The 57671-nt window shown below is 64.4% G+C and carries 53 protein-coding genes, 1 tRNA gene and 1 pseudogene (2 of these 55 only partly in view); 35 read left to right on the top strand and 20 right to left on the bottom strand.

The genetic code is table 11. The annotated features are described in order from the left end of the window. From OHB26_RS19835 to OHB26_RS19820, 4 genes are all read left to right on the top strand, one after another. On the top strand, nucleotides 1–1370 hold the 3' portion of the coding sequence (locus tag OHB26_RS19835; protein ID WP_330178772.1) for an AMP-binding protein. The gene continues 283 nt to the left of window position 1, outside the view; 1370 of the gene's 1653 nt are visible here — the last part of the coding sequence; its start codon lies beyond the left edge, outside the window; its stop codon occupies nucleotides 1368–1370. After that, nucleotides 1367–3088 (top strand): AMP-binding protein, encoded by a 1722-nt coding sequence (locus tag OHB26_RS19830; RefSeq protein ID WP_330178771.1) that lies wholly within the window; start codon nucleotides 1367–1369, stop codon nucleotides 3086–3088. The genes OHB26_RS19835 and OHB26_RS19830 overlap by 4 nt, the downstream gene beginning before the upstream one ends. Nucleotides 3089–3133: 45 nt before the next feature. Further along, nucleotides 3134–3325 (top strand): hypothetical protein, encoded by a 192-nt coding sequence (locus tag OHB26_RS19825; RefSeq protein WP_330178770.1) that lies wholly within the window; start codon nucleotides 3134–3136, stop codon nucleotides 3323–3325. A gap of 372 nt (nucleotides 3326–3697) precedes the next feature. Then, on the top strand, nucleotides 3698–4420 hold the full coding sequence (locus OHB26_RS19820) for a phosphoribosyltransferase (RefSeq protein ID WP_330178769.1): 723 nt from the start codon (nucleotides 3698–3700) through the stop codon (nucleotides 4418–4420). Between the two features lie 194 nt (nucleotides 4421–4614). Here the strand turns inward: OHB26_RS19820 and OHB26_RS19815 are convergent, their stop codons facing one another. Then, nucleotides 4615–5061 (bottom strand): hypothetical protein, encoded by a 447-nt coding sequence (locus tag OHB26_RS19815; RefSeq protein ID WP_330178768.1) that lies wholly within the window; start codon nucleotides 5059–5061, stop codon nucleotides 4615–4617. 384 nt (nucleotides 5062–5445) lie between these two features. Continuing rightward, nucleotides 5446–6483 carry a hypothetical protein gene (locus tag OHB26_RS19810; RefSeq protein ID WP_330178767.1) on the bottom strand — a complete coding sequence of 346 codons (1038 nt, stop codon included), beginning with the start codon at nucleotides 6481–6483 and terminating at the stop codon, nucleotides 5446–5448. Between the two features lie 112 nt (nucleotides 6484–6595). Between OHB26_RS19810 and OHB26_RS19805 the strand changes: the two genes are divergently transcribed. From OHB26_RS19805 to OHB26_RS19795, 3 genes are all read left to right on the top strand, one after another. Continuing rightward, a complete protein-coding gene (locus OHB26_RS19805) occupies nucleotides 6596–7135 on the top strand; it encodes an alpha/beta fold hydrolase (protein ID WP_330178766.1) in 540 nt (179 codons plus the stop codon). 237 nt (nucleotides 7136–7372) lie between these two features. Beyond that, nucleotides 7373–8176 (top strand): SAM-dependent methyltransferase, encoded by an 804-nt coding sequence (locus OHB26_RS19800; RefSeq protein WP_330178765.1) that lies wholly within the window; start codon nucleotides 7373–7375, stop codon nucleotides 8174–8176. 79 nt (nucleotides 8177–8255) lie between these two features. Continuing rightward, complete coding sequence (locus OHB26_RS19795) at nucleotides 8256–9272, top strand: alpha/beta fold hydrolase (protein ID WP_330178764.1); 1017 nt, start codon at nucleotides 8256–8258, stop codon at nucleotides 9270–9272. A 29-nt stretch (nucleotides 9273–9301) separates the two neighbouring features. Here OHB26_RS19795 and OHB26_RS19790 read toward each other — a convergent pair whose 3' ends face one another. The 6 genes from OHB26_RS19790 to OHB26_RS19765 form a co-directional block, all read right to left on the bottom strand. Continuing rightward, complete coding sequence (locus tag OHB26_RS19790; protein ID WP_330178763.1) at nucleotides 9302–9577, bottom strand: hypothetical protein; 276 nt, start codon at nucleotides 9575–9577, stop codon at nucleotides 9302–9304. A 15-nt stretch (nucleotides 9578–9592) separates the two neighbouring features. Next, nucleotides 9593–9928 carry a hypothetical protein gene (locus OHB26_RS19785; RefSeq protein WP_330178762.1) on the bottom strand — a complete coding sequence of 112 codons (336 nt, stop codon included), beginning with the start codon at nucleotides 9926–9928 and terminating at the stop codon, nucleotides 9593–9595. Nucleotides 9929–9931: 3 nt separating this feature from the next. Then, entirely contained in the window at nucleotides 9932–10333 is a 402-nt protein-coding gene (locus OHB26_RS19780) for a hypothetical protein (RefSeq protein WP_330178761.1), read from the bottom strand. A 457-nt stretch (nucleotides 10334–10790) separates the two neighbouring features. Then, on the bottom strand, nucleotides 10791–12224 hold the full coding sequence (locus OHB26_RS19775; protein ID WP_330178760.1) for an MFS transporter: 1434 nt from the start codon (nucleotides 12222–12224) through the stop codon (nucleotides 10791–10793). Between the two features lie 91 nt (nucleotides 12225–12315). Further along, complete coding sequence (locus OHB26_RS19770) at nucleotides 12316–12792, bottom strand: MarR family winged helix-turn-helix transcriptional regulator (RefSeq protein ID WP_330178759.1); 477 nt, start codon at nucleotides 12790–12792, stop codon at nucleotides 12316–12318. Further along, a complete protein-coding gene (locus tag OHB26_RS19765; RefSeq protein WP_330178758.1) occupies nucleotides 12758–13690 on the bottom strand; it encodes a bile acid:sodium symporter family protein in 933 nt (310 codons plus the stop codon). Before OHB26_RS19765 ends, OHB26_RS19770 begins: the two co-directional genes overlap by 35 nt. A gap of 202 nt (nucleotides 13691–13892) precedes the next feature. Here OHB26_RS19765 and OHB26_RS19760 point away from each other — a divergent pair, with 202 nt between their 5' ends. From OHB26_RS19760 to OHB26_RS19750, 3 genes are all read left to right on the top strand, one after another. Then, nucleotides 13893–14243 (top strand): hypothetical protein, encoded by a 351-nt coding sequence (locus OHB26_RS19760; protein WP_330178757.1) that lies wholly within the window; start codon nucleotides 13893–13895, stop codon nucleotides 14241–14243. Nucleotides 14244–14723: 480 nt separating this feature from the next. Beyond that, nucleotides 14724–15329, top strand: a complete 606-nt coding sequence (locus OHB26_RS19755) for a TetR/AcrR family transcriptional regulator (RefSeq protein ID WP_330178756.1) — start codon at nucleotides 14724–14726, stop codon at nucleotides 15327–15329. A 3-nt stretch (nucleotides 15330–15332) separates the two neighbouring features. Next, complete coding sequence (locus OHB26_RS19750; RefSeq protein WP_330178755.1) at nucleotides 15333–16241, top strand: SDR family oxidoreductase; 909 nt, start codon at nucleotides 15333–15335, stop codon at nucleotides 16239–16241. Nucleotides 16242–16385: 144 nt separating this feature from the next. On the opposite strand, the gene OHB26_RS19745 is transcribed toward OHB26_RS19750, so the two are convergent. Beyond that, on the bottom strand, nucleotides 16386–17399 hold the full coding sequence (locus tag OHB26_RS19745; protein WP_330178754.1) for an ion channel: 1014 nt from the start codon (nucleotides 17397–17399) through the stop codon (nucleotides 16386–16388). An 888-nt stretch (nucleotides 17400–18287) separates the two neighbouring features. On the opposite strand from OHB26_RS19745, the gene OHB26_RS19740 reads away from it, so the two are divergent. The 9 genes from OHB26_RS19740 to OHB26_RS19700 all read left to right on the top strand — a co-directional run bounded on the left by OHB26_RS19740 (nucleotide 18288) and on the right by OHB26_RS19700 (nucleotide 29861). Then, nucleotides 18288–19595, top strand: coding sequence for an ATP-binding protein (locus tag OHB26_RS19740; RefSeq protein WP_330178753.1), 1308 nt, complete (start codon nucleotides 18288–18290; stop codon nucleotides 19593–19595). A gap of 234 nt (nucleotides 19596–19829) precedes the next feature. Beyond that, nucleotides 19830–20078 (top strand): type II toxin-antitoxin system Phd/YefM family antitoxin, encoded by a 249-nt coding sequence (locus OHB26_RS19735; protein WP_330178752.1) that lies wholly within the window; start codon nucleotides 19830–19832, stop codon nucleotides 20076–20078. Continuing rightward, nucleotides 20062–20487 carry a type II toxin-antitoxin system VapC family toxin gene (locus OHB26_RS19730; protein ID WP_330178751.1) on the top strand — a complete coding sequence of 142 codons (426 nt, stop codon included), beginning with the start codon at nucleotides 20062–20064 and terminating at the stop codon, nucleotides 20485–20487. Before OHB26_RS19735 ends, OHB26_RS19730 begins: the two co-directional genes overlap by 17 nt. Nucleotides 20488–20944: 457 nt before the next feature. Continuing rightward, on the top strand, nucleotides 20945–22216 hold the full coding sequence (locus OHB26_RS19725) for an ATP-binding protein (RefSeq protein ID WP_330178750.1): 1272 nt from the start codon (nucleotides 20945–20947) through the stop codon (nucleotides 22214–22216). Between the two features lie 322 nt (nucleotides 22217–22538). After that, nucleotides 22539–23012, top strand: coding sequence for an excisionase family DNA-binding protein (locus tag OHB26_RS19720; RefSeq protein WP_330178749.1), 474 nt, complete (start codon nucleotides 22539–22541; stop codon nucleotides 23010–23012). A 4-nt stretch (nucleotides 23013–23016) separates the two neighbouring features. Next, nucleotides 23017–23577, top strand: coding sequence for a PIN domain-containing protein (locus OHB26_RS19715; protein ID WP_330178748.1), 561 nt, complete (start codon nucleotides 23017–23019; stop codon nucleotides 23575–23577). A 244-nt stretch (nucleotides 23578–23821) separates the two neighbouring features. Beyond that, nucleotides 23822–25084: a replication-relaxation family protein gene (locus OHB26_RS19710; RefSeq protein ID WP_330178747.1), complete on the top strand. Its 1263-nt coding sequence runs from the start codon at nucleotides 23822–23824 to the stop codon at nucleotides 25082–25084. A 774-nt stretch (nucleotides 25085–25858) separates the two neighbouring features. Then, entirely contained in the window at nucleotides 25859–28402 is a 2544-nt protein-coding gene (locus tag OHB26_RS19705) for a DEAD/DEAH box helicase family protein (RefSeq protein WP_330178746.1), read from the top strand. Between the two features lie 460 nt (nucleotides 28403–28862). Next, nucleotides 28863–29861 (top strand): DUF4238 domain-containing protein, encoded by a 999-nt coding sequence (locus OHB26_RS19700; RefSeq protein ID WP_330178745.1) that lies wholly within the window; start codon nucleotides 28863–28865, stop codon nucleotides 29859–29861. Here OHB26_RS19700 and OHB26_RS19695 read toward each other — a convergent pair. From OHB26_RS19695 to OHB26_RS19685, 3 genes are all read right to left on the bottom strand, one after another. Beyond that, on the bottom strand, nucleotides 29855–30037 hold the full coding sequence (locus tag OHB26_RS19695; RefSeq protein ID WP_330178744.1) for a hypothetical protein: 183 nt from the start codon (nucleotides 30035–30037) through the stop codon (nucleotides 29855–29857). The two genes, OHB26_RS19700 and OHB26_RS19695, sit on opposite strands and share 7 nt — an antisense overlap. Before the next feature lie 595 nt (nucleotides 30038–30632). After that, complete coding sequence (locus OHB26_RS19690) at nucleotides 30633–31079, bottom strand: hypothetical protein (protein ID WP_330178743.1); 447 nt, start codon at nucleotides 31077–31079, stop codon at nucleotides 30633–30635. Between the two features lie 169 nt (nucleotides 31080–31248). After that, complete coding sequence (locus OHB26_RS19685; protein WP_330178742.1) at nucleotides 31249–32598, bottom strand: helix-turn-helix domain-containing protein; 1350 nt, start codon at nucleotides 32596–32598, stop codon at nucleotides 31249–31251. Between the two features lie 58 nt (nucleotides 32599–32656). On the opposite strand from OHB26_RS19685, the gene OHB26_RS19680 reads away from it, so the two are divergent. From OHB26_RS19680 to OHB26_RS39720, 5 genes and pseudogenes are all read left to right on the top strand, one after another. Next, nucleotides 32657–32833 carry a hypothetical protein gene (locus tag OHB26_RS19680; RefSeq protein ID WP_330178741.1) on the top strand — a complete coding sequence of 59 codons (177 nt, stop codon included), beginning with the start codon at nucleotides 32657–32659 and terminating at the stop codon, nucleotides 32831–32833. Between the two features lie 3 nt (nucleotides 32834–32836). Beyond that, nucleotides 32837–33094, top strand: a complete 258-nt coding sequence (locus OHB26_RS19675) for a hypothetical protein (protein ID WP_330178740.1) — start codon at nucleotides 32837–32839, stop codon at nucleotides 33092–33094. Next, entirely contained in the window at nucleotides 33091–33438 is a 348-nt protein-coding gene (locus OHB26_RS19670) for a hypothetical protein (protein ID WP_330178739.1), read from the top strand. The genes OHB26_RS19675 and OHB26_RS19670 overlap by 4 nt, the downstream gene beginning before the upstream one ends. A gap of 323 nt (nucleotides 33439–33761) precedes the next feature. Beyond that, nucleotides 33762–33980, top strand: coding sequence for a hypothetical protein (locus OHB26_RS19665; RefSeq protein ID WP_330178738.1), 219 nt, complete (start codon nucleotides 33762–33764; stop codon nucleotides 33978–33980). Beyond that, nucleotides 33977–35161, top strand: a pseudogene (locus OHB26_RS39720) (recombinase family protein); the annotation flags it as partial. The gene OHB26_RS19665 and the pseudogene OHB26_RS39720, both read left to right, overlap by 4 nt. 577 nt (nucleotides 35162–35738) lie before the next feature. On the opposite strand, the gene OHB26_RS19650 reads toward OHB26_RS39720, so the two are convergent. Further along, nucleotides 35739–35814 (bottom strand) — tRNA-Ala (locus OHB26_RS19650). Between the two features lie 127 nt (nucleotides 35815–35941). Here OHB26_RS19650 and OHB26_RS19645 point away from each other — a divergent pair. Continuing rightward, nucleotides 35942–38356: a DUF222 domain-containing protein gene (locus tag OHB26_RS19645; protein ID WP_330178735.1), complete on the top strand. Its 2415-nt coding sequence runs from the start codon at nucleotides 35942–35944 to the stop codon at nucleotides 38354–38356. A 424-nt stretch (nucleotides 38357–38780) separates the two neighbouring features. Here the strand turns inward: OHB26_RS19645 and OHB26_RS19640 are convergent, their stop codons facing one another. The 3 genes from OHB26_RS19640 to pgm form a co-directional block, all read right to left on the bottom strand. Further along, the gene (locus OHB26_RS19640) at nucleotides 38781–39521 is read right to left on the bottom strand and encodes a DsbA family protein (protein WP_330178734.1); all 741 of its coding nucleotides are present in this window, start codon (nucleotides 39519–39521) and stop codon (nucleotides 38781–38783) included. Between the two features lie 69 nt (nucleotides 39522–39590). Beyond that, entirely contained in the window at nucleotides 39591–40799 is a 1209-nt protein-coding gene (locus tag OHB26_RS19635) for an MFS transporter (RefSeq protein ID WP_330185711.1), read from the bottom strand. Then, nucleotides 40789–42429, bottom strand: coding sequence for a phosphoglucomutase (alpha-D-glucose-1,6-bisphosphate-dependent) (gene pgm / locus OHB26_RS19630; RefSeq protein ID WP_330178733.1), 1641 nt, complete (start codon nucleotides 42427–42429; stop codon nucleotides 40789–40791). The genes OHB26_RS19635 and pgm overlap by 11 nt, the downstream gene beginning before the upstream one ends. Nucleotides 42430–42914: 485 nt before the next feature. On the opposite strand from pgm, the gene OHB26_RS19625 reads away from it, so the two are divergent. After that, complete coding sequence (locus OHB26_RS19625; RefSeq protein WP_330185710.1) at nucleotides 42915–44108, top strand: lipase family protein; 1194 nt, start codon at nucleotides 42915–42917, stop codon at nucleotides 44106–44108. 280 nt (nucleotides 44109–44388) lie between these two features. On the opposite strand, the gene OHB26_RS19620 is transcribed toward OHB26_RS19625, so the two are convergent. Beyond that, nucleotides 44389–45903 carry a DHA2 family efflux MFS transporter permease subunit gene (locus OHB26_RS19620; protein ID WP_442942681.1) on the bottom strand — a complete coding sequence of 505 codons (1515 nt, stop codon included), beginning with the start codon at nucleotides 45901–45903 and terminating at the stop codon, nucleotides 44389–44391. A gap of 118 nt (nucleotides 45904–46021) precedes the next feature. Between OHB26_RS19620 and OHB26_RS19615 the strand changes: the two genes are divergently transcribed. The 7 genes from OHB26_RS19615 (at nucleotide 46022) to OHB26_RS19585 (ending at nucleotide 52463) form a co-directional block, all read left to right on the top strand. Beyond that, a complete protein-coding gene (locus tag OHB26_RS19615; RefSeq protein ID WP_330178732.1) occupies nucleotides 46022–46696 on the top strand; it encodes a TetR/AcrR family transcriptional regulator in 675 nt (224 codons plus the stop codon). A gap of 33 nt (nucleotides 46697–46729) precedes the next feature. After that, nucleotides 46730–48028: a D-arabinono-1,4-lactone oxidase gene (locus OHB26_RS19610; RefSeq protein WP_330178731.1), complete on the top strand. Its 1299-nt coding sequence runs from the start codon at nucleotides 46730–46732 to the stop codon at nucleotides 48026–48028. 111 nt (nucleotides 48029–48139) lie between these two features. Next, entirely contained in the window at nucleotides 48140–48331 is a 192-nt protein-coding gene (locus tag OHB26_RS19605; RefSeq protein ID WP_330178730.1) for a hypothetical protein, read from the top strand. An 11-nt stretch (nucleotides 48332–48342) separates the two neighbouring features. Beyond that, nucleotides 48343–48672, top strand: a complete 330-nt coding sequence (locus tag OHB26_RS19600; protein ID WP_330178729.1) for a hypothetical protein — start codon at nucleotides 48343–48345, stop codon at nucleotides 48670–48672. A 97-nt stretch (nucleotides 48673–48769) separates the two neighbouring features. Continuing rightward, a complete protein-coding gene (locus tag OHB26_RS19595) occupies nucleotides 48770–50329 on the top strand; it encodes a BCCT family transporter (protein WP_330178728.1) in 1560 nt (519 codons plus the stop codon). A 143-nt stretch (nucleotides 50330–50472) separates the two neighbouring features. Then, entirely contained in the window at nucleotides 50473–50886 is a 414-nt protein-coding gene (gene mscL / locus OHB26_RS19590; protein WP_330178727.1) for a large conductance mechanosensitive channel protein MscL, read from the top strand. A gap of 86 nt (nucleotides 50887–50972) precedes the next feature. Continuing rightward, complete coding sequence (locus OHB26_RS19585; protein ID WP_330178726.1) at nucleotides 50973–52463, top strand: MFS transporter; 1491 nt, start codon at nucleotides 50973–50975, stop codon at nucleotides 52461–52463. Nucleotides 52464–52532: 69 nt separating this feature from the next. Here the strand turns inward: OHB26_RS19585 and OHB26_RS19580 are convergent, their stop codons facing one another. After that, nucleotides 52533–53219, bottom strand: a complete 687-nt coding sequence (locus OHB26_RS19580; RefSeq protein ID WP_330178725.1) for a GAF and ANTAR domain-containing protein — start codon at nucleotides 53217–53219, stop codon at nucleotides 52533–52535. A 222-nt stretch (nucleotides 53220–53441) separates the two neighbouring features. Beyond that, on the bottom strand, nucleotides 53442–54746 hold the full coding sequence (locus OHB26_RS19575) for a YhgE/Pip domain-containing protein (protein ID WP_330178724.1): 1305 nt from the start codon (nucleotides 54744–54746) through the stop codon (nucleotides 53442–53444). Nucleotides 54747–54802: 56 nt separating this feature from the next. On the opposite strand from OHB26_RS19575, the gene OHB26_RS19570 reads away from it, so the two are divergent. Both OHB26_RS19570 and OHB26_RS19565 read left to right on the top strand, forming a co-directional pair. Then, nucleotides 54803–55420, top strand: a complete 618-nt coding sequence (locus OHB26_RS19570) for a TetR/AcrR family transcriptional regulator (RefSeq protein WP_330178723.1) — start codon at nucleotides 54803–54805, stop codon at nucleotides 55418–55420. A gap of 116 nt (nucleotides 55421–55536) precedes the next feature. Beyond that, the gene (locus tag OHB26_RS19565; protein ID WP_330178722.1) at nucleotides 55537–56166 is read left to right on the top strand and encodes a TetR/AcrR family transcriptional regulator; all 630 of its coding nucleotides are present in this window, start codon (nucleotides 55537–55539) and stop codon (nucleotides 56164–56166) included. Between the two features lie 45 nt (nucleotides 56167–56211). Here OHB26_RS19565 and OHB26_RS19560 read toward each other — a convergent pair whose 3' ends face one another. Then, on the bottom strand, nucleotides 56212–57671 hold the 3' portion of the coding sequence (locus OHB26_RS19560; RefSeq protein ID WP_330178721.1) for a prolyl oligopeptidase family serine peptidase. Its footprint extends 658 nt past the window's final position; 1460 of the gene's 2118 nt are visible here — the last part of the coding sequence; its start codon lies off the right edge, out of view; it ends in the stop codon at nucleotides 56212–56214.

Raw genomic sequence — 57671 nt, 5'->3', positions numbered from 1 at the left:
CCGCCAAGATCGGCGCGATCCTGGTGAATATCAATCCGGCCTATCGCGCGCACGAGCTGCGATATGTGCTGGGGCAGGCCGGAATTCACACGCTGATCGCCGCACCCTCGTTCAAGACCTCGAACTACGCCGCCATGATCGAGCAGGTGCGGGCGGAGTGCCCGGAGCTGGAGCGGGTGGTGCTGCTGGACAGCCCGCAGTGGCAGGGGCTCTTCGAGACCGGGCGGGCGGGCGATCCGGAGCAGCTCGCCCTGGCCCAGGCGGGGCTCTCGGCGGACGATCCGATCAATATCCAATACACCTCGGGCACAACGGGTTTCCCCAAGGGCGCCACGCTCAGCCATCATAATATCCTGAACAACGGCTACTTCGTGGGCGAGCTCTGCGGCTACACCGAACAGGACCGCATCTGCATTCCGGTGCCGTTCTACCACTGCTTCGGCATGGTGATGGGGAATCTGGCCGCCACCAGTCATGGTGCGGCCATGATCATTCCGGCCCCCTCGTTCGAACCCCGCGCCACCCTGGAAGCCGTTGCGGCGGAGCGCTGTACCTCGCTGTACGGGGTGCCGACCATGTTCATCGCCGAGCTCGCCGATCCGGAGTTCGACACCTACGACCTGTCCAGCCTGCGCACCGGCATCATGGCCGGATCACCCTGTCCGATCGAGGTGATGAAACAGGTCATCGACCGAATGGGCATGCGCGAGGTGAGTATCTGCTACGGCATGACCGAAACCAGCCCGGTCTCAACCCAAACGCGCGCCGATGACAGCCTGGAGCAGCGCACCGCCACCGTCGGCCGGGCCGGACCGCATATCGAGATCAAGATCGTCGACCCGGTGACCGGGCTGACCGTGCCGCGCGGGCTCCCCGGTGAGCTGTGCACGCGCGGCTACTCGGTCATGCTCGGCTACTGGAACGATCCAGAGAAGACCGCCGATGCCATCGATTCCGCGCGCTGGATGCACACCGGCGACCTCGCCACCATGGACGCGGACGGCTATATCGCGATCACCGGTCGCATCAAGGACATGGTGATCCGCGGCGGCGAGAACATCTATCCGCGCGAGATCGAGGAGTTCCTCTACGGCCACCCGGACATCCTCGACGCCCAGGTGATCGGTGTGCCCGACGCCAAATACGGCGAGGAGTTGATGGCATGGATCCGTCTGCGCGAGGACGCGACTCCACTCAGCGCGCAGGCACTGCGCGAGTACTGCACCGGCAAGCTCGCGCATTACAAGATCCCCCGCTACGTGCACATCGTGGACGAGTTCCCGATGACCGTCACCGGGAAGATCCGCAAGATCGAGATGCGTGAGATCGCCGTGCGGCTGCTCACCCCGTCCGAAGAGGAGACGGCATGACGACCGCCGCACAGACCGCCAATACCGAGGCCTACCGCGCCGCCCGGGATCTGCTGGTCGCGCACGCCACCGACTACGACTCCGCACTGGCGAACTTCGAATGGCCGCGCCTGACCGGTGTATTCAACTGGGCCACCGATTGGTTCGATGTCATCGCGCGCGGTAACGACCGCCCCGCGCTGTGGATAGTCGAGCAGGACGGCGCCGAACAGCGCGTCACCTTCGATCAAATGGCCACGCGCTCGGATCAAGTGGCGACCTGGCTGGCGAGTCTCGGTGTCGGCAAGGGGGATCGGGTCGTACTCATGCTCGGCAACCAGGTCGAGCTGTGGGAGACCATGCTGGCCGTGGCCAAACTCGGCGCGGTCATCATGCCGACCACCGCGGCGCTGGGTCCGGAGGATCTCACCGACCGGATCGTGCGCGGCGGAGCGGGTTTCGTCATCGCCAATACCGCCGATACCGGCAAGTTCGACGAGGTGCCGGGCGACTATCTCCGAATAGCGGTGGGCGACAAGGTCACCCCGGGCTGGCGCTCCTACACCGAGGCCGCCATGACCATGTCCGCCGGACCGTTCACCGCCGTCACCACGGTCGATGATCCGCTGCTGGTGTACTTCACCTCCGGGACCACCAGTAAGCCGAAGATGGTGCAGCACTCCCAGATCAGCTATCCGGTGGGGCATCTGTCCACCATGTACTGGATCGGCGTGCGCCCCGGTGATGTGCATCTGGCCATCAGCGCACCGGGCTGGGCCAAGCACGCGTGGAGCTGCTTCTTCGCACCGTGGCTGGCCGAGGCGACCGTATTCGTCTACAACTATCCGCGTTTCGACGCCGCGGCACTGCTGCGTGAATTGCGTCGCGCGCAGGTGAACACCTTCTGCGCGCCACCGACGGTGTGGCGCATGCTGATTCAGGCCGACCTCGGGGAACGACCGGCCGGTCTGCGCGAAATCCTCGGCGCCGGTGAACCTCTCAACCCCGATGTGATCGCTCAGGTGGAGAAGGCGTGGGGTCTGACGATTCGTGACGGCTTCGGACAGACCGAGACCACGCTCCAGGTCGGCAATACACCAGGACAGCCGGTCAAGCCCGGATCCATGGGCCGACCGGCCCCGGGAGTGCCTGTCATACTCGTCGATCCCATCACCGGAGAACTCGCTGATGAGGGCGAAATCTGCCTTGACCTGGGATACACTCCGGTCAACCTGATGACCGGATATCTGGGCGATCCGGAACGCAATGCCGCTGTCACGGCGGGGGGCTTCTACCACTCCGGTGATGTCGCCTCACGCGACGACGACGGATACATCACCTATATCGGCCGCACCGACGACGTCTTCAAGTCCTCCGACTACAAGGTGTCGCCGTTCGAGCTGGAGAGTGTGCTCATCGAGCACCCAGCCGTGGTCGAGGCGGCCGTTGTCCCGCAACCGGATAACACCCGTCTCGCAGTTCCCAAGGCCTACGTTTCATTGGCCGCCGGTTGGGAACCCGATGTTCAAACTGCCCGCGCCATCCTGGAATACGCCCGCGATCACCTCGCGCCCTATCTGCGAGTGCGCCGCGTGGAGTTCATCGAGTTACCGAAGACCATCTCCGGCAAGATCCGCCGCGTCGACCTGCGCCGCCGCGAAGAGCAGGCGCACGCCGCGGGCGAACAGATTCCAACCGAGTATCGATACGAGGAAGTTTTCACCGAAACGCAGCCGTAGTCCCTTACACCGCAACCTCATTCCGACGACCGATTGGAGCCTTGCGTGCCCCACAGCGTGGAGACCGCCACCGCATACGTCATCGCCGCCCTCGAGGACAAGGGCACAGCGACGCGCGACGACTTCGACGTACACGGCATCGTCAGTGCGACGCACCGCCTCGCCGAGACGTGGGATTTCCGTTCGGTGGATCGCGGCAGGTTCTGGAGTATCGCGGCGACCTTCCTGAAGCCGTGAGCTGAACGGCATTTCGATACGGGATCGCCCGGCGCACTCATTCGGTGCGCCGGGCCTCCTCGTTCTCCGGTCCGGGACCGAGCTGTTTTCGTATTGTCACAAAAGGTTCGCAAAGCATCGCAATGATCAATTCCCGTGCGCTGGAAGGGTGAAGCCGAGAGTTCGCGCGGGCGTACACTGGGATTCTGCCCCTCCCGAGTGGCTCTGTCTCGCCTCGGCGAACAGCGCCGCCGCTCACCAACCGTGGCAGCCACTCAATGGAGAGGGCGTGTGATGACGACGGTTCTCGGGCAGTTCGCTCACATCGCACCCCCGCCGCCCGTGCTTCGGGCCTGGCCGACCACCGGCTGAAAACCACAGTCGGGCAAACATATGCCACCGTTCCTGGACCGCAATGACGCGGGCCGCCAGTTGGCCGGGCTGCTCGCGGCTTTTCGCGGTCACGATGTGGTCGTACTGGCTCCGCCCGGCGGCGGCGTCCGGGTCGCGGCCGGGCTCGCCGCCGCCTTGCACGTCTGCCTCGATGTAATCCTGGTGCGCTCCTTGAGTATTGCCCGCCGTCCGGATCTGGTGTACGGATTGCTCGGTGAGGACGAGACGCTGCTCATCGATACCACCGCGGTGGCCGAGGGAGCGGTATGTGAATCCGAGCGCGCCGAGACCGAGCAGCAGCAGTCGGAGATCCTGCGCCGCAATGCCTTCAGCTATCGCGGTGATCGTAAACGGGTGGACCTGCGCGATCGCACCGTGGTCATCGCCGACGACTGCCTGAACGATGCCACCGTGCTGCGCGACAGTTGCCGTATGGCGCTGCTGCACGGTGCGATTCGAATCGCGATCGCGGTGCCGGTGGGCGCGCGGCGCGCACTCGGCGGCCTGGCGCCCTATGCCGACAAGATCGTCTGCCTGAACCCCACCGCGCAACCGCCCGATGCCGAGCGCTGGTATCTACAGAGCACCGCGACCTCGAGCACCGATATCGCGGCGCTGCTCGGCGGCAATCACTCCTGCGACCGGTCCAACGGTTTCGCGGGGCCGGACAAGCGCACCACCCCGGCGTCGAGGTCGAGTTCCAACCGCGGCCGGTGTTCCTGACCGTCACTGTCCTCGCTGCCCTCGTCGGTCAGCTTCTTACCCGGGAACAATTCGCCGATGACACCCACGGCTTCCACGATAGCCCTCGCGCCGGCGCGGGCTCGGGATCAGTATTCGCCGCCGTGCAGCGCCCGCATGAGCGGGTCCTCGGTGATCGGCGGCACCGGGACAGCGTCGAGGTCGGGTTCTGACCGCTAGCGGTGGAACATCCGGGACTTCAGTTCCCGCTCGGCCTGATTCAATGTCGAATCCAGGTCGAGCCAGGTGCGCTGGCGGGGTATTTGCCCCTCACCCATACCGGTCATGACGAAGGTGAATACACCGCGCAGGATCTGACGTCGCCGACCCGGTGAGTGCACGGCGAGGGTCATGGCGATGACGATGCCGACCCGGGTGACGGTGAAGGTGGTGTCGCCGTCATGGCGTCCGGCGGTGAATTGGCGCGGGCGGTCGGTGATCTCGACCCAGTCGACCTCGGTGCGCGATACGCGCTCGGAGAGCATTTCGGTGAGGCGCTGCCGAATCATGGCGGGCGGATCGAATCCCAACTGCCCCAGCCAGGTGGCAGCGTCCGGTAGCAGGCGGAAGTCGTCCGCACACCACCGTTGGACGCTCGGCCCATCCGATAAAGCTGTCTCCATCCGCACTCCCTCCCCCGTGAGTGTCTGTGTACGGACGCCGCGCCGCAAGCGTTTTCAGCAAATCGCGAGCGGCGAAAGGTCAGCCGAGGATGCACACCGGCTGTCCACCGTCATTGACGCCGACACCATCTGGCTCCTGGACGATGGTGCGCTCCGCGCCACCGGAACACATCGGGAATTGCACGATACCGATGCGCTCTATCGTGAACTGGTTGCGGCACTTCACATATCCGCGCCCTGGGCGGCGGCATGACACCGCTCACGTCTGGAGGGGTTCGAGGTGATCCCGCCCGGACTGGTCGAAGTGAAGGACTGGCTCGGCGACGACAACCTGCCCTCGACCAAATTGGCGATTCTGGGCGCGATCGGCCGCAAGACCGGCGGTTAATCCGATACCGCGAGGGTAGCGGCACGCGCCACCAGCGCATCGGCGATCAGGCGGGGCCGCCGCCCGAGGCCGCAGGCGCTGGCGACACCGTCGAGTGGCCGACCGAGCGCCTTCTCGACCATCCGGATGGTCTCCACCTGCGCTGCCTCGGTGGGAGTTTCGTGCACCAGACCGGCGTAGAAGCGGGTACCCCGGCCCAGTTCGAGACCCGAAAGCGGTTCGTAGAACTCGTAATTCGGCACCGGCGGGATATCGCCCGCCGCCAGCGGGCCGTGGATGTACTCCAGCGTACGACCCGAAGGCCATTGCCGGGCAATGGAATTCGCCAGATCCACCAGCGGCCGAGTATCCCGCAATGTGGTGCGGGCCTTATTGCGCATACTGCCCAGGCACAGGTGTACGCCGATACGCGTACCGGCGGGAGTAGCCGCGGCGGTTTCGGCGATGCCGCGCGCCAGGCCCACCGCCGCGTCGATTCGACGGTGCACGGGCTGGGTCTTGGCCATCAGCACCATTTCCCCGGTGGCCTCCAACTGCACCACGACGTCGTCCCCGGCCAATTCCCGGATGGCCGTGATCTCACGAATCGTGGCTTCCTGAAACGCCTTACGATGCCTGCGCAGGCCGGTGACACCGGTGGCGATGAAGGTCATGGTGAAATCGGTCGGCATGCCGACCTGCAAGGAAAGCCCGGGCAGGTCCGCGACCGCGCGCAGCCGGGTGAAAATCGGCAGCGCCTCTCGCGCCTCCTCGAGGTATCCGAAATTCAGCATGCCCCCGGCCAATTCGACGCCACGCGGCACGCGATGAATCGGCCGATCCTTACTCGAACGCCAGGATCCGAGTTTGGACACCTCCAGCACACCCTGTGCGACGAGATCATCGATGATCGGCTGGATATACCACTCGTAGCGCCGCACTTCACCGGTCGGCAAGGTGCGCAGTCTCGGACCGGCTGCCAGCATGGCCCGCATCGCATCATCGGTACTCGCGGCCGGAAAGCTGCCGACGAAGTGCACCGCACGCACGCTCATATTGTGCATCGTAGATCGCAAACGTCCGATCATTGTGTGCGGTATCGTAATTCGCCAGAGTCGGCCGCCCTCACATCTGTTCCTCGCATATCACCCAAGGGAGTGCGTCAGCGTGCGAACCTCGGTCCGAGCACTCGCCGCCGCGGTAGCAGCGACGCTGCTCAGCCTGACCTCCGCCATCGCCCATGCCGAACCGGCCGTACCGGCCGACGGCTGCCGGGACATCTCCTTCCCGGTTCCGCAGGGCACCCTCGCCACCACCCTGTGCCTTCCGCCCGGTGGCGCCGCCGACACCGTGATGGTGCTGATGTCCGGCTCCAATTTCAATGGCACCTATTGGGATTTCCAGTATCAGCCCGAGATCTACAACTTCCGGCGCGCCATGAATGCCGCCGGCTACGCCACCCTGGTCGCCGATCGCCTCGGCAATGGCGCGAGCAGTACGCCGGTGAGCCTCTCGCTCACCGCGACCGCCACCGCGGAGGCGTTGCACGGCATGGTGCGCGCACTGCGTGACGGGCTCGACGGAGCGCGGCCGTTCACCAAGGTCGTCACCGTCGGGCATTCGCTGACCTCGGGCACCTCGGTCATGGAGGCCAACAGCTACCACGATGTGGACGGTGTGCTGCTCACGGTAGTGGCCATGCGGTGAATCTCGCGCGCAACACCCGTGACTATCACGCCGCGGTGCTCGATTGGATGCGGACCATCTGATTCGGAATATACAGTTCGGGTCCAGCGAATTATGCTGGGCCCGAACTGTTTTCGGCCGTACCTCGATGAACACCACTCTGCTGGGCCGCGCTCGCGGGATCAGCCGGGTACGCGTTTTCAGTGGTGGAGCGCCAACCTTGGTTACGATTGGCTCGGGATATAGAGGGAGGTCAGGGTGCCGCAGGAAAAACGGGTACCGGTCGGCGTGGATCCATTCCGGCCGAACGCTGCCCGGGTGTACAACTTCATGCTCGGCGGCAAGGACAACTACGAAGCGGACCAGGCGGTCGCCCTCCGGATGCTGCAGGTCGCTCCGGACACCAAGACCATGGCGTGGTTCAGCCGTGAATTCCTACTACGCGCGGTGAAGATGGCCGCCGAGAACGGTATTCGGCAATTCGTCGACCTCGGCGCCGGAATCCCCATCTCCCCCAATGTGCATGAGGTGGCACAGGCGATCCAGCCCGATGCGCTGGTAGCCTCCATCGATTACGACCCGGTCGTGCACGCGCACAGTAATGCGCTGTTGGACGACGCACCCGGTGTCACCACGATACTCGCCGATATCCGCTCTCCGGAGGAGATTATCGAGCGAGCGCGGACCGAAGCCGGCATCGACTGGAATGAGCCCGTTGCCATTGCCGTGGTCGGCGTCCTGCATTTCATTATGGACGAGGAGAAGCCGACCGAGATCATCGCCCGATTCCGCGATGCGATGGCGCCCGGCAGCTACCTGGCCTTCACTCACACCTCCACCCATACCACCGAGGATTTCATGTACCTGTCCTCGGGCGATCTCGAAAAGAGTCCGGCGCAGGTGCGTTTCCGCTCCCGGGAACAGATCAGCGCTTTCCTGGACGGTTTCGAGGTGATCGAACCGGGTCTGACCCATGTGCAGAATTGGCTGGAAGAGGATCTGCCGCTGACGAAATTGGCGATCCTGGGCGCCATCGGCCGCAAATCCGAAAGCGCATCGTAGATCGCGAACGGCCGAACACGGTGTGCGGTATCGTCATTCGCGCCTGCTAGTCAACGACTCGCACAGGGAGTGAGATAGCGTGCGAACCTCAGTCCGGGCGCTGGCGGCGATCGCCGCCGCAGCGCTGCTGAATCTGACGCCGGGCATTGCCCACGCCGATCCCGTCACCCCGGCCGCCGGTTGCCGGGATATCTCGTTCCCGGTCGCACAGGGCACGCTCGCCACCACGCTGTGCCTGCCGCCGGGCGGCACGGCGGATACCGTCATGGTTCTCATGTCCGGTTCCAATTACAACGGAACCTATTGGGATTTCTCGTATCAGCCCGAGATCTACAACTTCCGCAAGGCGATGAATGCCGCCGGATACGCGACACTGGTCGCGGATCGGCTCGGCAATGGCGCGAGCAGCCGGCCGCTGAGCCTGTCGCTCACCGCCACCGGCACCTCCGAGGCACTGCACGGCATTGTGCAGGCGCTGCGCGCCGGATACGGGGGCGGCGCGGGCTTTGAAAAGGTTGTCACAGCGGGACATTCACTCACCTCGAGCACGTCGGTCATGGAGGCCAGCACCTATCACGATGTCGACGGTGTGCTGCTCACCGGCTACTCACATACGCTGAGCATTCCGGACGTGCTCGGTGTGATCAGCTCGTACTATCCAGCCGTCGCCGATCCCGTATTCGCCGGGCGCGGTGTGGATTCCGGCTATCTGACGACCCGGCCCGGTGCCCGGCAATTCGCTTTCTACGGTGACGGCGATTTCGATCCGGCGGTGCTCGCGACCGATGAGGCGACCAAGGAGACCTTCTCGCTCAGCGAGTATCCCGACGGCCTGCTCGCCACCCTGCCCGGCCAATCCGCCGAGATCAACGTGCCCATCATGCTCGCCGTCGGCAGCAAGGATCGCCTGTCCTGCGGCCCGAACTACGCCATCTGCGCCGATAGCGCGACGCTGTACGCGGCCGAGGCGCAGTACTACGCCCCGGCCGCGCGTTTCCGCGCCTTCGTTCTGCCGGGCAGTGGACATTCGGTGAATCTCGCCCTGAACACCCGCGACTATCAGACCGCAGTCATCGACTGGATGAAGACCATCTGATCCGGCACCGACAGCTCCCTCACCGCGCACTACGGGCTTTCGTCGACTATCGCGTAGTAGCTCATACCGAAGGGTTGAAGCAGAGCGAGCATGAAATCGGGACCGGCTGCCGGATGGACGCGGGCACCTGCGCCGAGGATTTCGACACCGGACCGATGCCATTGCTCAGCGAGCCTGCATCCCCCCGGAACCAGGACTTCGAGCGCCACCGCACCCTGCTCGGTCAATCGGAACTCGGCCACGCGCCGCGGTTCCCATGCCCCGAGATCGTAGACCGCGACCAAAGTCGGTGTACGCCGCTTCATTCCGCTGCGACCGCCCTACTCTATTCGGCCTGGCTGCCATGCCAGGCCGGTAATTCTACCGTTGTTCTGAATCTCCAGCAGACGAGCGACCGCACCCTCGGTCGCACCTTCACTCAAGCCGAGATCACTGAGCCCGGCCCGCAACCGATCCGGGTGCAGCGCTCGAACATCCTTCAGCACGCCAGCGTCCAGTGGCTGATCCAACTGAGCGCGTACGAAGTCCGAACGTATGCCGAACTCCGCATCCCGGTATTCCGGGAACGTCAGCGAATGATCAATTGCCACAACCCGATTCCGGCCGTTCGTGACGACCGTCCGATAGTTGCTGGCGTTTCGATCGGTATTGGCCATGACCTAGTCGAGCACTCCCATCCGATGCTGGTCCGCCACGGAATAGTGCGCCATCGGCAGCCCTTCCTCGGACTCGATGAACTTCATCACCACGCCCGGTCCCAGACCGGCCGCATTTTCGGCAATTCCCGCTGGTGGAACCACATCCCACCCGAACATGTGGTTGAGGCGATATGCTGCGACTTCACGCGCTCCCTGCGCGCCGGGTGCGGCCGGAATACAACGCCTGGTGCGAATCTCGCCGGTGAAGGGTTTGAGCACACTCCGGCGGCCATCGGTGGATTCCACCCTGTACACCTGTTTCTTGCGAGCACCTCTGTCCAGGTCATTGCCCTGTGTGGCATTGGGACCGTGCAGGGAATCGACATGTCGGCCGCGATCCGGACTCGCCAGGCGCTGCCTCATCTCCATTTCCTCGGAACTCGGTTTGTACGAACGCCGCTGGGGCAGTAGACCGCCGAATCGGCGTTGCGCGAAACCGGTATCCCCATCGAAGGAACGTATGGCCCGGGCGTCCACCTGACGCGCGTCCGACGCTACCGTCCGCACACCTTCGCCGGTGCGACGCAAACCCGGCGCCACCCCATCCGCCATCCCACCTCGAAAAATATTGGCGATCCGTTCGGCAAACTGCGCGAGCAGTTGGCTGGCTGCTCCACTCACATCGCGGCCCCTCTCGGAATCGGTAGATCACCGACCGAGATGTCGACATACCGCGTTTGCGATCCTCGGAGCAGACGTGCACACAAGCAAATCGGGCCTCCCAGTGGTGGGAAGCCGCGAAACAGGCATGAAGATCGCGCATAACGCGATTCGGGCCCGGTGGGATTCGCCGGGCCCGAACCGTGTCGGAGCAGGTAGGTCAGGCAGCCAATGCCATCGCTTCCGCCGATGCGGAATCGATGGCGGCGCTGGGCCGCCGCAGCATAGTGCCGGTGATGATCAGCGCGGCGGCCAGGACTCCGGTCGCCACCGTGAAGGCGAGACGGTAGCCGTCGGTCAGGGCCGCGGCCTCGGCGGCGCCCGCCGCCAGCCGGGTGCCGGTCTCGGAGGCCGCCAGGGTGGAGAGCACCGCGATACCGATCGCCATACCCACCTGCTGGGTGGTGTTGAACAGGCCGGAGGCGAGTCCGGCGTCATCGGCACTGGCGGCCGACATACCCAGATTGGTGAGCGCGGGCAGGACCAGGCCGCCACCGGCGATCAACACCATCATGGGGAGCAGATCGGGGATGTAGGCGGCATGCACCGGAAGCCTTGTCAGCCAGGCCATTCCGGCCAGCAGCAGGACCAGGCCGGTGATCAGGACGGTCCGCTCACCGAAGCGGGTGATCAGTCGGGCCGAGATGAACAGTGATACTCCGCCGATGGCGACGGCGGCGGGCAGCATGGCCAGACCGGTCTGCAATGCGGTGTAGCCCAACACCTTCTGCATGTACAGGGCGACGATGATCTGGAATGCGAACATGGCCGACAGGGTCAGCATCTGCACCACATTCGCGCCGGAAACATTGCGGGAACGGAAGATTCGCAGCGGAAGCAGCGGGGTCTTCGCGGTGGCCTGCCGAATGACGAATCCTGCCAACAGGATCAGCGATACAGCGCCGAGGCCGAGGGTGTGCGCGGACAGCCAGCTGTACTCCTCGATCTTCACGACGGTGTAGATGCCCAGCATGAGACCGGCGGTGACCAGCAGCGCGCCCAGCGCGTCGGCCCCGGCGGCCAGGCCCAGACCACGATCCGAGGGCAGCGCCTTCACGGCCAGTGCGACGGTCAGGACGCCGATCGGCACATTGATCAGGAAGATCCAATGCCAGTTCAGCGCATCGGTGAGTACACCGCCGAGCACCTGGCCGATGGAGGCACCGGCCGCGCCGGTGAAGCTGAAGATGCCGATGGCCCTGGCCCGTTCACCCTTCTCGGTGAACATGGTGACCAGAATGCCGAGCACCACCGCCGAGGCGATCGCACTGCCCACGCCCTGCAGGAAGCGGGCCGCGATCAGCATGGCCGGGCTGTTCGCCGCGCCCGCAAGCAGTGAAGCGGCGGTGAAGACGATATTGCCGATCAGGAACATCGTCTTGCGGCCGATCAGATCACCGAAGCGGCCCGCCAGCAGCAAGAGGCCACCGAAGGCGATCAGATACGCGTTGACGGTCCAGCTCAAACCGGCGGGCGTGAAGCCGAGATCCTGCTGGATCGCGGGCATGGCCACCGTGACAATGCTGCCATCGAGGATGGTCATCAGCGTCGCGGCGGAAAGCACCGCGAGGGCAAGGCTTTTGGACGCTGTCATGGTCTTCTCCTGTTCGAACCGACAAGAGAGACCGTACTAGATAGTTCCGTTGCAGACAATCTCTAACGGACTTTTTGGGTTGGCGGCCGGATCACTGCCTGGCGCGGCGCGCCGTGGATGCCTCCGCCGTCGCCGAAAGATGCCCCTCCACCAGGTGATTCAATGCCTTCAACAGGGCGTCGCGCTCCCCCTTGGGAAGCGAATCCAGGGCATCGCGGTGGACGCCGTCCACGATCTTCTGACTGCGCGCGGCGAGCTTCACACCCTCCGGAGTGACCGCGATGATGCGCGCGCGGCGATCGGCACTCGACGGACGCCGCTCCGCCAGCCCCGCCTTCTCCAGGGCGTCGACGGTCACCACCATGGTGGTCTTATCCATATCCCCCAGCTCGGCGAGCTGCGCCTGGGTGCGCTCCTGCTCGAGCGCGTGCACCAGAACGCAGTGCATACGAGCGGTCAGGCCGATCTCCGCCAGCGCGGCGGACATCTGCGTGCGCAGCACATGACTGGTGCGGTCGAGCAGGAACGACAGGTCACGTTCGGTCCGAACGGGTGCCAGAGCGGTCATACCGCACATCATAGTTTTGTTGCGGATTATCTGCATTCATCCGTAGTCGACGGCTGATGAGCCAGCCGAACGCGGCGGCGAACGGGGACATGAAGACCGCGTACACGGCCGCGGGGACCGCGATCTCGGTGCTGTCCAGAATGCTGATCGCGATGGTGATGGCGATGGCGCTGTTGTGAATCCCGATCTCCATCGAACAGGCCACGGCCTGACGATCGGCGACACCGAGCAGTCGGGGCAGCCAATAGCCGACCGTCAGACTGATCGCGCACAGCAGGGCGGCCGCCGCGCCGATTCGGGGTAGATCGCCGGTGATATCCGAACTGTTCGACAGCACCGCACCCAGCACGACGAAGACCAGGAGCAGTGCGGAGGCGATGCGCACCGAACGATCCATGCGATCGGCGAAGCCTGGGCGCAGGGCACGCACCGTCATACCGATCGCCACCGGGATCAAAACCATCGCGAAGACCTGTACGGCCTTGCCGAATTGCACGCCCAGCGAACCCGGACCGTCATCGGGACCGAAATGGTCGATCGCCGCATTCGTGATCAGCGGTACCGTCACCACCGAGATAATCGAATTGACCGCGGTCAGTGACACATTCAGCGCCACATCACCACGGAACAGATGACTGAAGAGATTCGCCGTCGCACCGCCCGGCGCGGCCGCCAACAGCATCAACCCGATCGCGGCAAGGGGAGCCAGCTCGAGCACCGTCACCAAACCGAAGGCCACCAACGGCAATATCACCATCTGGCACACCAGCGCGATCAACACCACCTTCGGCTGCCTCGCCACCCGGGTGAAATCCGCCGGGGTCAGCGCCAACCCCAGCCCGAACATGATCACGCCCAGCGCAATCGGCAACGCGACCGCGACAAACCCAGAATTCACTGCGTCCCTATATCTTTCACCACGCCGATCACTGCACTCGAACGGCTACTCCCCTCCGACCCTAGCCGCGCGATGAATGCGCCTCGGCCACAACACCACTGACCGGGTGTTTCGAGAAACGAAATTCTCCCCCGATCCCCCTATCAACCTCCGGCTATCGGAGCACAATCGTTGCTTTGGGGGAAATATCCAGGAGGACACCATGATTCGCAAAATAGCTGCGGCCGCCGCCATCGCCACCGCACTCATCGGCACCGGCGCGGGCATCGCACAGGCGGAGACTCCCACGACCGAACCCATCGCCGTCCAACCGGTAGCCGCAGGCCAGACCCAATCCCTCGCCGGTGAACAGATCGGCACGGTAGTCGGCACCGTCGTCGGCGCGGGCGTCGGCGCCCTCATCGGCGGCAGCGCCGGCTGCGTGGTCGTCGCCCCCGTCTGCCCCCTGGGCATCGCCATCGGCATCGGAATCGGCGGCGCGGCAGGCGGCGTCATCGGAGCCGGCCTCGGCGCGGGCGCCGGCGCGGCCATCGGCGCACAGATCCCGGGCTGACACCCGCGGTATACGAGGAAGAAGAACAGGCTCGGCGCTGGTCGACGGGGCGGGCATGATGGGGGTCCGTTCGCACCGGCAGTTACGTCCTACGCCCGGCCGCGGTTGGCCATGTGCGCGGCACAGGACCAGACCGCTCCGGCCGAACTCGCGGTCGAGGCGGCGAGTTCGGCACCGAACGCGAAAGTCGCCCGTGTGCCCGGCGGGCACGATGCACCGTTCCTCGACGCGCACGAACAGGCCGTCGGCATCGAATTGCTTTTTCTCCGCACGCATCTGCGCGCTCCCACCCGAGCGCTAGGCGAGTTCGCAACTGCCGAAAGCGACCGAATCAGATGAGCCAGGTTGTAGCTGCTATCCGGACGCGGGTCCTCGAGTACGGCACCGAAACCCTTTTCGCCCCGCCCACGCCCCTTTCCGCTACAAGATCACAAAATCGCATATAGACATTGGTGTACCAGCAGTGTGTACCATCAGTACATGCCGCTACCTCGATTCACGCGGATCGCCCCGGAACAGCGCGAGCACATCCTGGCCGTCGCGCGCGGCGCATTCGCCGCCGACGGGGCGACCAGCGCGTCATACAACAAGATCATCGCTGCCGCGGGCATCTCGAAAACCACCGCTTACCAGTACTTCGACGGCAGGGACGATCTGCTGAAGACCGTCCTGGACGACCTCGCGGCACGATTGGCGCTCGTCCTCGGTTCCTGGACGCCGGCCACGGGCGCGGCCCAGTTCTGGACCGAACTGACCGCCGCCTCCCAACGGCTGATCACGCATCTGGCCGACCACCCGCAGGACCGCGTTCTCGCCGCCCATGTCCCCCTGGAGTCGACCACGGCCGACCAGTGGCTGCGCGCCCTCGTCACCGATGGCACCCGCCTCGGCGTGATCCGCACCGACATAGATCCGGAGCTCCTGCACGCGGCCACCGCGAGCGTGCTCGCGGCCGCCGACCAGTGGATCCTGGCCCGCTGGGCCGCGACGGCCGACCGATCTCCCGATACCACGGCCGTCCTGCGACTCCTCGCCGGACTGTGGGCCACCCCGACCGACAAATTGCCGCACACGAAAGGGCAGTAGCCAATGCCGAACCCCACCGCACAGGACCCGAACACCACACCGCCACAACCGATGTCACGAGTGCTCGTGGCAGGCGCCACCGGTTACCTGGGACGCCATCTGGTTTCCGCCCTCAAAAAGCACGGCTGTTGGGTGCGCGTACTCGTACGCCGACCAGAGCAGGCGTCGGACCTGCCGGAGGCCGACGACGTCTTCGTAGGCCAAATCACCGACGCCGCAACCCTGCACGGCGCGGCCGACGACGTCGACACCGTGTTCTCCAGCATCGGAATCACCCGCCAGCGCGACGGCGTCGGATACGAACAGGTCGACTACGGCGGTAACCTGGCCCTGCTACGCGAAGCCGAGCGGGCGAGCGTGGCGCGGTTTGTGTACATCTCCGTCTTGCACGGCCGTGAGCTCCGCGATCACGTACGCCTGGCAGCCGCCAAGGAGCGCTTCGTCGACGAACTGCGCGCATCCGCCGTGGCCGGCACCGTAATTCGCCCGACGGGCTACTTCTCGGACATGCGCGAATTCCTGACCATGGCCGAAAAGGGCCGCGTCTACTTGATCGGCGACGGAAACCGCAGCATGAATCCGATATCCGGCGCAGATCTCGCCGAATTCTGCGTCACGACCGCCACCACCCGGTCCGCCCCCGACATCGAGATCGGCGGACCGGACATCCTCACTCACAATCAGATCGCCGAAGCCGCATTCGCCGCCACCGGCCGTCCCGCCCGCATCACTCACGTGCCGCGCGGACTCGCGGCCGCGGCCCGTCGGCTGGTCGAATCCATAACTCCGGAGCGCACTTTCGGCCCCCTGCAATTCTTCCTCTCCGTCATGACCACGGATATGGTGGCCCCCGCCACCGGCCACGATCACCTCGCCGCCTTCTTTCGAGAAGAGTCCGGAAGAAACCCTTGAGAGGACAACGCGAGCACATCCCGCGCAGGTTACGGCGACGTGGGCGCGAACCGAGATCGGCCGAGTACGGATCGACATCCCGCACCTCCTGCCGACACCGTCACCGAGCAGCGCCCGAATGACATTCGACATCACCGGAACCGTTCAGGAGCAAGACAATTCGCGGAGCACCTGTTCATTCGTCAAGCGTCGCGGCGCGATGTAGTACAGCACACTGCCCGGCGCCAGTGTCTCGGTCCAGATCGGGTTGACCATCAGGTCATCACCCGATCGGACCGCCAGCAGTATCGCTCCGTATCGCTGACCGAGCGCGATCTGACAGCGCTCCACGGACACCCCGCCGAACGACGCCGGCAGGGCCAGCGAATAGGTGTTGGCACCGCCGTGAGTCATCAACTCGGCGTACACCTCGGCGATACCCGGAGAAGTCATCTCCTCGGTGATCATTCGAGGCGTGTGCCACTGCACGCATCGAATCCAGGGGCCCACGTACCGAACCAGGTCGGCGCGATCGAGGTCGCGCAGTGCCACCACAGTATGCGCGGTGTCGGTGAGATGGGCGACTACGACCGCGATCGCCAGCGCCTCATTGTCGTCGCGCGCGTCGACGAGTACCGTGCTCGCGCGGTGCACTCCGGCGCGCCGCAGCACGCCCTCGTCGGTCAGATCACCGCGCACGAACTCCAGACCGTGCTGCTGGGGCATCGGGTGGGAACCGACCTCGTCCCAGGCGCACAGCACGAGCCGACGGGATTCGTCCGCCGACAGCTCCCCGACGATCCGTTCGGTCCGCCCGGCACGATAGCCGAGAACGACAACGTGCCCGGCTGCATCGGTACTGATCATTCCCTGCATGCGATTGCCTTTCGCTTCCTCCAGCATCGAGGCCAGCTTCGTGAACACCGTCGTCAGCGTCACGATGCCGCCGACGATGACATACACACCCACCAGGTGGCCGAATCCGGTCGTGGGGAAGAAGTCGCCGTACCCGACGGTGGACGCGGTGACGACGAAGTACCACCAGAAGTTGCCCGGCTGAACCAGTGCGCTGCCGGCCGGCTCGGCCCAGAACAACAGCGGCCAGCTGGTCACGAAGACCAAACCGATGACCACGATCGGCGTCGCCCAAGTGCGCAACAGACCGAAGCGCACGAGCATACGAGACAGAAAGAAGAACACTATTCTCCACCGGACGTCGACAGGTGCACCCACCGTAGTACCTGCCCGCGCGAACTTCGCCCCGCATCCACGCCCTCGAACCGCGTTCCCGCACAGAATCGATCAGGAACCCAGGTCCCTCCCATGGAGAACGCGCTCGAACTGATCACCCAAGCCCTCAGTGACTTCCGCATAACGCAGCGGAATCGTCAACCACATCGGTTCCCGGCAATCCACGCGGTGGGTTCGCGGGCGGTGGAACCCGATGACCCAGAACAACATATGACAGCACACCGCGAAGACCGCGGACGCATTCCGTCTTGCACCGCCAAGGGTTACCGGTGGTTCAGTCGCCTTGCAGCAGCAACTCGAAGACAGATGAGCGGGCGTCATGTCCTAACAGCACGTCATGATGCTCTGTGCCGCATTGGTTGTGCATCGGCACCTGGTTTCGACGAGGTGGTTCGCGGCCGAACGCCATGGGCGCGCACCTCGTCGGCGACCATACCGAATCGCGCGGCCTCGCAGACCAATCGACGCCGTGCACGAACATGATCAGCAACCGCTGCAACGACGAATGCCCGTGACCTCTGTTGAGGTCACGGGCATTTGCCCAGACGTGGAGCTGACGAACCAGCATGCGAACCGGGCAGGGCTGGTCGGCGGGCCGGACATCGTGATTCGTGCGGTGGGTGCCCGGCCAGACTCGGCCGGCGGTGCTCGATGATCGCGACCGCTCCACGTGCCCGATCGCAACGAATCACCTGCGGATCGTATCGCCGACTCATCGACAACGCTCCAGCAAGGCAATCGTTCCGGTGTCGGCAAGAGGCGCAGGATCATAGCGGCAGAACGCGCACATACGTTGCGGCAGAACGCGCACGCAATATGCGGCGAACCGCGCACGCCGCATGCGATACTACGGCGGTGACCTCGTCCTTTTCGTCATCGCCTATTGGTAGAATCCTTCCCCGGCACGCCCACTCGGCAGTCCATGAAGCACTGGCGGATACACGTGTTGTCCTGGTTAACGGGGCTCGTCAATGCGGTAAGAGCACGCTGGTCGCCCGGATTGGCAGAGAGATCGGCGCGACGTGGCGGAGCCTCGACAAGCCGGAGACCCGGCAGGCGGCCGGCTACGACCCAACCCAGTTCGTCCTCGACGATTCCCTCTTGATCATCGACGAGGTACAGCGAGTACCGGAGCTGCTGTTGGCGATCAAGGAGACCGTCGACGCCGATGGACGACCCGGCCGGTTCCTGCTCACCGGCTCGGCGCACGTCATGGCGCTCCGGAGCGTTCCGGACGCCCTTCCCGGACGCATGGAAACGATCGAACTCTGGCCACTCTCCCAAGGCGAAATCGACGGCGCACCGGACAGATTCATCGATTCCGCCTTCGAACGCGGACCACAACTACGGCACGACGGAACCGAGAACCGCGATGACTACATCGAACGGATCGCCCGCGGCGGTTTCCCCGAAGCTGTTGCGCGAGAGGGCAAACGGCGATCCCGATTCTTCTCCTCCTACGTCGCCGATCTGATCAACCGAGACGTCATGCAACTGTCCGAGATCGAACGCAGCGCAGAAATGTTCACCCTGGCCAACCTCGTTGCGGCTCGCTCCGGTCAGCTCCTGGTGCCCGGCGCCCTCGGCAATGAACTCGGCCTGCCCAAAGACACCGTCGCCCGCTACCTTCGCCTCCTGGAAGAGGTCTTCCTGATCAAGCGCATCCCCGCGTGGTCACGAAACCTGACCACCCGGGCCGTCGCGACGTCCAAGGTGTTCATGGTCGATTCCGGCATCGCCACCTATCTGTGCGGTGCCGACTCACGCGCGCTGCGGGCCGTGAACGGCCCGCTCGGGTCATTGCTGGAGGGCTTCGTAGCCGCCGAACTCGCTCGTCAGCTCACCTGGTCCGACCAGGAGGCCCGCATGTTCCACTACCGCACCCGCGACAACGTCGAAGTCGACATCATCCTCGAGAACAACCGACGAGAGGTGATCGCCATCGAGGTGAAAGCCGCCACCACCGTCAAGGGCGAAGACTTCCGCGGGCTCCGCCACCTCGCAGAACGCCTGGGCGACGACCTCCTCGCCGGATACCTGCTCTACACCGGCACCGAAACCCTCCCGTTCGGGCCGAAATTCCGAGCCTTGCCGATCAGCGCCCTGTGGAACGCACGACCATGACCGCCTCGAACGGTGCGCGCACTGCCACGAAAAAGGCAGAGCCGCAGGCTATTGACCTGCGGCTCTGCCGTTCTGTGGACCTGACGGACCAGCATACGAACCGGGCGGTGCTGGTCGACGGGCCGGACGTGATGATTCGGCCCGTGAATGCCCGGCATACAACAGGTCGCGACGGCTGGCCGGAGTACAATCTAGTCTGTCTAGACAGACCAACAATCAAAGGGAGCCGAACCGATGAGCTGGCAGGTTCAGGAAGCCAAACAGCGCTTCAGCGAGCTGCTCCGGAGTGTCACCACCGACGGCCCGCAGGTGGTGACGCGGCACGGCGAGGCGATTGCAGTGGTGATCGACATTGCCGAATACCGAAGGCTCCGTGGTGAGGTCACCGATTTCAAGGACTTCCTACGCGCCGGTCCGAGTCTCGAGGATCTCGATCTGACCCGCAGCCGCGAATCACCGCGCGAGATTGATTGGACGGCCTGACTTGGGCTTTCTACTCGACACCGACATTGTGTCCGAACTGCGCAAGAAGAGCCCCAACCGCAAGGTGCTGGCCTGGTACGAGGGAGTGCACTCCCATCAACTCCACCTCAGCGCCATCACCCTTGGCGAAATCCGGTTGGGTATCGAGCGTCTGCGCGTCCGGGACACGCCGCAGGCCGAGATTCTCGAATCGTGGCTCGGCACCCTGCGCACCACCTATCGCGATCGTATTGTCGCCGTCGACGCGGACATCGCCGAGGAATGGGCTCGAATGAACATCCCCAGGACCGTCCCGATATTGGATGGCCTGCTGGCCGCCACCGCCAAGGTGCACGAGTGGACTTTCGTCACCCGCAATGTCGCGGACGTGGTCGGCACTGGCATATCCACGCTCAATCCATTCGACTGATGCGGGACGGACTCGGTACCGATTGTGTTGCGACCGAATCCAGTACCGCCGCAATCACATTTGGCCGCGGTTGCCGGTGGTTCAGTCATCCCGCGGGCAGTGCAGCACACCTGTCGGGTTCGCGCATTGCCGGAAGAACAACAGAGCCGCAGGTCCATGACCTGCGGCTCTGTTGTGAAGTGGACCTGACGGACCAGCATACGAACCGGGCGGTGCTGGTCGACGGGCCGGATATCGCAATCCGCGCGGTGAGCGGACGGCGGACACGAAAAACCAATCCATCGAGCCCGGTGCGACGGACTAGTCAACCACGGATATTCCGACCAATCAACCAGCACAGTAGCGACGAATCAACCAGCGCAGTAGCGACGAATCGACCAGCTGCAGAGCTGGAAACTAGCTATGATCAGCCTGAGGGTGACCGTAGTCAGGCAGTGACACTCGACGAACGGAGCGTATGGCCATGCAGACCCGACATGGACCAGTCATCCCTCGACGTGCCGAAGCGGCGGTCGCCGACGCGCTGGCCGACACCCGCGTCGTCCTCGTCAATGGAGCACGGCAATGCGGGAAGAGCACGCTGGTCCGCCTCGTCACGAAGGGTCGTGAAGCCGAATGGCGCGACCTCGACGTCACCGTGACCAGGCAGGCCGCGCTCAACGACCCGGACGGGTTCGTCGACTCGCCGAACCTGATGGTGGTGGACGAGATCCAGCGGGCACCCGAGCTGTTGCTGGCCATCAAGGCGCAAGTCGATGCGGACGGCCGCCCGGGCCGATACCTCTTGACGGGCTCCGCGCGCATACTCGGACTGCGGGCGCTGCCGGATACTCTGGTCGGCCGCATGGAGACCATCGAGCTGTGGCCCCTTTCCCAAGGCGAGATGGACAGCGCGCCCGATGCCTTCATCGACGCGGTCTTCACCCACAGGGACAAGTTGCGTCACACCACGACCGTGCCGCGAGCCGACTACGCCGAGCGGATCGCCCGCGGCGGCTTCCCGGAAGCCATCACGCGAAGCACCGACAAGCGGCGCAAGGCCTTCTTCGATTCCTATGTCGGCGACTTGATCACCCGTGACATCCGCCAACTCTCGGAGATCGAACGCACCTCCGAGATGCGCGCCCTCTTACAACTGGTCGCTGCCCGCTCCGGTCAACTGCTCGCGAGCACCTCGCTCAGCAACGACCTCGCGCTCGGAGCCTCCACGGTCAAACGCTATCTGACGCTGCTCGAGGAGGTTTACCTGATCAAACGCATACCGGCGTGGTCCAGAAACCTGAGCAACCGCGCCACGATGATCCCGAAGGTCGCCTTCGTCGACTCCGGTATCGCAGCGAATCTCGTCGGAGCCGATGTGCGTAACATGTTGCGCCCCAATGGCCGATTCGGACCGTTGCTGGAGGGGTTTGTGCTGATGGAACTCGCACGCCAGCGCACGTGGTCCTCCGAGGATGTCGAGATGTACCACTACCGCACCAAGGACGGGGTCGAGGTCGACGCCGTCCTCGAGAACCGACGCGGCGAAGTCGTCGGCATAGAAGTCAAAGCCGCCTCCACCGTGGGACCGGACGACTTCCGCCACCTCCGTCACCTTGCAGAACGCCTCGGCGACGACTTTCTCACCGGCATCGTGCTCCACACCGGCCAACAGACACTGCCCTTCGGGCCCAAGATGCTCGCAATGCCGGTAAGCGCCCTCTGGGAAGTTCCGAGCCCCGAAGACTGATCAGATCGAAAGCCCGACAACCGGTCTCACCGCGAATGGTCACGCGACGAAGAAAAGCAAACGGCCCGACGTCGCCGCCGAGCCGTTCCTCGAGTGGAGCTGACGGACCAGCATGCGAACCGGGCGGTGCTGGTCGACGGGCCGGACATCATGATCAGGGCGGTCGGCACGCGGCGCCCGGTCAGCGGTGATGCCCGATGAACGGTCATAGAGACACCATGGCTGCAGTTCGCAACCGCATGCCTTGACAGCTCCGCCAGGTACGCGCTTTCGAATTATTCGAAAATGGGGCACAATCGTTGCCTACCCCCGAGGAGACATCGTGGCCGAGACATTGAATGAGCGCACGCTGCTACCGGAGCATCCGGATCAACTTGCCACGCTACAGAGGTTTCTCGACGCCATGCCGGACACGGTCGAAGCGTCCATTGTGCGGTCTTCCGAAGGGGACGTCGTCGCGCTGCCTGCCGAGGTGGTCGAGGCTCTGCGTTTGGTGGCTCAAGCGTTGTCGGAGGGTAAGGCAGTGACGGTAGCGCCGTTGCACACCACGCTGACGACGCAGGAGGCGGCCGAGTTGCTCGGCATGAGCAGGCCGACGTTTGTGAAGCTGTTGGATTCGGGTGCTATCCCGTTCACCCGGCCGGGTCGGCATCGGCGCGTTCGACTGACCGACGTGCTCGCCTTTCGAGAGTTTCGACGCGCCGAGCGGGCTGCCGGATTATCGGAACTGACAAGGATTTCCGAGGATTTGGGACTCTACGACGATGTCCCGGACGAACCGCTGAGACGGGATTAACCGAATGCAGCGGGTCTTCCTCGATACCTGTGTTCTGTACCCGAGCCATCTCCGCGACACTGTGCTGCGACTGGCCGAAGCCGATCTCATACAACCACTGTGGTCCAACGAGATTCTCGCCGAACTCCGCAGGAATCTCGCCGTCCGGCATGGTCGTGACGAAGACACCGCGCGGAAGGCAGATCACCTGATCGCCACGCTGCGCAGGTTCTTTCCCGACGCGATTGTCGAAGGGTACGACGACCTAGTGGATCGGATGGAGAACCACCCCAAGGACCGCCATGTTCTCGCTGCCGCGCTGCAGGGCAATGCCGACGTTTTGCTCACCTTCAACCTGAAAGATTTCGAGGTCCGTCCGATCGGCGACGGGTTCCCCGAGTTGTTGCACCCCGACGCCTTCCTGCTCGACATGCTGGATCTTGCTCCGGGACAGGTGATCAGGTTGCTCCACAAGCAGGTCGCCGAGCACAGGCGGCCACCGAAACATATCCAGGGATTGCTCGAGGTTCTCGATCGATCGGGAGTATCGGGGTTTGCCGCCGAAGTTCGTCGCCGACTGGACTGATAGATCCCCTTCCAAATTCCCAACTCGGAAACGACGTTTGACCCGATACAACAGAAGCGGTTCCAGTCAAAACGGGAACGGTTCGCGCAAGCCGAAAAACGGCAGAGCCACAGGTCGATGACCTGCGGCTCTGCCGTGAAGTGGACCTGACGGACCAGCATACGAACCGCGCGGTGCTGGTGGATGGACCGGACATCATGATTCGGGCCGTGGGTTCCCGGCAACCGGTTGGCGGCGAAGCCCGATGAACGGCCACTACGACAACCCGGGCGCGGATGGGGCAGCGTTTGGTAGCGCGGATGGGTCGGCGGGTGCTCGGCGTCCTATAGCCGCCACCCCATACGCCGAACATGGCTACCGTGTTCGCGCCGCTCAGCACCATGTTCAGTGCCGTGGGTCGAAATCCCGACTCAATATCAATACTCATACATGCTCACACCCCCGGCGGCCTGGCGGGCGCGCCGTCCACCGTGGCGGGCACCCGGACGCGGGTCCGTGGTTCCGGCTGCTCGACCGGGACCGACGCCTGCTCTCGATCCTGGCCGAACACAAGGTACTCACCACCGACCAGATCGCCGCCCTGGAATTCACCTCGACCCGCCGCGCACAAGACCGGCTGAGGAAACTGCGCGAGATGGGCATGCTGTTCGCCTTCCGGGAGTCACTCTATGGCGGCGGCACCAGCCAAACCCAACACGCCCTCGGCTATCTCGGCGCACGCCTGATCGCCGCCACACGCGCCGAGAAACCACCCGCCCAGGGCGCGCACGCCCTGATGCTCGAACGACTGGCCTGCTCACCCACCCTCGCCCACCGCCTCGGGGTCAATGACTTCTTCTGCGCCCTGGCCGCCCACCGCAACCCCGCTCGCCACCGCGACACCGCCAACCCGGAGCCGGTGGCCGGGCTCACCCACTGGTGGTCGGAACGCCAATGCACCGACTGCTTCCGCCTGGACCTGTACTCCGGGGAAACCGTCAGATTGCGACCCGACGGGTACGGCTGCTGGGAACAGAACGACCACGCGGTGCGGTTCTTCCTCGAATACGACACCGGCACAGAGTCATTGACCGCCCTCACTGGTAAACTCGCCACCTACCAACGCTTCCCCACCAACGAGTTCGGCATCCTGTTGTTCTCGCTGCACTCGTCCCGCCGCGAGACGGCGCTGCACCGGGCCATCTCCGGCTACCTCCCCGACATCACGATCGCCACTGTGGCCCGCGACCACATGCATCCCGACGGCCCCGCAGGCCCGGTCTGGGCACTGTGGACACCCCAGAGCGACGCCGCCGCCCAACGACTCCACTTGGCCGACTTACCCGAACGCGGCCCCCGCATCGCCCACCACACCGGCACCAGCCAGCCGTACAACGAAGCCGCCTTCGACCCAAATGCGCCGGATATCCGCGCCGTTCTCGACTCGAACTGTGCAAGGAGCGGCGTGACGCACCCGATCGCGAGTACCGATCGGTCGGAGCAGATCATCATCGAGACCGACTTCTGAGCACAGATGGCTACCGATTGAGTTTGCGGTCCGATGGTCGAACGCTGCGCGGCCGGATCGAGCAGTATCAGGGGCCGAGTTACCGGAGGAGGATCTGGCCGGATCCGTTATCCGTCAGCTAGAACTGCGTTCTGGCCGCCTACATGAACTCAGCCACATGACATCTCACCATGCGCACGTGCCGATGGGAGTAGGTCGACTGCACCTTGGGTACTCGCAACGGCGCTAGCTTCGCGCGTGTCGTCACGGACCCAATTCATCGTCGGCTCTAGGACGATGAATTGGGAGGTCACCCGTGGAGATTACTGGTGCCCGCGACCTATCAGCTCGTGCAGGTGCCGTGCAGCCGCCATACCGGTCAGCAGCCCTGCCGCTATCGCAGCCACTAACCCAACTGCTAGACCCGCGCCTTTGCCGTACGTGTCGACGATCGGGAACCCCGCAGCCAGCCCGGCAGTTGAGCCCGCACATAGTCCCACGAGAATCGACAAGCTGATGATCACTGTCAGTCGAAGTGAGACTATTGCCTTTTCGTCGTCGCGGCTCTCCGGCGGCCCGCTGCTCGGCTGCCCACCTGAACCACCTACGATTGACATCCTCGTCCTTCCTGTTAGCCACAGTCGTGACGAGGACGGCCCCCGTTCCCGCGGGGGCCGTTGCCATTTCGGCGCCAGCTCGGCCGTCCTCATCGGCTGATAGCCTCCTCGCTCCAAGCCGTTTGGTCAAGATAGACACTCGTTGGAGATTTTCGCCAAACCCAGTACGCTAGAAGCCATGGCAAAGCAGGTCGGGGCACTAGGACCAACGGGTGCGCGTGTCGCACAGCGCCTGCGAGGACTCCGTAGCGAACGTGATCTCACCCTTCAAGTGCTCGCCACCAGGCTTGCCGAGCTCGGTCGGCCAATCGACCTGTCCGCTCTGGCGAAAATCGAGAAGGGCCAGCGGCGGATTGACGTCGACGATCTGATCGCCCTCTCTCTAGCATTGGACGTTTCCCCGAACTGGCTCCTATTGCCAGGCGCGGCCTCCGGCGATATGACGGTCGAGTTGACACCGTCATATCGGAACAATGGAGTAGATGTCTGGTCGTGGGCTACTCGCGATAATCCGAGAAAACTCAGCGCGGCAGCAGGCGCTTCACATGCCCCAGAGACGGAGAAGTCGCTTGGGTCCAATTTCGACTTTCTCCGCAAGAGCTGGCCAGAGATGTATGCAACGGCAGTGCGCGCCGAGCAGCTGGCAAAAACCGATCCGCGGACATCTTGCGTTTATGCTCGCTCAACATTGGAGCTAGCCATTGCGTGGATTTACCAAGTCGATGGCTCAATCCAGCCTCCCGATCGTACAAGCCTGGCAACGATGATCGCTGACCCCGCTCTGGTACGAATCTTGGGATCAACCATTACCCAGAGAATGAACACAATCCGCAGTCAAGGAAATTTGGCTGTTCACAATCGCGGCGCAATTACAGAAAGCGATGCGGTCCGAGTTGTCGGCGAGCTTTTCGAAGTTTCCCTGTGGATTGCACGTACCTACTCGCTAAACACGAATAACCTTCCAGGTTTAGATATTTCTTTCGATTCAGACTTGATTCCTGATCGGAATCCGGCAATTCCAGTAGCTGAAAACCTTCCAATCGTTCGCACCGAGATTCCTGCATCAGTTTCTGAAGACGCCGTGGTCGACATCAGAAGCCGCGAGGATAGCGAAACGCTCGATCTGGTCGTCGACGTACTCCTGGAAGGCGCGGGATGGGCATCAGACGACTCGATAACACGTAATTACCGAATTTCTGAACCAAATCTCCTCGGATCGAAAAGTGCGACGGTTGACTATGTACTGTGGGACGACGATGGAAAACCGCTTGCGCTAGTGGAGATAAAGGAAGCGGCCCAAGATTTTGCATCGTCAACCCGTCAGGCGCAAATCTATGCAGATCGCCTTGAGGAAACATTCGATCAGCGCCCGATAGTCTTCTACACCGACGGTAATGTCACATATATCTGGGACGACGTCCAAAATTCCCCCCGCGAGATTCAAGGCTTCTACGCTAAGGACGAGATCCGCCGACTCATTCGGAGGAAACAGAACTACCGACCACTTACCGAGATCCCGGTCGACGAACTTCTTGTCAACCGCCCGTACCAGCACCGCGCTATCCGTAGGACCTGCGAAGCCTTCGAGGACGACAGACAACGTAGAGCACTCTTGAGCATGGCGCAAGGGTCAGGAAAGGGACTCGTAGCGGTAGCGCTCGTTGATCTCTTGGTGCGTGCGGGCCGAGTCCATCGCGTATTGTTCCTGGCTGACCGTGCACTGATAGTCCAGCAAACTGTTGACATGTTCAACACTCACCTCCCAAACCTTCCCGTGGTGAGCCGCCTGCGCGAAGAGCACTCCAGCGGGCGAGTTCATATAGCCACATATCAGACCATGCTTGCACTCATGAATGAAGTCGATGAATTTGGACTCCGCAAGTTCGGGCCGGGATATTTTGATCTGATCATAATTGGCGAGGCGATCTCAGGGTATCGACAGTACAGCGCCATCGTTGAGCATTTTGATTCCACGGTCCTTGCATTTACATCAGCCCCCAAGGATGCTGTCGACCCTTGCATCTATGAACTTTTCAATCTCGCTGATGGCATGCCGACAGACAGCTATGAACTTGCCGATGCGATTTCCGAAGGCTATGCAATTGCGCCCAACATTTTCGATATTCAATTCACATCCTCCATCAGTGATGAAATGCATATGAGCACGGTCGAGCTAGACATCAATGAGTCCGGCAAGCTGATGGTCGACGCTGCAAAGTATGTCGACGCCGATGACATCAACAGATTCCTGTTCAGCGTGGACGCAATCGACAATATGCTTGAAACTCTGATTCGCGACGGCGTACGGGGGGCAGATGGCGTCCTTGTCGGAAAGACAATTATCTTCGCCAAGTCCATTCAGCATGCGCAAATAATCGCTGAGCGATTTAATGAACGATATCCACAGCTCGGTCATGACTTTGCAAAATCGATTACGTCCCGCAACTTGGACTCGCATCGACTAATCTCTCAATTCGCCGATTCCGACGAAATGCCGCGGATTGCGATCTCTTCAGGACTTCTCGATACCGGGATAGATATTCCGGCTGTCGTCAATCTCGTATTCTTTAAGCCGGTGAGGTCTAAGAGTCTGTTCTGGCAGATGCTTGCTCGCGGTTCTCGAGTTGCACCGAACCTCTTTGGACCGAATCGACATAAGACCCAGTTCAACGTTTTCGACTATTGCCGAAACTTCGAATTCGCTCGCATTGAAGGCATGTAGCAATATAGCAATAGTGGGCGCAGTCGCACCGGTTAGTAGAAATCAGCTACTACACAGTGCGGTTTGACGCTGACTCGATGTCGTTCGGTACGGCCATGCGGGATACAAAAAGGTACGCCAATCGACCGTCGGCGACTCTATGTCCAGCGCGGCTATCCACCTCACGCGGAAGGGCAGCCCGCGTTGGTCGGAGGCCGCCGGCAACGGAGACTCGCAGCCCATGGATAGTCTCAGCGTTGCCAGACTTCGAGCCGAGTACCGATGAGAGCTGTTCGGCGTCGGCTCGGACCGTTGCGCACCGCCCTCGACGAGGTCGGGTACCGCGGAGCGGGCGAAGTAGGGAGAACCCGAACGTGTCCAGTCTCTGGCAACCACATTGCCCTGTACTGGAAGGGCTTGATGAACTTGCCCATCGTCGATCCTGGCCAAGTGCTTGCTAATGACCAGTAGGATAAAGAACGTGACGGATCTTGAACGATGGCTCTCGGATGCTGAAATTCAGCAGTCGAAGTTGATCGCTACACGCGATCCTTCGAATAAACAGCGTCATCATTTTGTGCCACAAATGTACTTGAAGCGATGGCTCGAGCCAAACGGCCAGAACATCCAGTACAAGAACTTCGAAACAGGAAAAGGTGGATTCGGTTCACCGAAGACGGTCGGATTTCTTCCATATTTCTATCGCTATGATTCCATCGGCGAGCCGGAGCTCTGGGTCGAGACCCACCTTGGACGTATCGAAAATGACGGGGCCATGCTCCTCCGCATGTTGGACAGCATGGCTGATGGTGAAGTAACGAATCCCCGGACCGTTCGTGATCTCGCTATCTACGTGGGATTACAGAGCCAACGTACACCGAGAGTCCGTGAAATTAACACAGCCGTGGAGAACTGGAATCCAACCGGCAAGAGCGTACAGACTGCCGCAATTGATTTGGCCATATCCACCTGGCGCGGGATGGTGGTTAGTCATCTATCGACGGGTCGTCGATGGTGGCTTGCGTCAACAAGCAGTCCATTAATGACTTGCGATGAGCCAATCATTCATATTGGATACCCGGGCTGGACTCGAAAGAAACGGCTTAGCCTAGCTACAACTTCAATGCTGGTGTTCCCCATCTCCCCATATCGGCTTCTCATCGCGGCCGCCCGAAACGATCACGTCGATGTGGTGCCGCCCTTCACGCTAGCACCAGCTGAAGTCGATGAAATAAACTTGGAGATCACGGCCAACTGTCTTAAAGTCACCTACGAGCAAGAAAGCACTAGAATTGCGGCCGGACTTTCGATACCCTCCGCCGTTCCGAATCCCGATATCGACAGTGATAACATTTTCAAGAAGACCAATCATCAAACCCGATGGGCAGGTTTGGAAGCACCACCTCCCTGGCCACTGAGCCGATGGGTTCGGTCGATGCCGTTGATTCTTCAGGATTTCGCGAAACTCTTTGGCTACTGAGGCTTCGGTTTTAGCTGCGGCAATTCCATAACAAGACATACGATCTCAGCCGCGAATAGACAGGTGCCAATGATGCGACCACGGGTGTCCAGTTCGATGTAAGTCGCCGCCGACAGTGCTGCGGTAATCGGCGCGTGCCAGGTGAGAACCACAGCGGCATCCTCGGTGTGCCCCATCGATGGCGCTCATTCCCACCGTCTCCCACCGGCGCCACCGCCACCTCCACCCATAGCGAATAACTTTAGCCGGTGAACCCCAGCAGGCATTATCCACTGGCTGGAGCCGGGCATGACATACACGTCAACGTCGATAAGTGCTCCGTCCTCGGCAAACATGAAAATCACGAGGGCCCCAGCAGCTCCATCCCCGCCCGGGCCTCCTATGCGAATTCCGTCGCCTCCACCGCCTCCGCCACCCCCGAACCAGCAAGCATCGCCTCCGGCACCGCCGCTAAACGAACCATCAGCTTCAGGAGTGAACGAACCACTCCCATGAAGTTCGACCTGCAGCAAACTCTCGCATGTTTCACAAAGTCTCAGCCAGGCGGTGTGGGCGGCAATATCGTCCTGAAGGGCAGCCTCGATCGTAAGAGCAATTCTGCCCATCACGACGGGCCAATCACCAGGATAAGCACTGCAATGAATTCCGCCCTGCCAAGCAAGAAGCGCAATACTACGGGCATGAAGTTCCGATACCGACGTATCGATTATGACAGTGCCTCCCTGCAGGATTCGCAATTTGGGGTTCGGGTGAACCAGACCCGGCATCCTGCTACCCCAAACTCTGACCAGCGTCCCCTCCAGCCCCGACACCGGCACCGCCGCCGCCACCACCACCGAACACCGAGGAGCCGCCAGGGCCGCCGCTTATTGAGATGCTGATCGACATGGGCGGTACCGCGGTGTCAGGCCGATCAAGGGCTCCAGCTGCCCATTGCCGTTCAACCTCCGCTATAAGGAGGTCTCGGTAGTTTTCAATTTCCTTGCGGGTCAGGTTCTTTGACTGCCTCGTTGTCGAGTCGAACTCGTCATGATGATCAAAACACAGAAAAACTAGCTCAGACGGATCGGCCTTGCTCGGGTCTTTTCCGAGATGGGCGAGCTGGCCTTTCTTGCGCCCGAAATCGCGGTCAAGACCGAAGCAAACAGCGCAACGCCTACGACTTTCAGCCAGGATCCTGGCTTGGGTCTCTTCGGATACGTGCTCACGTGCGGCCATCGGAACGCCCTCGCTACTAGAACGACTGTCGGGATTGCAAATCTACAGTGCCGAGCAACTCGGCCCGTATACCTTCGAAGTCACCAACCAGTGCAGGCTGCACGATGGCTGACGGTTCTGAGTGTGGCGGTACCGCACCTACTGTGGCAGCTCGCTACTGCAGCCAGGTTCAGGCGCGGATACCCACTCTCTGGCTCAGTTCGCAGACATCGGTGCGCATGCCAGTCGGCGGCTTCTTCAGCAAGTCGCGGAGCATGTCACGGGCGAAACCGTTGTAGCGAATCGTCTCGGGGGCAGTCTGCTCTGACTTCGCCAGCATCGTCAGCGCTGCGGTGTCCTCGTCGCGTTGCATGTAGGCGCGGGCAACCTCGATGAGGTGGCGGCCGCGACGGGGCACGGAAACGATGTTGTCGGCGTCGATGGAGCGGGCCGCACGCAAAGCCTCGCCGGGCTGGCGCAGTTCCACACCGAGAGTTGTTGCGTGCGCGGCCATAACCGGCTGGGAGAAGCTGGTCTGCACATGCCGATAGGTCGGGCCGAGTTGCCGGGCGATGCGGTCGGCCTGTTCCAGGCCGTGCCAGGCGTCGCCGGAGCGGCCACGCCGACCGTGGACGTACGCGATCTCGAACTGCAGGGCTCCGGCGATGCCGTGCCAATCGTCGGGAGTTTCGGCGCGGTTGAGGTAAGGAGTGATCTGGTCGATCGCGTTGCGAGCCAACGCGATTGCCTCCTCCCACCGCCCGGAATCACGCAACGCTTGCACCATCGCCCAAGCACTACACGCGATCACGTACGGGTCATCGGCCTCATAGCCCTCGTTCACGGCACGGTCGGCGACCATCCACACCAGCTCCGGCGCAGGCTGATAGGCGACATAGAAATCGGCCAGCTGATAGACACCGGCCAGCGTCCGGCGCGCGGCGCGGCGATCCTCGGCCGTACGTGCGGCGGTCTGGGCGTCACGGATCAGCCCCGGCAGCAGTGCACCCAGCTGTGAGCGGTGGTCCGGGCTGGAATGGCGGATCCGCCACGCCTTACGCAGCCGCTCATCAAGATGGCCGACACTGACCGGCCGATCACTGGGGGTGATGCGATAGTCGGTCAGCGCGGCCTGCACCTCGGACAAGGCCGCATGACGCTCACCGGCAAATACCGTCACCGGCACTGCATGATCATCTCCGGTGAGCGTGGCGAGGTCGTCCAACTCTAGGACCCGAGCAATACGCAACAACAAGTCGAGGCTCGGTGTCCGCTGAATCCTGCCGTTCTCCAAGGCTTTCAGCCATTCGGCGGACCGGCCGATCTGCGCGGCCAGTACGGGCCGCGCCATTCCGGCGCGTTCGCGGTACAGCCGAACCCGCGCACCGATCTCCGAGGGACCTTCGGAACCACTCACGGGACCACCTCCTGGTCGTGCGGTGACGACAATCGCCAGCGTAACGGCATGGGGGTACGTTCGTACCCGTTCACGGCGTCGGCCGGGCATACGTTCCACATTGCCCGACGTCGGTTCGATCACCAGTCCCCGGCGTCGGGTGCACTCCAACACCGTTCCAGGGACATGGAGAACACCCGACATGGAAATCATCGTTGTCGCCACCCTCATCGCGCTAGTGCTGGTTTTCCTCGCCGCTCACGCGCTGCCGGACGCCGAGCGCACGCGGCGGCCGAAGCGGCTGACCGTTGCCGACATTCAAGCGCGCCTGGCAGCCGAACCACCACGCCCATACGTACCGATCAGCAGGGGGCGGTGAGCGATGGCGTTCACCGAACCCGAGGCGAAAGTCCTTGGCGCACTGTCGAACCTCGACCCTCCGCACGCGCTGAGCGTGCGGCAACTCTGCTGCGCGACCCTGCTGCCGGAGACCTCGGTCCATCGGGCGCTGCTGCGACTGTCGCGTACCGGGCTGGCGATGGGCACCCTGCAAGGTCCAGCACGATGGCGCTGCACGGACCGTGGACGTCTCGCGATCACCCGACCGGTGTACCGGGACTACGCCGGGGTACGACCATGAGCAACTACGTGATCGGATTCCTCCGACCGGACGTGTCCGGCGACCGATGGGGCGAAGACGAGGCGCGGATCCATGCGCTTGCCGCGGAGCGCGGGTGGTCGGTAATCCTGATGTACTACGGCGACCCGGACCGACCCAGCGGCGCGGCGATCAACCGCCTGATGAACCTCGCCTACAGCGAACACGCCAACGGCGTGATCGCGCCGAGCGCAGACCATTTCGAACCCGACGACATCCCGGCCCTCGTCAAAATCACCGACGTGATCTGCACAGACACCGACACCAAATACACCACCGCCAGTAACGACGGACAGGACCAGACCGGGCCGGTCAACCGGCGATAGGCGTCACCCCCCCCCCCCCCGCCGTGACCACATCCAAAGCGCCCCAGGGACAAGACAACCACCCCTGGGGCGCTCTCCTGCGGCGACACCGATCGTTATTGAACCGTTTCGCACTGAAAAGTCGAAATCGGGCCCCTTCTCGGCAGTTAACAGGCGCGACACCCCAATATGCCGGAACCCAGCGGACCCCGTGATTGATGCCGAACTTTGACCACGGAACACGGAATTGCATCAATTCCGGTCGCGAACGTGGATAAACGCGGGTTCTCCTGCCAGTACAGGGCGACGCCACGCCAAACGCCGAACATCCCACAGGAGCCCCGATGGAACGTCCCGAACCCGGAAAACACGCCCCGAACGGTACAGAACCCGCCAAGCCACCTGCTCGTGACCGCGCCCATAAACGCTGGCACATCGACCGAGTCGACACCGAACCCCTCACCACCACCCAACACGACCATGCCGTCACCCTCCTCGCCGACCTCCTCACTGCGTGGACCCACCGTCACCACACCGACAACGGCGAACGGAACGCCGCATGACACGCGGCTACCGAAATATCCGCCACACCAACACATTCGAAAACCGATCGAGCGACAATAGACCCGGCGACATGCCGGGCCGCACCACGAACCAGAATTCCGTTCTGCCACAGGATGTTTCGGACATCCACGTTTGCGAGAAGCGTGTATCAATGGGAAGGACCGGCAACATGGCGGGCACCAAGAAATCCTCAACATCGCGTATCGCCACCGACATTGCCGCATGGGGACAGGACGTGCGGGTAGCGACTTACACCCGCCGCTCTACCACCGAAGACAACCAGCCCTACTCCATCGAAGCCCAGGACGCCCGGCTGGCCTCCTACATCGATTCCCAACCCGGCTGGCGACATACGACGTCGTTCACCGACGACGCTTCCGGCGCGAGCGCCGAACGGCCCGGCCTGCAACGCGCGCTGCAAGCCGCGCGTGCCGGACTCATCGATGTGCTTGTGGTCTACCGGGTCGACCGTTTCTCCCGCAGCCTGCGTGACCTGGTCACCCTGCTCGACGAGCTGGACCGAGCCAGAGTCGTGTTCCGCTCCGCCACAGAACCATTCGACACCTCCACCCCCATGGGTCGAATGCTGGTGCAGATGCTGGGCATGTTCGCCCAATTCGAACGCGACACCATCATCGACCGCGTCATCGCGGGCATGGAACGCAAAGCCGCCAAAGGCAAATGGAAGGGCGGCAAACGGCCCTACGGATACCGGGTCGACAGAGCTACCCAAACCCTCGTCGTTGACGAGGCCGAAGCCGTGGTCGTGCGAATGATCTTCGACCTCTACGCCTGCCGCCGTCTCGGTGCACGTGCCGTCGCCGCGGAGCTAAATGCGCGCGGGCATCGCGCCAGCACCGGCCGTGAATGGTCCGGCCACCATGTACTGCGGATCCTCAACAGCCGGATTTATCTCGGTGAGTTGACCTTTCGCGACACCACCGTCACCGACACTCACCCCGCCATCACCGAAACCGACACCTTCGACCGCGCCCAGGCGGTCCTCGAAGCACGCGGGGATTCCCACGCCCACCGCGCCGCGAACTCCTCGGACTACCTGCTGACCGGCCGCTTGCGCTGCCCACGCTGCGGGCGCGCCATGATCGGCACCCGCGCAACCGGACGCTCCCGCACCTACCGCTATTACACCTGCTTCAACCGCGCCCGCTACGACGCCGACAAGTGCGACTTCACCCGCCTCGACGCCGACTCCGTCGACGCGGCCGTTCTGGAAGCCTTGGGCCAGTTCTACCGCACCCGCCACGACCTGATCAGCCAAGCCATCACCGCCCAACAGCGACGACACCACGATTCCAGTAGTGACACCCGCGTCGAACTGGACGCCGTCGCCGCCGAGCTCGCCAAAGCTCAGCAGGCGATCGACCGATACCTGAACGCCTTCGAAAACGGCACTCTCGATCCCGAGCTCCTCGCCGGAAGGCTCAGCGAATTGCGCGCCAAGACAGGCCAACTCATCACCCGGCGCGACGAACTCACCATCACCCTGGCGAACGAACCCATCGCCCCGGAACCCGCAACGCTGGATGGCATCGCCGACCACATCGCGGAAATCATCGCCACCGGCACGCGCACCCAAGCCAAGGCACTCATCGAGACCCTCGTCGCCCAGGTCGCCATCACCGGCCCCGACCGCTTGGTCCCTACGTTCCGCGTCCCCCAACCCGGAAACGACATTGGGGCTGGTACCGCTTCCGCGGTACCAGCCCCAATGGAGTCGGTTCGTGCAATGACACGATTGGTGGAGCTAAGGGGACTCGAACCCCTGACCCCCACACTGCCAGTGTGGTGCGCTACCAGCTGCGCCATAGCCCCATGTTCAGTTCTCGCTCGCGGGGCGTGCCCCGCTTGCCTGAACGAAGTTACACGACGCGCATCGGACAAACCAAATCGCCTGCGTAAAGGCTGGCGATCGCGATCTTCTGGGGGTAGCCTCGAACACATGTTCGATAGCGGAGAGGCGGAGGCGATGGGCGATGAGGAGCTGATCGATGCACTGCGACGGGCACACGGGGCAGCGGCATTCGCGCAGGCGGCGGAGATCACAGCGATTCGGGAGGTTTATCGGCGGCATCGCGCCGCGAACGCCGAACCCGGGCCGGGTGGGGTGCGGGCCGGTGAGTTCGCGGCGGCACAGGTCGCGGTCGCGGTGCACCAGTCCGAGGCGGTGGCGGCGGCCCTCATCGATATCGGGCTGGCCCTGGACTCGCTACCGCGGACCAGGGCGGCGTTCGCGGCGGGGCGGATAGACCTCTCGCGGGTGCAGGTGATCGCCGAGGCCATGCGGGGACTCGCGCGTGAGGTGCGAGAAGCCTTGGAACCCAAGCTTATCGACGCCGCCACCCGCACCGATCCGAGCCGACTGCGGCAGACCGCGCGGCGCTGGATCATTCGGCTCGACGCCGATGGGGAGCAGCGGCGGCGCGAGGAACGCGAAAGTGACCGCGATGTGCGAATTCGCGCCGTCGCCGACGGAATGGCCGTCTTCGACGGGCTGCTGCCCGCCGCGGGCGCGCAGACCATTGCCATGCGGCTACGCGAAATGAGTCTGCAGGTCTGCGAGGACGATCCGCGCACCATGCCGCAGCGCCGCGCCGACGCCCTCGTCGCCCTGGCCGACGGCACCGGACGCCTGCGCTGCGGCTGCACGCGCGGTAAGTACTGCCCGCAGGCCGGAGCTCCCTCGGCGCCCCGCCGCCCGCTCATCCAGGTGGGCATGTCCGCCGAAACCCTGCTCGGCCTCCGCGACGACCCGGCCTTCCTCTCCGGCTACGGTCCCGTCGACGCCGCCCTGGCCCGCACCCTCGCCGAACACGCCCGCTTCCAGGTGATTCCGGAGTACTTCGCCGAGGAACCCGCACCAGCCGCCCCCGCAGAACCGGCCATCCCGGCCAAGGTCGAGGACGCAACCTCGCCCGCTCGATCGTCGGCCGAGGGCCTCGCCCTATCCAGCACCGTGGACCCGGCCACGCAAGTCGGGCTCGACAACCCCGCTCGGCCAGCGGCCGAGGGCCTCACCGCACCTGCTCGATCCGCCGCCGAGGAACGATCGCGAGCGGCCCACCCCGCCGGATCGAGGCGAAAGGGTGCGCCGAAACCGTTTGCGCCCCAGAATCTTCCGGAACCGCCCGGCAGGACTCTTCCAGGAGGGTCAGCGGAGGCCGCTGCGCGGTCCGGCCGCCGCGGTTCGACCGCGCCGCGCGCCCCATGGGAGCGCATCCCAGGCGTCCCCGGAGGTCAGGCCCACCCGGAGCACTTCCCGGGCACAGGCGAGCAATCCGATCCCGCGACGCCCGAGCCGCTCCGCGCCGCCGGACATTCGGGCCCTGCCGCCCCACAGACATCACAATCCGCTGCGGCGCAGGATGTTTCGGACCTGTGGGAGGAGCGGACGTACACCCCCGAACACATGCATCCGGCGATAGCAGCAGCAATGCGAGCCGCAGCGGAGCTGGCCGACCCGGGTTCACCGGAGGCGGCGGCACGGGAGACCGATCCAACCTCACCCGAAGCTCTGCGAGCAGCGGCGCGACAGGATGTTTCGGACTTGCAGAAGGAACGGACGTACACCCCCGAGCACGTGCATCCGGCGATAGCAGCAGCCATTCGAGCTGCGGCGGAGCTGGCCGATCCCGGTTCGCCTGAGGCGCTGCGGGAGGCTGCACGACAGGCCGACCCGGATTCGCCAGAAGCACTGCGGGCAGCGGCGGCGCGGGAGGCCGATCCGACCTCGCCCGAAGCACTGCGGGCGGCGGCGCTGCGGGTGGCGGGTACGGGTGTGCCCGGTGCGCATCCTGCCGGGTCGAAGCGGCGGCAGCCGGTGAAACCTGCTGTGCCGCATGTGTTCTCGTCGGCTCCGCCGCGTGAGATTCGGGCTTTCGATGCGCTCTGCCGGTTTCCGGGCTGCACCATGCCCGCGGCGGAAACCCTGGTGGCACAGTTCGATCCGCTGCGTTCGCGCCGTGCCCCGCAGCACAGCGCGGCTCCGCGGGCCGTGCTGTGCTCACATCATCACCGTCTCAAAGCCCTCGCCGACAGCGGCAAACAGCCCTGGCGCGTCTACCTGGCCGATACCGATCGCATGCGCTGGATCGACCCCACCGGCGAACCCCATGAAACCGTCCGGGAAGGCGCTCGCTACCTCTTCCCCGACACCGACATCGACGCTCCCGCCCGCCTCACCCGGCACCTGCACCGAGCCCCCGAAGTGCATCTGGATCTACCGATCCCGTTGCGCCCCTTCACCGCTGACATCGCCTACCCCGTGGACACCCACGTCCTGCTCCATCCCCAACTGGCCCGCACCACCCCCGAGAACGACATCCCCACCATCCCGGCCCGCCCAGCACCGCGGTGAGCGCGACCACCCGTCCGGGCCGGCATCCCGCCGGACCTACCCACCCGCAACGCCGCACCGCCTGTAATCCTCAGCGCCCCAACTCATCCCGCGACCGGCTAGGTCACGGTGTGAGTGCGGCACCGCAGCCCCCGAACTTCCTGCCCGCCCGCCCCTGACCACGGAACCGTGCTGCCTGCTCGGTTCCCTGCCCGGGGCGCGGCTCTCCTGGTTGCTCGATGGGCCGCGCCCCACCAATTCCTCGCACCCACAACCACGGAGCCGCGGCTGGCGCGCGACTCCCACCGGGGGTGCGGCCGGCAGTCACCCCCGGCCCGGCCGCACCCCACCCCGAAAGACAAGGGGGACAAGAACAAAACCCCACCCCTACGTGGACGAGCAGTCGTCCGGATCGGGGCGGGGCTTGTTTTGTCCAGCGCGTTGGTCAGTTGGCGGCGGATTGCACCCAGTCGTCTTTGTTGACGTCGAGTTTGTGGCCGTCCAGGAAGACCGAGGGGGTGGCTACTCGGTTGCCCGAGGCCGCGGTGAGCGCCTTCATAGCGGAGTCGGCGTGGTTGCGGGCCGAGTCGAGGCGGTCGCCGGTGGTGATGCATTTCAAGGCGTCCGCCGAGGCGCCGGAGTCCTTGGCGATGGCGGCCAGGTCCTGGTTGTTGTAGTCGGAGCCACCTTCGGAGGGCTGCTTCGTGGTGAAGAGCAGGGAATGGTACTTGGCGTAGGCGGGACCGTCCCCGGCCTGGGCCATGCATTCGTTGGCGGCGATGGCGCGGGTGGAGTAGTCCTTGGAGCTCGACTTGGAGTCCAGGAAATTGACAAGCCGGTAGCGGACGGCGAGTTTGCCCTCGTCGACCTGCTGGGCGATCTCCTGGCCGTACAGCTTCTCCAACTGGCCGCAGGCGGGGCAGAGCGGGTCTTCGTAGACGTCAATGGTTTTGGCGACATCGGGCTTGCCGAGGACGATCGCGCCATCGGAGTCCATGGCCACCGAGACCGCCGGATCATGTGGCGGGCCGTAGCCGTCGTTGCGGATCGAATCGCTGCCGCCCTTACTCCACTGGGAGACGGCGAAGATGATCAACGCGACCACCACCACGGCCACCGCGGCCAATGCGTAGGTGGTCTTGCTCGATACCGGCCGCGGGGTGTGTTTCGAAGACGGTGCGCTCACCCGCAACACTCTGCACCACACCCGGCGGATCAGACCAGGCGACCCCACGACAGCACCGCGACGAATCGATCAGGCCCCCGTGGCCACCGCGGGTTCCTTGCGCCGCAAGGTTTCCGGAACCACCAACCAGACCGCCGACGCGGAGGCCAGAATGACACCGGTGACACCGAGCGCCACGCCGTAGGAGACCTGATCGGCGAGCATGCCGATCAGATACGGGCCGAGGAAGGTGCCCAGGTCGGCGGACATCTGATATCCGGCCAGCACCGGCCCACCACGCACACCCGGCCCGATGACGTCCGCGACCGCGGCCTGCAGCGCGGGCGAGAACATTCCCGAACCGATACCCGCGATACACGAGGCGACCAGCAACCACGGGAAGGTCGCGGCCAGCCCCAGACCGGTCGTGCCCACCGCGCAGATCAGCGTCCCGGCGATGAGGAACGGCTTGCGCCCCAGCCGATCCGACCAGCGCCCGGACAGGAACAGCACCGCCGCGTTACCGGCCGCGAAAACGGTCAATGCGACACCGGCCAGACCCGCGTCCTTCTTCAGCACCTCGACCACGATCAGCGGCACCAACGCCATCCGCACACCGAAAACCGCAGCGCCATTACCGAAGTTGGCCCACAGCGCCGCCCGGTACGCGGGTCGCGCCAACCCCTGGCGGAAGCTCATGACCGCCGCCCCATTGGCCGCCTCGGGCACCGCCAGCGGCGAATCCCGCAGCGCCACATAAACGATCGCGCTTGCGATGAGCAGTGCGACGCAGTAGATGACGAAGGGCGCGCGCAGCCCCAGGAACGACAGCGCCCCGCCCACCAGCGGACCACTGATCGATCCGATCAGGAAGCTGGTCGAGTACACCCCCGACACCCGCCCGCGCTCCAGCGGCGGCGAAATCCGAATCACCAGCGCCAGTGAGGAGACCGTGAACATGGTCGACCCGATACCGCCGAGCGACCGCAGAATCAGCAGCTGCCAATAACTCTGGGCGAACGCGCACGCACCCGTGGAGATGGCGACAATGATCAACCCGGTCAGATACACGGGCCGTTCGCCGAGCTTCTGCACCAGCCGTCCACCGAGCGGCGCGAAGATCAACCGCATCAACGCGAACGCGCTGACGATGAACGAGGCCGCGGCCACGCCCACCCCGAAACTCCGGGCGAACTGCGGCAGTGCGGGTGCGACCAGACCGAATCCGATGGCAATGGTGAACGCGGCCCCCACCAGCACCCAGATCTCTACCGGTAGCGCCTTGGATCTATTCACCAGCCAAAGCCCGTCCCACCATCTCCTCCGCGGCCGCCTGCACCTGCGCCAGATGCTCGGGGCCCTCGAACGATTCCGCGTAGATCTTGTACTTGTCCTCGGTGCCGGAGGGTCGCGCGGCGAACCAGGCGTTCTCGGTGGTGACCTTCACCCCGCCCAGCGCCGCGCCATTACCGCGCGCCCTGGTCTGGATGCCGGTGATCGCCTCTCCGGCGATCTCTTTCGCGGTGATCATGTCCGGCGTCAACGCCGCCAGCTTGGCTTTCTGTTCCGCGGTGGCATTGGCGTCGACCCGGTTGTAGGCCGGACTGCCGTACCGCTTCTCCAATTCGGTGTAGCGCGTGGAGGGGCTCTGCCCGGTGACGGCGGTGATCTCCGCGGCCAGCAGGGCGAGCAGAATGCCGTCCTTGTCGGTGGTCCAGACGGCGCCGTCCATGCGAAGGAAGGAGGCGCCCGCGCTCTCCTCACCGCCGAAAGCCAGACTGCCGCTGAACAACCCGGGCACGAACCATTTGAACCCGACCGGCACCTCGTACACGTCACGGCCGAGCACGCCGACCACGCGATCGATCATGGACGAGGTCACCACCGTCTTGCCGATCTTGGTGAGCGCGTCCCAACCCATCCGATTCGCGATCAGATACTCGATCGCCACCGCCAGGTAGTGGTTCGGATTCATCAGCCCCGCATCGGGAGTCACGATGCCGTGCCGGTCGGCATCGGCGTCATTACCCGTGGAGATGTCGTAATCGTCGCGAATCGCGACCAACGAGGCCATGGCGTACCGCGAGGACGGATCCATCCGGATCTTGCCGTCACTGTCGAGGGTCATGAAGCGCCAGGTCGGATCGACGAACGGATTCACCACCTCGAGCTCGAGGTCGTAGCGCTGGCCGATCTCCTCCCAGTAGTCCACGCTCGCACCGCCCATCGGGTCCGCGCCCAGCCGAATCCCCGCGCCTCGAATGGCGTCCAGGTTCAGCACATTGGGTAGATCCCCGATATACCGGTCGAGGTAGTCGTAGCGTTCGACCTTGTTGGCCAGCGCATTGGCGAGACTGGTGCGCCGCACCTCGGCGAGCCCACCGCGCAGCAGTTCATTGGCGCGCGCGGCGATCGCGTCGGTGGCGACCGTATCGGCCGGACCACCGTGCGGCGGATTGTATTTGAACCCGCCGTCCCGGGGCGGATTATGCGAGGGCGTCACCACGATGCCATCGGCCTGATGCCGCGTTCCGCCGCGATTGTGCCGCAGCACCGCATGACTCAGGGCCGGTGTGGGCGTGTACCTGTCCCGCGAATCGATAATGGCGGTCACATCATTGGCGGCGAGCACCTCGAGGGCGGTGGTCCAGGCGGGCTCGGACAAAGCGTGCGTATCGCGCGCCAGATAGACCGGTCCGGTGATGCCGCGGGTGGCGCGATACTCCACGATGGCCTGGGTGATGGCGAGGATATGCGACTCGTTGAAGGCGTTGTCCAGACTCGAGCCGCGATGCCCGGAGGTGCCGAAGGACACCAACTGCGCCGGATCCTCGGGATCGGGAATCCGGCTGTAGTAGGCCGTCACCAAGTGCGCGATGTCCTCGAGGTCCGTGGCGCGGGCCGGTCGACCGGCTCGATCGTGCGCCATGCTCGCACCTCCCTTCCGTATCGCCTGTGCCCGGCTGGTCATCAGGATCACGGGGACACCGTCACGACGTTCGCCACCGCATAGCTGTAAGCGTCCTCCTCAGTCCATCGAACCGCAGTCCGGCCGAACCTACTGAATGTGGTCAGCACGAGTGTGCCCAGAGGAACGACACTAGCGAATCGATATGCCGCCGCGCGATCCAATGGTTGCCAGCCCGCCCGCACCTCACTCATCGCCTGCCCCCAATCGTCGCCTTGCCGCCACTTCGCTCCCCCGAGTTCGCCGGGCGCGGAAGGTGTCCGGCCCCATCCGAGCAAGTCTACGAACTTTCGCCGCGCGACGGTGCGAGCCACCACCCTCCTGTCCAGTTTGCTAAATCATTGCCCTCCGGCGTGTTGCTGAGCCTTAACTTGACCCGGGAACTGCGAGGATAGTGCGGCTTGCCCGGTGTTGTCCCATCGGCCTCGAGGAGAGCCAAGTTGGCGGTGCGGCAGTTGATCAGAAGTACGCTGGTCCGGAGCTGCGGTCTGGCCGCGGTGGTGGTCGCCGTCATGGCGGGCGCACCGGCCGCGCATGCGGGAGCGATATATCCGATCGCCGACCCCGACGGGTTCTACTACGCCCCAGGAAATCTCGGTGATTCCGCACCCGGGGACATCCTGCGCTCACGCGCGATGCCCTCCCCGTGGCCCGGTTCCACGGTATGGCAGTTGCTCTTCCACTCCACCGATTCGTCGGGCGGCCCCATTGCCGCGATGACCACGCTGATCATGCCCGGCGGCCCCGGCCCGAAACCGTTGGTCTCCTACCAGCCGTTCGTGAATTCGCTTGGGCTGCAATGCGCTCCGTCACACGCGCTGTTCGACGGCGGACTCAAGGAGTCCGCGGCGCTGAATCTGCTGCTGGCCCGGGGCTGGGCGGTCGCGGTCCCCGACCACCTGGGCCCGGACAGTGCGTACGGGGCCGCGCGCATGGGCGGGCAGATCACCCTCGACGGGATTCGCGCCGTCGAGCGCTTCGCCCCTGCGGGACTGGGGAATTCCCCGGTCGGCATGGTCGGATACTCCGGCGGGGCGATGGCGACGGGCTTCGCGGGCGCGCTGGCCTCGGAGTACGCGCCCGAGTTGAATATCGTCGGAATCGCGCAGGGCGGTGTTCCGGTGAATCCGGGCAAGATCGCCATCCAGGTCGGCGATGCCCCGCATCCGCTATTCGGGCTGGGCTTCGCGGTCGCCATCGGCATGGAACGCGAATACCCCGGCGAACTCCCGCTCGACAACGCCTTGACCCCGGCCGGCTTCGCACTCCGCGATCGGATCGCGAATTCCTGTGTGGATGACATTATTTCGGCCGGAGCCGGTCATACCATCAGCGAGGTCTTCCATCGCGGTATGGAGAACGATCCGGCGCTCATCGCCGCCTTCCACGCCAACGCCCTGGAGATCTTCCCCGGCGTTCCGCACGCGCCGGTCTACGAATGGCACGGCGGCAATGATCAGGTGCCGCTGGATCTCGCGCTCGCGACCGCGGGTCGCTACTGCGCCGCGGGGACCCCGGTCCAGTTCGACATCATTCCGGGCACCGATCACGGCACGGCCATCCTGCCCGGCGCGATCAACGCCTACGGCTATCTCGCGGATCGTTTCGCCGGGCGCCCGGCACCGTCCAACTGCCACTAGGGATTTCACCCCAGGGCGAAGAACAACAGCAGCCCCGCTCACTGACGTGAGCGGGGCTGTGATGCGAAAGGGGGTGGGTGGGCAGCCCGCAAGGATCACCTAGGTGCAGCCTCAGCGTGGCCCGCCCCTACCAGCCGAAGCAGCGGCCCCGCTCGGCGTGCCCAATCCGCATCACCAAGTAGCGGCCCCGCTCGGCGTGCCCAATCCGCATCACCGAGGAGCGGCCCCGCTCACATCGTTGTGAGCGGGGCCGCTTCTTCTCGATTCGCGGTAGCGAATCTCAGTGCGCCAGAACGGGTTCGCCCTCCGACGGCACCGGGACATTGTTCGGCATGATGATGCCGGTGATCACCGCGCCGACCACGAAGATCGCTGCGGCCCACCAGAAGGTGGTGGTGTAGCTCTGCACCGCGGCCTCGGCGAGCACGGCCGGCGACGGCGCGGCACCCGAAACATGGTCGGAGACATAGTTTCCGAAAGCAGTGGCGGCGAGCGTGCTCAACAGTGCGGTGCCGATCGAGCCGCCGACCTGCTGGCTGGTGTTGACCATGGCCGAGGCCACGCCCGCGTCATCGTGGTGCACGCCGGAGGTCGCGCCGATGAAGGCGGTCGACATGGCGGTACCGAGGCCGACACCCATCAGGATGAGGCTGGGCAGGATGTGGCTGGCGTAGGCGGTGTCCACGCCGATCCGGGTCAGCAGCGCCATACCCAGTGCGGCGAGCAGGAATCCGGTCACGACCGTCACCTTCGGGCCGACCTTGGGCACCAGCAGCGACGGCACCGTGGTCGAGGAGGCGACCATGCCCGCCACCATCGGCAGGAAGGCCACGCCGGTGATGATCGGCGAGTATCCCAGCGACTGCTGCATGTAGTAGGTCAGGAACAGGAACATGGCGAACATGCCGATACCGATGGCGAAGACCGTCATATAGGATGCGCCGCGGGTGCGGTCCAGGATCACGCGCAGCGGCAGCAGCGGATTCTTGACCCGCCGTTCCAGTGCGAAGAACACGCCCAGCAGCACCACGCCGCCGATGAGGAAGCCCAGGGTGGCCGAGTTGGTCCAGCCGTCGCTCTCGGCCTTGGAGAAGCCGTAGACGATGGAGAACAGCGCGGCGGTGACCGCGACGGTGCCCGGAATATCCAGCTTGGGCCGGACGGTGGCGGTGTGCTTGGCCAGCAGCAGGATCGCGCCGACCAGTGCGATGGCCGCGAAGACCAGGTTCACGTACATGACCCAGCGCCACGACGCCCATTCGGTGAGCGCGCCACCGAGCAGCAGGCCGAGCGCGCCGCCCGCACCGGCGATGGCGCCGAAGATGCCGAACGCCTTGGCGCGTTCCTTGGGTTCGGTGAAGGTCACGGTGAGCAGTGACAGCGCGGCGGGCGCGAGCAGGGCACCGAAGACGCCCTGGGCCACGCGGGCACCGACCAGGACCTCGAAGCTGGGGGCGGCGCCACCGACCGCGGAGGCGGCCGCGAAGCCGATCAGACCGATGATGAAGGTGGTGCGACGGCCGAAGAGATCGGAGAGCCGTCCGCCGAGCAGCAACAGGCTGCCGAAGGCGAGCGCGTATCCGGTGACCACCCATTGCCGGTCACCATTGGAGAAGCCGAGGTCGAGCTGAGCTTCGGGCAGTGCGATATTCACGACGGTCGCATCGAGCACGACCATCAGCTGGGCCACGCCGAGTACGGCGAGCACCCACCAGCGCATGGCATGTGAGCCGCGGCGACCGTCTGCGGTCGTCGGCGCGGCTACCGCCTTCTCTTTCTCGAGAGCTGTCGTCATTGGTGGTTTCCTCGTCCCCTAGGATTACCGGAGAAGCCATCTCCGTTTACTCAAACAAGCTACCATCTAAACGGAGCTATCCCCTCCGGATAATCCCGGACCCTGTTAGGATTGGGCTGTGAATCACGTCACCACCGCACCCCCACCGCGTCGCCTGCGGGCCGATGCGGCGCGCAATCAGCAGCGCATTATCGCCGCCGCGCGCGAACTCTTCGCCGATCGTGGCCTCGAGGTCACCCTCGATGACGTGGCCGAACGCGCGGGCGTCGGCGTCGGAACCGTCTACCGGCGGTTCGCGAACAAGCAAGAGCTCATTCTCGAGGTCTTCGACGCCATGGTCACCGAACTGGCCGCGGCGGTGGAGCTGGCGCTACACCATCCGGATCCCTGGCAGGGCCTGGTGGAGTTGTTCGACTACTCCTGCCGCCATATGGCAATCAATCGCGGTTTCGGCGAAGTCGTACTGGAGATGCATGACAGTATGGACCGCTTCACCTGCATGAAGGAACGGGTGCGCCCGGGTATGCAGGCGGTGATCCGCCGCGCCAAGGAGTCCGGCGCGCTGCAGCCCGATATCGAGGCGGGCGATTTCTTCGCCATGGTGAATATGGTCGACGCGGTCGCGGGCTTCGCCCGGCCGGTCAATACCGAAGTGTGGCAACGGTATATGGCGCTGGTGCTGAACGGCGTGCGCGGCGACGGCGTGCCGCGGATGATCTCCGCGCAGCCTCCGCTCACCGACGACGAGGTAGAGCTGGCCAAAGCCGCCATGTGCAACAGCCGGAAACGGTAGCGCGTCTCACACTCGCGGTTTAAAGTTGGTCGCATGACCAACTCTTGGGCGAACTGGGCCGGAGATCAGAGCTGCACTCCGGCGGTTATCGCCGACCCGAACACGCCCGAGGAACTCGCCGCCGTGCTTGCCGGTGCCGAGACCGCCGGACATACGGTGCGCGTCGCCGGATCGGGTCACTCCTTCACCGAGACCGTGCTCACCGACGGCACACTCGTACGGCTGAACAAGCTCGACAAGATCCTCTCGGTGGATCGCGCGAAGGGCCTGGTTCGCGCGGAGGCGGGCATTACGCTCAACGCCGCCAGTAACGCGCTGCACCCACTCGGCCTGGCCTTCCCCAATCTCGGCGATATCGATGTGCAGTCCGTCGCGGGCGCGACCGCCACCGGCACCCACGGCACCGGCGCCAAACTGCAGAACCTGTCGGCCGCACTGCAATCGGTGGAGCTCATGCTGGCCGACGGCAGCCGGGTGGAGCTCAATGAGCAGACCGATCCGGACGGCTGGCGCGCGGCGCGGGTGAATGTGGGCGCGCTCGGCGTGGTCACCGCGGTCACCCTGCAGATGGTGCCGTCGTTCGTACTCGAGGGCGTCGAGCGACCGGTGCCCGTGGAGGACGTACTCGCCGATCTGGACAGCTATGTCGACGGCAATGAGCACTTCGAGTTCTACATGTTCGCGCACTCCGCGCTGGCGATGACCAAGGCCAACAACACCGTCGAGCTACCCGAACAGCCGCGCGGTAAGGCCATGGACTGGTTCTCCGACGTCCTGGTCACCAACTACACCTTCGACGCGCTCTGCAAACTCACCCGCGCGCGGCCCGGTCTGATTCCGTATATCCAGCGCGCCGCCGCCTACGCGGGCAGCTATCGGCGCCAGGTCGAGCGGTCGTATCGGGTCTTCGCCAGTCCGCGACTGTTCCGCTTCACCGAGATGGAGTACGCGATTCCGCGCGCCCACTCCCCCGATGCCATTCGCGAAATCAAGGATGTGGCAAGGCATTTCAATACCGCCATGCCGATCGAGGTGCGCTGGGTCGCACCCGATGACGCGTTCCTGTCCCCCGCCGGTGGCCGCGATACCTGCTATATCGCGGTGCACCAGTACAAAGGCATGGATTACGAGCCGTACTTCCGCGCGTGCGAGCGGGTGTTCGATCGCTACAACGGCCGTCCACACTGGGGTAAGCGGCATTTCCAGACCGCCGAGACGCTGAGTGAGCGCTACCCCGATTGGGAGAAGTTCGCCGAGGTGCGTAAGCGTTTCGACCCGCAGGGGCGATTCACCAATGCCTATATCGAGCGGGTACTCGGTCCAATCGGATGAAATAGCACTATGATCGGTTGCTGAAAGATCGCTGCATTTGTCAGAGCTGCTCGTCGGAGTGTCCCGGATGCACGCCCGATCCCGGGCGTGACCACACGCGAGGAGGTTTCGATGTCTTCTTTCAATGACAACGTCAACGACGCGACCGATAAGGCCAAGGCCGCCGCGGAGGATGCCGCGGACAAGGCCGAGGGCATGGCGGAACATATGGAAGACCGCCTCAAGCACGCGACCGAGGACGTCAAGGAGAAGGTCGGCGGATTCGTCGACAAAATGAAGGAACGACTCGGCGGCGCGAAGTAGGGCAGCCGATTATGCCGACGAATGACGATATCGGCGACAGCGCCGATAAAGCCGCCGCCGATATCGCCGGTGGCGCCGGAGAATTGGCGGACAAGGCACAGGCGGCCGCCGGGCAGCTCGCCGAACGAGCGAGCGGTGCGGCCGCCGAGCTCGCGGACCGCGCCAGCAGCGCCGCCGCCGACCTCGCCGATATGGCGAAGGCGTTCGCCGACAAGATCAACACCGATGACCTGCAGGGCACGCTCGAACAGGTACGAGCCAATCTCGAGCATGCCGCACAGGACGTGATGGCAGCGGTCAACGAGATCGTCGAGGCCGTCAAGAACAAGGTCGGAAAGTAGTACCCGCAACCCCGATGCCGAGCCGCCGCGCTCGGCATCGGGGTTGCGTCGCAATGGAGTTCGGACCGCCAGCCAGACTCGACAGAGGACATCCACTGTGAGCGCACCGAGTAAAGCCCCCTCCGATCCCGCACCGATCCATCATCGAGTGGCGGTCGCGCCCAGGGTGTTCTGGCCCTCGGCGATCGTGGTGACGGCATTCACCATCTACGCCATCGTATTTCGCGATCTGGCCGCCCGGCAGGCCAAGGCCCTGCAGGACAATGTGATCGGCACCTTCGGCTGGTACTACATCGTCATTGTCACACTGTTCGTGGTCTTCGCCATCTGGCTGGGGCTGGGCCGATTCGGCGATATCCATCTCGGCGAGGATGGCGAGAAGGCCGAATACTCCATGGGGGCTTGGCTTTCCATGCTGTTCGCCGCGGGCATGGGTATCGGCCTGGTGTTCTGGGGTGTGGCCGAGCCGCTCTTCCACTACGACGAGCCGCGACCCGGCGTCGGCAGCACGGACGCGCAGCGCGCCGATGCCGCCATGGTCCAAACCTTCCTGCATTGGGGTATTCACCCGTGGGCGATCTATGTGGTGGTGGGTTTGGCCATCGCGTACTCGATTCATCGCAAAGGGCGGCCGGTGTCGATTCGCTGGTCACTGGAATCGCTTATGGGCGAACGCATTCGGGGTTGGCGCGGGGATGTCATCGATATCGTCGCGGTGATCGGCACGGTCTTCGGTGTCGCCACTTCGCTGGGGCTGGGCATTCTGCAGATCTCGGCGGGGTTGAATTTCCAAGGCTGGCTGCACGAACCGGGCAAGGGCCTACAGGTGGTGCTGATCATCGTGGTCACCGCGCTGGCGACCATCTCGGTGGTGACCGGGGTCGACAAGGGCATCAAACTGCTGTCCCAGGCGAATATGGGCGTGGCCGGGGTGCTGCTGCTGTATGTGCTGGTGGCCGGGCCGACGCTGTTCATCGTCAATGATCTGATCCAGAACATCGGCTCCTATATTCAACAGCTGCCGAAGATCAGCCTCTACACCGGTGCGACCGAGGGGCCGACGGGTACCGCGTGGACGCAGCAGTGGACGGTCTTCTACTGGGGTTGGTGGATCTCCTGGGCGCCGTTCGTCGGTGTCTTCATCGCCAGGATTTCGCGCGGCCGCACCGTCCGCGAATTCGTCGCCGGAGTATTGCTGGTGCCGACCCTGCTGACCTTCGTCTGGTTCGCGGTATTCGGCGGGGCGGCCATGCATCGCCAAATGTTCGGCGGCGGTGACCTTGTCGGCCCGGACGGTCCGGACCGCGACAGCGCGCTGTTCGCAATGCTGGATACCCTCCCGGGCGGCAGTATTACCGCAGGTCTGGCGATCCTGGTGATCGTGCTGTTCTTCGTCACCTCGGCCGATTCCGGTGCGCTGGTGGTGAATATGCTCTCCTCCGGCGGAAATCCGGAGCCGCCCAAATGGAGTCGCGCCTTCTGGACCTGTATGCAGGGTGCGGTCGCGATAGCGCTGCTGGTGGCCAGCGGTACCGGCACCGCCGCCCTCACCACCCTGCAGACCGTCGCGATCCTGATCGCCCTACCGTTCAGCATCGTCATGCTCGCCATGTGCTGGGCGCTGGTGCGGACCTTCAAGGCCGAGCGCGGCGGCTGATCAAAGTGCGCTGACCGACACCGCACCCGCCAGTGTGAGCACTGCCAAGTGGGGTGTGCCGTATTCAAAACACGCCGCACCCTGGCCCTACACTGCGATGCTGGAAGATTACGAATTCATCTCGGATTGGATATCGCTGCGTCATGCTCAAGGGTTTCAAAGAGTTCCTGATGAGGGGCAACGTTCTCGATCTCGCGGTCGCGGTGGTCATGGGTACCGCCTTCACCGCGATCGTCACCTCGGTGACCAAGGGGTTGATCGAGCCACTGCTCGCCACCGCGGGCGGGAACAGCGAATTCGGTCTGGGATTCCAGATTCTCGCTGGTAAGCCCTCTACTTTCGTGGCCCTGGGCCCGATCATCAGCGCCTGCATCAACTTCGTGACCGTCGCGGCGGTGCTGTACTTCGTCCTCATCCTGCCGATGAATCACCTCAAGGCTCGGCTGTTGAAGCCGACCGCGGTCAAGGCCGATCCGACCGAGTTGGAGCTGCTCACCGAGATTCGCGATCTGCTCGCCAAACAGCGCGCCGATGAGGGCGACTCACTGAGCAAGTAGGTCGCGGGCGTCTCCTCGAAACCCCGCTAGGGTGCTAGCCAGAGTGTTGCTGAACACCTTGGACGGCACCTATTCGAGGAGGCGGTATGCGCGGCCGCTGGGCCATGCTCGCGGTGCTGTGCTGCAGCCTGCTGCTGGTCGCCATGGACGCCACGATTCTGAATGTGGCGCTGCCCGCACTGATCGACCATATGGATCCCAGCCCGATGGAGCAGCTGTGGATCGTCGACCTCTACGGTCTGGTGCTCGGTGGCCTGCTCATCACCTGCGGTGCGATCGGGGATCGGTACGGTCGAAAGCGGCTGTTCCTCGCGGGATTCGTGCTCTTCGGACTGGCCTCGGTGGTGGCGGCGACCGCGCATACGCCCGCGCAGCTCATTGCCGGGCGGGCGCTACTGGGCGTCGGCGGGGCCATGGTCATGCCCTCGACGCTCTCGCTGATTCGCAATATCTTCACCGATGATCATGAGCGCACCCAGGCCATCGGCATCTGGGCCTCGGTGGCGGGGGCAGGTGCGGCGATCGGACCGCTGGTCGGTGGACATCTGGTGGAGGCGTTCGGCTGGTCCGCCGCGTTCTGGCTGAATGTGCCGGTGGTCGTGGTCACGGTGACCGCCGGGGTGTGGTTACTGCCCGAATACCGTGCGCCGCAGGTCGGCAGGCTGGACTGGTTCAGCGCGGTGCTGTCGGTGCTCGGCATCGTGGCGCTGGCATGGGGTATCAAACATGTGGCCAAGGGGAATCCGGCCGCCATCGATGTGGTGATGCTGGCGGCGGCGGTGCTGCTGCTCGGGTTCTTCGCATTCCGGCAGCTGCGGTCACCAGATCCGCTGCTGGATGTGCGGCTGTTCCGCAATCGGGCGTTCACCGCGGCCGCATTGGCGACGCTGGTGGCCATGCTCGCCATCGGTGCCGCGCTGTTCCTGATCTCGTTGTGGCTGCAATACATTCACGGCTACACCCCGTCGGAGGCCGGACTGCGCACCGTGCCCGCGGCCATTGCCACCCTGCTCGGATCGCTGTCCACGCCGTGGCTCATGCGGCATGTCGGGGTGCGGTTGCTGATGGGGTCCGCATTGGCCACACTGGCGGTGGGTTTCTTTGTGCTGGCGGCGATTCCGACCACCACCTATCCGCTGGTCGCGCTGGTGCTGGTGTGTCTGGGTATCGGTGACGGCATCGCCATCACCACCGCCGCGGCGGTGCTGGTATCCGCGGTGCCGCCGGAGCGGGCCGGAATGGCGGGGGCGGTGGAGGAGACCAATTACGAACTCGGCATCGGGCTCGGGGTAGCGCTGCTGGGCAGCATTCACGGGCGCCTGTTCGTCTCGCATATGACGGATCTGCCGCTGCACGGTGAGCAGCTCGATACCGCGCGCGGATCGGTCGGCGGGGCGGCGTACGTGGCGGATCGGGTGGGCGGTGCACAGGGGGCGCATATTCTCGAAATCGCCCAGCATGCTTATGATTCCGCGCTCACCACCACCTCGTGGATCTCCGCCGGACTGGTCGGCGCGGTCGCCGTGCTGACCGTGGTACTGGTGCCGCGCGGCTTCACCGCCACCGCCGCGCACTGATATCTCCCGGAATATCCGGCCGATCCCCACACACCGGCCCCGCCTCGGATCACCCGGTCCCGCCGCCGCTCACACCGATTCTATGCGCAGGTTGCGGGCTACCACGCGGCGCGAAACCTCGGCCAGCGACAGACCGTTGATGAAGGCGTAGGCGCGTAGGCGGGCGTAGGCGTCGGCGATGTCCACGCCGAGTTGGGTGCTGGTCATGGTGGCCGCCTGGTGAATCCATTGGCTGGACAACGGTTGCGCCCACTGCTGGGCCGCTTCGCCGGAGGCGAGCACCAGGCTCGCGGTCACCAGATCGGCGATGTGCAGGGCGGCCGAGAGCAATCGCGGGCTGGGGCGGCCGACCGTATCGCGGTACATATCCACCGCGCCGAGCGGGATGGGGCCGAGCCGCAACGGCACCGCGAACATGGAGCCGGAGATCGGTTTGCCCGCAAGGGCTTCGGCGAAGCCCGGCCACCGCTCGCATTCCGAGCCGAAGTCGGTGACCACCACCGGGATCCCCTGCGCCAGTGCCGCGACCGCGGGTCCCTCTCCTGCCGTGGCCTGTGCCTTCTCCACCAGATCGGCGAAATCGTCACTGGCACACCAGGGTTGCATGCCCGCGTCGATCTCGTGCAGCACTATGGCCGCACGCCGGACGGGCAGTACCCGTACGCACGCTCCGCATACCGCCGTCAGCCCGCCGCCGGCGGCGCGGACCGCCCGCAGGAAGTCTCCCGTCAGCTGGTCGAACTGTGATGTACCCATTACTCGAACCGCCCCACACTCATCGTTCCGCGAGGAGTTATTCGGTGCCCGAGGCCCATGGTTCCGTCACAGGTGCGCAACGAACAGGGCCGAAAGTCCCTCAGCGGCACGAGTACCCGTCACGCGAGGGGTGCCCGGCCGAAAGCACGCCGGGATGACGGGGAGGTCAGTGGGACCGGACCGCCCCCGCGCCACTCGCGCGCGAGGCCCTCCGCATGCGACCTACTCCACCAGCCCCGCTTCGGCGGGCTTGTGGGACACGCCGAGTCGGTACAGACCCCGCAGGTCATAGGTGTGTGTGGCGATCGCACCGAGCGCGATGCCCGCGGCGAGTCCGAAGAGCGTCATCCAGAGTCCGGTGGCGAGCCCGGCCGCGAGATGTCCGTCGAAGAACAGCAGCGACCGCACCGCCAGGTAGATCTGATGCATGGGCTCGAAATTCGCGAGGAAGGCGATACAGCGCGGTGTCGCCTCGATGGGAATGCTGCCCGAGGACGAGGGCAGGCCCAGCACCACGAAGACGATCATATTGATCAGCAGACCCGCGGTACCGAAGGCGGCGAGCACCGAAAGTCCGGTCACCGCAACGGCGGCGATGGCCAGCGCGCCGTAGAGGAACAGCGGCAGCGCGTGCTCGATCGGCATATCCAGCAGCTTGGCGACGCAGAGGAACACCCCCGAGGCAATGGGCGCGGTCACCGCCGCCATGGCCCACTTCACCAGCAGTGTGCGCCAGCGCGAGATGGCCACCGGGGCGATATGGCGGTACCAGGGCCCGTACTCGGCGGGCACATAGCCGAGCACGTTGTCGACCATGGCGTGAATGATCATGGCCCCGCTGAAGCCGACGAACAACAGGATGAGTGTGTAGAAGAAGGCCGACAGCCCCTGCCCGGTGCCCTCGGGCAGCGGCCGGAACGGGCTCACCACCACATCGATGGGCTTGGCCAATTGCAAGCGCGCGGCACCGCTGAGTTGGGTCGGCGCGGTACCCGGCGCGGGTGCGAGTTTGGCCTTGACCTGGTCGGTGAGCTGGGCGCCGACCGTCGAATTGACCTGCACCATGGCCCGATCGGAGATGCGCTGCACGATCGAGGCGGCGTAGGTGCTGGCGCGCGGATTGGTGTGCACGGTGATCACCGGCCGCTCCACATCACCGGGCACCACCGAGGCGGCGGCCAGAATGCTGAGCCGCTTGGTGAAGTCACTGGGTATGACGATCTCGCCGTAGACCTTGCCGTCCGCGAGGTCGCGCTGCGCCTCGCTGATGCCGACCACCCGCAGGTCGATCTTGTCGGCCGGAATCTGCTTGGTGAGGGCGTCGGTGATCTGGTCGCCGATATTGAGCGGCTTACCGTCGAGGATGTCGCCATCGTCCTGATTGACCAGGGCAATGGGGAAATCGTGCAGGTTCTTCTCCGGATCCGACGTGTACCCCAGGTACATGGTGCCCAACAGCGCGGCAAGCAGGGTGATCACGAAGATCGGCGCAATCCAGCCGCGGAGCGGCACACTGTTTTTCGTCATAGCATTCGCAAATGTAGGCACCGACAACAAAGTAGTCAATGCCAACATCGACGAGTGTGTCCGATATCCTGCTAGACACCATGCCCGTCACCAGCCCGCGCTCCTACCACCACGGCGACCTTCGAGCCGAACTCCTGCGCCGCGCCGAGACCCTGCTGCGCCGCGCCGGGGTCGACGGATTGTCACTGCGCCAGCTCGCCCGCGACACCGGGGTGAGTCATGCCGCGCCGAGTCGGCACTTCCGGGATAAACAGGCGCTGCTGGACGCGCTCGCCGTATCGGGCTTCGAGCGGTTGGGGGCCTCATTCGAAAAGGCCGCGGCCACCGGCACACTGCTGGAGCGAACCACCGCGGTGGCGCGGGCCTATCTGCGTTTCGCCATCGACAATCCGGCGCTGCTGGCGGTCATGTTCGCGCGTAAACAGCAACAGACCCCGGCCATGCAGGCGGCGGTGGCGCAGGCGCTGGCCATGCCGGTCGCCATGATCGGCGAGGCGCAGGAGCAGGGCGAGGTGGTGCCGGGCGATCCGCGGCGGTTCTGCCTCTCGGCCATGGCCGCGCTACAGGGTTTGGCCACCTTCGTCGGCTCGGGCTTCATCGCCGCCGATGATGCGGACAGCTTGTTTGAAGAGACCGTGACCCACATGTTGGACGGTTTGCGTCCCCGTCACTGAAAACCGGGCACCGCACCGTTACCTTTGGTGCGGACCATTGCATTCGAACCAATTGCATACGGGACCATCGCGGACGGCGACAATCGAAGGCGGGCAGTGACAACCGAGGGCAGGCTGTGACCATCGAAGGCAGGCAGTACGGCGGGCGGGCCGTCACCGAGCGCAAAGCCGAACGCCGCCAGCGGTTTCTGGACGCCGCCATCCAGATCTTCGGTGAGCACGGGTACGCCAACTGTTCCCTCGCCGATGTCTGCGCGGCCGCCGGACTCTCCAAGCGACAGTTCTACGAGGAGTTCGCCACCCGCGAGGATGTCTTGGTCGCGGCCTACGACCAGATCCAGGACGAGGCCGCCGCGGCGCTGGCGAACGCACTCGCCGAGCTCGGGCCGGATCCCGATCCGATCGATACCGTCACGCTGGTGCTCTCGGCCTTCCTGAGCTCGGTCGGCTCGGACCCGAATCGCGCCAAGGTCGCCTTCGTGGAGGTGGTCGGGGTCAGCCAGGCCATGGAGGAGCATCGCCGCGCGCGCCGACATGCCTGGATAGACGTGATTCGCAAGGCCCTGGAGCCGCTCGCCGGACCGGGTGCGCGCATCCGCGGCAATCCGGAGATGGCGGGCAGCGCCCTGATCGGCGCGGTCAACGGCCTGGCACACGAATGGCTGCTGTCGAATCCGCGCCCGCCGGTCAGCGATCTGGTGGACATGCTTGTGCCCGTGGCGGTTTCGCTCATCATCCAGGCGTGAGCCGGGTTTGCCACCCGGACCTGTTGTGGCCCAACCCTTTCCCCCTTACATGAGCTGGCGCATGAAGTAGGTGTACTCGAGCGCGTTGGTGTGCGCCTTCTCGTCGTTATCGGCCCCGGCGCCGTGCCCGCCCTGGGGGGCCTCGTAGAAGAAGTACGGGTCATCGAGCGCGGATAGTCGAGCGGCGAATTTGCGCGCGTGCTGTGGCCCGACCCGATCATCCTTGGTGGTCGTCCACACGAACGGCTCCGGATACTTCACGCCCGACCTCAAACGCGCGTAGGGCGAGATGGATTCGAGGAAGTCGCGTTCATCGGGCACCGACATGGAGCCGTACTCACCCACCCAGGACGCGCCCGCCGCTATCTTCTCGTATCGCTCCATATCCAGCAGCGGCACTTGGATATCCACCGCGTTCCACAGCTCCGGATGCTGGGTGAACTCCACGCCCATGAGCAGCCCGCCATTGGAACCGCCCTGTATGCCCAGATGCCGCGGTGTGCTGATATCGCGTGCGATGAGATCGGCGGCCACCGCGGTGAAATCGTCGAAAGCCTTCTGCCGCTTGGTTTTCAGCGCGGCCTCGTGCCAGGCCGGACCGTACTCGCCGCCACCGCGAATATTGGCGATGACATACGCGCCGCCCTGCTCCAGCCACGACTTGCCCAGCAGCCCGTTGTATCCGGGTGTGGAGGAGGTCCCGAATCCGCCGTACGCGTACACGATGGTCGGGGTGCTGCCGTCGTACTTCATATCGGCCGCGTGCACGATGAAGTACGGCACCTTGGTGCCGTCCGCCGAGTCGGCCTTCAACTGCTCCACCACGAATCGCGACGAATCGAACCGTGCCGGTGCGGATTTCACCGCCACCAGCCGCCCGTCCGCGACATCGAGGCTCCACAGGGTGGAGGGTGTGAGCAGTGCGGTGACCGACAGGTACGCGGTCTCACCATGCGAATCCGCGTCCACCGCGTAGACGGAGGCATTGTCCGGCAGCGGCACCGGCGCACCGGTCCAGGTGCCGTCGGGCTGCGGGGTATAGACCGTCGCGCGCCCCTTCACGTCGTACAGCGAGGTCACCACGGCATGCCCGCGCGTGGTCATGACCGATTGGAACGCCTCCTGCGGACCGGGGGTGTACAACACGGTGGGGCGTGGCGCATCCGGATGCCGGGCCAGCTCATCGGCGTCGAGGGAGATGAGCGAACCGGATCGGAAGGTGGTACCGCCGACGGTCCAATCGTCGCGCGGCGCGACCAGCACCCGATTGCCGACCATGCCCTCGAGTTCGGATTTCGGCGGCAGCGCCAGCCGCACCGGCTGTCCGCTCACGATCAGGTTGAACTGGGCTTCGAAGAAGGAGGGGCGGCGCACCACCATGCTCACCCGATGGCCATTACCACCGTCCAGCACGATCGGCGCGGTGCCGAGGCCGTCGGACGGATCGCCGCGCAGCACCTCGGCAGCCTGTTCCAGGGGTGCACCGCGATGCCAGGTCTTGACGA

The organism is Nocardia sp. NBC_01503 (genome assembly GCF_036327755.1).
GTDB lineage: Bacteria > Actinomycetota > Actinomycetes > Mycobacteriales > Mycobacteriaceae > Nocardia.
This window is presented reverse-complemented; position numbering and strand designations above follow the sequence as displayed.

Excerpts from the sequence above, each read along its gene's own strand:
- OHB26_RS19770 (WP_330178759.1), bottom strand. The coding sequence starts at position 12,792 with ATGACCGCTCTGGCACCCGTTCGGACCGAACGTGACCTGTCGTTCCTG.
- OHB26_RS19810 (WP_330178767.1), bottom strand. The coding sequence starts at position 6,483 with ATGAGCGTGCGTGCGGTGCACTTCGTCGGCAGCTTTCCGGCCGCGAGT.
- OHB26_RS19760 (WP_330178757.1), top strand. The coding sequence starts at position 13,893 with ATGATTCGCAAAATAGCTGCGGCCGCCGCCATCGCCACCGCACTCATC.
- OHB26_RS19735 (WP_330178752.1), top strand. The coding sequence starts at position 19,830 with ATGAGCTGGCAGGTTCAGGAAGCCAAACAGCGCTTCAGCGAGCTGCTC.
- OHB26_RS19680 (WP_330178741.1), top strand. The coding sequence starts at position 32,657 with ATGGAAATCATCGTTGTCGCCACCCTCATCGCGCTAGTGCTGGTTTTC.
- OHB26_RS19665 (WP_330178738.1), top strand. The coding sequence starts at position 33,762 with ATGGAACGTCCCGAACCCGGAAAACACGCCCCGAACGGTACAGAACCC.
- OHB26_RS19690 (WP_330178743.1), bottom strand. The coding sequence starts at position 31,079 with ATGGCCGCACGTGAGCACGTATCCGAAGAGACCCAAGCCAGGATCCTG.
- OHB26_RS19775 (WP_330178760.1), bottom strand. The coding sequence starts at position 12,224 with ATGACAGCGTCCAAAAGCCTTGCCCTCGCGGTGCTTTCCGCCGCGACG.
- OHB26_RS19600 (WP_330178729.1), top strand. The coding sequence starts at position 48,343 with ATGCCGACGAATGACGATATCGGCGACAGCGCCGATAAAGCCGCCGCC.
- OHB26_RS19605 (WP_330178730.1), top strand. The coding sequence starts at position 48,140 with ATGTCTTCTTTCAATGACAACGTCAACGACGCGACCGATAAGGCCAAG.
- OHB26_RS19575 (WP_330178724.1), bottom strand. The coding sequence starts at position 54,746 with ATGACGAAAAACAGTGTGCCGCTCCGCGGCTGGATTGCGCCGATCTTC.
- OHB26_RS19725 (WP_330178750.1), top strand. The coding sequence starts at position 20,945 with ATGGCCATGCAGACCCGACATGGACCAGTCATCCCTCGACGTGCCGAA.
- OHB26_RS19815 (WP_330178768.1), bottom strand. The coding sequence starts at position 5,061 with ATGGAGACAGCTTTATCGGATGGGCCGAGCGTCCAACGGTGGTGTGCG.
- OHB26_RS19620 (WP_442942681.1), bottom strand. The coding sequence starts at position 45,903 with ATGACGACAGCTCTCGAGAAAGAGAAGGCGGTAGCCGCGCCGACGACC.
- OHB26_RS19675 (WP_330178740.1), top strand. The coding sequence starts at position 32,837 with ATGGCGTTCACCGAACCCGAGGCGAAAGTCCTTGGCGCACTGTCGAAC.
- OHB26_RS19830 (WP_330178771.1), top strand. The coding sequence starts at position 1,367 with ATGACGACCGCCGCACAGACCGCCAATACCGAGGCCTACCGCGCCGCC.
- OHB26_RS19585 (WP_330178726.1), top strand. The coding sequence starts at position 50,973 with ATGCGCGGCCGCTGGGCCATGCTCGCGGTGCTGTGCTGCAGCCTGCTG.
- OHB26_RS19610 (WP_330178731.1), top strand. The coding sequence starts at position 46,730 with ATGACCAACTCTTGGGCGAACTGGGCCGGAGATCAGAGCTGCACTCCG.
- OHB26_RS19710 (WP_330178747.1), top strand. The coding sequence starts at position 23,822 with ATGAACGGCCACTACGACAACCCGGGCGCGGATGGGGCAGCGTTTGGT.
- OHB26_RS19755 (WP_330178756.1), top strand. The coding sequence starts at position 14,724 with ATGCCGCTACCTCGATTCACGCGGATCGCCCCGGAACAGCGCGAGCAC.
- OHB26_RS19580 (WP_330178725.1), bottom strand. The coding sequence starts at position 53,219 with ATGGGTACATCACAGTTCGACCAGCTGACGGGAGACTTCCTGCGGGCG.
- OHB26_RS19745 (WP_330178754.1), bottom strand. The coding sequence starts at position 17,399 with ATGCTCGTGCGCTTCGGTCTGTTGCGCACTTGGGCGACGCCGATCGTG.
- OHB26_RS19645 (WP_330178735.1), top strand. The coding sequence starts at position 35,942 with ATGTTCGATAGCGGAGAGGCGGAGGCGATGGGCGATGAGGAGCTGATC.
- OHB26_RS19695 (WP_330178744.1), bottom strand. The coding sequence starts at position 30,037 with ATGGGGCACACCGAGGATGCCGCTGTGGTTCTCACCTGGCACGCGCCG.
- pgm (WP_330178733.1), bottom strand. The coding sequence starts at position 42,429 with ATGGCGCACGATCGAGCCGGTCGACCGGCCCGCGCCACGGACCTCGAG.
- OHB26_RS19780 (WP_330178761.1), bottom strand. The coding sequence starts at position 10,333 with ATGAGGCAGCGCCTGGCGAGTCCGGATCGCGGCCGACATGTCGATTCC.
- OHB26_RS19820 (WP_330178769.1), top strand. The coding sequence starts at position 3,698 with ATGCCACCGTTCCTGGACCGCAATGACGCGGGCCGCCAGTTGGCCGGG.
- OHB26_RS19705 (WP_330178746.1), top strand. The coding sequence starts at position 25,859 with ATGGCAAAGCAGGTCGGGGCACTAGGACCAACGGGTGCGCGTGTCGCA.
- OHB26_RS19670 (WP_330178739.1), top strand. The coding sequence starts at position 33,091 with ATGAGCAACTACGTGATCGGATTCCTCCGACCGGACGTGTCCGGCGAC.
- OHB26_RS19740 (WP_330178753.1), top strand. The coding sequence starts at position 18,288 with ATGCGGCGAACCGCGCACGCCGCATGCGATACTACGGCGGTGACCTCG.
- OHB26_RS19785 (WP_330178762.1), bottom strand. The coding sequence starts at position 9,928 with ATGGCCAATACCGATCGAAACGCCAGCAACTATCGGACGGTCGTCACG.
- OHB26_RS19750 (WP_330178755.1), top strand. The coding sequence starts at position 15,333 with ATGCCGAACCCCACCGCACAGGACCCGAACACCACACCGCCACAACCG.
- OHB26_RS19790 (WP_330178763.1), bottom strand. The coding sequence starts at position 9,577 with ATGAAGCGGCGTACACCGACTTTGGTCGCGGTCTACGATCTCGGGGCA.
- OHB26_RS19715 (WP_330178748.1), top strand. The coding sequence starts at position 23,017 with ATGCAGCGGGTCTTCCTCGATACCTGTGTTCTGTACCCGAGCCATCTC.
- mscL (WP_330178727.1), top strand. The coding sequence starts at position 50,473 with ATGCTCAAGGGTTTCAAAGAGTTCCTGATGAGGGGCAACGTTCTCGAT.